The sequence below is a fragment of the Brevundimonas sp. GCM10030266 genome (genome assembly GCF_042666595.1).
Classification (GTDB): Bacteria; Pseudomonadota; Alphaproteobacteria; order Caulobacterales; family Caulobacteraceae; genus Brevundimonas.
This window is the reverse complement of sequence record NZ_JBHTCY010000005.1, coordinates 372,549-426,549: the sequence shown is the minus strand read 5'-3', so window position 1 is coordinate 426,549 and position 54,001 is coordinate 372,549. Positions and strand designations below refer to the sequence as shown.

General features: G+C 69.0%; 60 protein-coding genes and 1 pseudogene (2 of these 61 only partly in view). 24 read left to right on the top strand and 37 right to left on the bottom strand.

The window, feature by feature from the left end; translation table 11 throughout:
* The 5 genes and pseudogenes from ACFQQC_RS17020 to ACFQQC_RS17000 all read right to left on the bottom strand — a co-directional run.
* Positions 1-114: the beginning of a M23 family metallopeptidase gene (locus ACFQQC_RS17020; protein ID WP_376863723.1), read on the bottom strand. 498 nt of this gene lie to the left of the window's left edge; the window shows 114 of its 612 coding nt (coding positions 1-114); its start codon is at positions 112-114; the stop codon falls past the left edge of the window.
* A gap of 228 nt (positions 115-342) precedes the next feature.
* Positions 343-2,157, bottom strand: a complete 1,815-nt coding sequence (locus ACFQQC_RS17015; RefSeq protein ID WP_376863722.1) for an SGNH/GDSL hydrolase family protein — start codon at positions 2,155-2,157, stop codon at positions 343-345.
* Positions 2,158-2,258: 101 nt separating this feature from the next.
* Positions 2,259-3,506, bottom strand: a complete 1,248-nt coding sequence (gene serA / locus ACFQQC_RS17010) for a phosphoglycerate dehydrogenase (protein ID WP_376863772.1) — start codon at positions 3,504-3,506, stop codon at positions 2,259-2,261.
* 117 nt (positions 3,507-3,623) lie between these two features.
* Positions 3,624-4,148 (bottom strand): annotated as a pseudogene (locus ACFQQC_RS17005) (HAD family hydrolase); the annotation flags it as partial.
* 422 nt (positions 4,149-4,570) lie between these two features.
* The gene (locus ACFQQC_RS17000) at positions 4,571-5,977 is read right to left on the bottom strand and encodes an SDR family oxidoreductase (protein WP_376863721.1); all 1,407 of its coding nucleotides are present in this window, start codon (positions 5,975-5,977) and stop codon (positions 4,571-4,573) included.
* 125 nt (positions 5,978-6,102) lie between these two features.
* Between ACFQQC_RS17000 and ACFQQC_RS16995 the strand changes: the two genes are divergently transcribed.
* Entirely contained in the window at positions 6,103-7,023 is a 921-nt protein-coding gene (locus ACFQQC_RS16995) for an Hsp33 family molecular chaperone (RefSeq protein WP_376863720.1), read from the top strand.
* Here the strand turns inward: ACFQQC_RS16995 and ACFQQC_RS16990 are convergent.
* From ACFQQC_RS16990 to ACFQQC_RS16935, 12 genes are all read right to left on the bottom strand, one after another.
* Positions 6,987-7,829, bottom strand: coding sequence for a hypothetical protein (locus ACFQQC_RS16990; protein WP_376863719.1), 843 nt, complete (start codon positions 7,827-7,829; stop codon positions 6,987-6,989). The two genes, ACFQQC_RS16995 and ACFQQC_RS16990, sit on opposite strands and share 37 nt — an antisense overlap.
* 19 nt (positions 7,830-7,848) lie before the next feature.
* Positions 7,849-8,640 carry a hypothetical protein gene (locus ACFQQC_RS16985; RefSeq protein ID WP_376863718.1) on the bottom strand — a complete coding sequence of 264 codons (792 nt, stop codon included), beginning with the start codon at positions 8,638-8,640 and terminating at the stop codon, positions 7,849-7,851.
* Positions 8,641-8,715: 75 nt separating this feature from the next.
* Positions 8,716-9,429, bottom strand: coding sequence for a CPBP family intramembrane glutamic endopeptidase (locus ACFQQC_RS16980; protein ID WP_376863717.1), 714 nt, complete (start codon positions 9,427-9,429; stop codon positions 8,716-8,718).
* Positions 9,430-9,516: 87 nt separating this feature from the next.
* Positions 9,517-11,358, bottom strand: a complete 1,842-nt coding sequence (locus ACFQQC_RS16975; protein ID WP_376863716.1) for a gamma-glutamyltransferase family protein — start codon at positions 11,356-11,358, stop codon at positions 9,517-9,519.
* 32 nt (positions 11,359-11,390) lie between these two features.
* The gene (locus tag ACFQQC_RS16970; protein WP_376863715.1) at positions 11,391-11,618 is read right to left on the bottom strand and encodes a hypothetical protein; all 228 of its coding nucleotides are present in this window, start codon (positions 11,616-11,618) and stop codon (positions 11,391-11,393) included.
* Between the two features lie 328 nt (positions 11,619-11,946).
* Entirely contained in the window at positions 11,947-12,246 is a 300-nt protein-coding gene (locus ACFQQC_RS16965; RefSeq protein WP_376863714.1) for a hypothetical protein, read from the bottom strand.
* A gap of 73 nt (positions 12,247-12,319) precedes the next feature.
* The gene (gene phoB / locus ACFQQC_RS16960; protein ID WP_331045337.1) at positions 12,320-13,009 is read right to left on the bottom strand and encodes a phosphate regulon transcriptional regulator PhoB; all 690 of its coding nucleotides are present in this window, start codon (positions 13,007-13,009) and stop codon (positions 12,320-12,322) included.
* 20 nt (positions 13,010-13,029) lie between these two features.
* Positions 13,030-13,743: a phosphate signaling complex protein PhoU gene (gene phoU, locus ACFQQC_RS16955; protein ID WP_376863713.1), complete on the bottom strand. Its 714-nt coding sequence runs from the start codon at positions 13,741-13,743 to the stop codon at positions 13,030-13,032.
* Positions 13,743-14,609, bottom strand: a complete 867-nt coding sequence (gene pstB, locus ACFQQC_RS16950) for a phosphate ABC transporter ATP-binding protein PstB (RefSeq protein ID WP_376863712.1) — start codon at positions 14,607-14,609, stop codon at positions 13,743-13,745. The genes phoU and pstB overlap by 1 nt, the downstream gene beginning before the upstream one ends.
* A gap of 5 nt (positions 14,610-14,614) precedes the next feature.
* Positions 14,615-15,931 (bottom strand): phosphate ABC transporter permease PstA, encoded by a 1,317-nt coding sequence (gene pstA, locus ACFQQC_RS16945; RefSeq protein WP_376863711.1) that lies wholly within the window; start codon positions 15,929-15,931, stop codon positions 14,615-14,617.
* Positions 15,924-17,354, bottom strand: a complete 1,431-nt coding sequence (gene pstC, locus ACFQQC_RS16940; RefSeq protein WP_376863710.1) for a phosphate ABC transporter permease subunit PstC — start codon at positions 17,352-17,354, stop codon at positions 15,924-15,926. The genes pstA and pstC overlap by 8 nt, the downstream gene beginning before the upstream one ends.
* Before the next feature lie 137 nt (positions 17,355-17,491).
* On the bottom strand, positions 17,492-18,919 hold the full coding sequence (locus ACFQQC_RS16935) for a sensor histidine kinase (RefSeq protein WP_376863709.1): 1,428 nt from the start codon (positions 18,917-18,919) through the stop codon (positions 17,492-17,494).
* Between the two features lie 150 nt (positions 18,920-19,069).
* On the opposite strand from ACFQQC_RS16935, the gene ACFQQC_RS16930 reads away from it, so the two are divergent.
* Together ACFQQC_RS16930 and ACFQQC_RS16925 are read left to right on the top strand one after the other, a co-directional pair.
* Positions 19,070-20,032 carry an ABC transporter ATP-binding protein gene (locus ACFQQC_RS16930; RefSeq protein ID WP_376863708.1) on the top strand — a complete coding sequence of 321 codons (963 nt, stop codon included), beginning with the start codon at positions 19,070-19,072 and terminating at the stop codon, positions 20,030-20,032.
* On the top strand, positions 20,029-21,492 hold the full coding sequence (locus ACFQQC_RS16925; protein ID WP_376863707.1) for an ABC transporter permease: 1,464 nt from the start codon (positions 20,029-20,031) through the stop codon (positions 21,490-21,492). The genes ACFQQC_RS16930 and ACFQQC_RS16925 overlap by 4 nt, the downstream gene beginning before the upstream one ends.
* A 98-nt stretch (positions 21,493-21,590) precedes the next feature.
* Here ACFQQC_RS16925 and ACFQQC_RS16920 read toward each other — a convergent pair whose 3' ends face one another.
* From ACFQQC_RS16920 to rpsU, 3 genes are all read right to left on the bottom strand, one after another.
* A complete protein-coding gene (locus ACFQQC_RS16920) occupies positions 21,591-21,716 on the bottom strand; it encodes a hypothetical protein (protein WP_376863706.1) in 126 nt (41 codons plus the stop codon).
* 75 nt (positions 21,717-21,791) lie between these two features.
* Complete coding sequence (locus ACFQQC_RS16915; RefSeq protein WP_376863705.1) at positions 21,792-22,172, bottom strand: hypothetical protein; 381 nt, start codon at positions 22,170-22,172, stop codon at positions 21,792-21,794.
* 144 nt (positions 22,173-22,316) lie between these two features.
* A complete protein-coding gene (gene rpsU, locus ACFQQC_RS16910) occupies positions 22,317-22,553 on the bottom strand; it encodes a 30S ribosomal protein S21 (protein WP_141628328.1) in 237 nt (78 codons plus the stop codon).
* Positions 22,554-22,741: 188 nt separating this feature from the next.
* On the opposite strand from rpsU, the gene ACFQQC_RS16905 reads away from it, so the two are divergent.
* The gene (locus tag ACFQQC_RS16905; RefSeq protein WP_376863704.1) at positions 22,742-23,398 is read left to right on the top strand and encodes a COQ9 family protein; all 657 of its coding nucleotides are present in this window, start codon (positions 22,742-22,744) and stop codon (positions 23,396-23,398) included.
* 169 nt (positions 23,399-23,567) lie between these two features.
* On the opposite strand, the gene ACFQQC_RS16900 is transcribed toward ACFQQC_RS16905, so the two are convergent.
* Positions 23,568-24,647, bottom strand: a complete 1,080-nt coding sequence (locus ACFQQC_RS16900) for a 5-(carboxyamino)imidazole ribonucleotide synthase (RefSeq protein WP_376863703.1) — start codon at positions 24,645-24,647, stop codon at positions 23,568-23,570.
* Positions 24,648-25,139, bottom strand: a complete 492-nt coding sequence (gene purE, locus ACFQQC_RS16895; RefSeq protein WP_376863702.1) for a 5-(carboxyamino)imidazole ribonucleotide mutase — start codon at positions 25,137-25,139, stop codon at positions 24,648-24,650.
* Between the two features lie 124 nt (positions 25,140-25,263).
* Here purE and ACFQQC_RS16890 point away from each other — a divergent pair, with 124 nt between their 5' ends.
* Genes ACFQQC_RS16890 through ACFQQC_RS16880 form a run of 3 tightly spaced genes read left to right on the top strand, consistent with a single transcriptional unit; the run spans position 25,264 to position 26,476 of the window.
* Positions 25,264-25,827, top strand: coding sequence for a GGDEF domain-containing protein (locus ACFQQC_RS16890; protein WP_376863701.1), 564 nt, complete (start codon positions 25,264-25,266; stop codon positions 25,825-25,827).
* A 39-nt stretch (positions 25,828-25,866) separates the two neighbouring features.
* Positions 25,867-26,136: a BrnT family toxin gene (locus ACFQQC_RS16885; RefSeq protein ID WP_376863700.1), complete on the top strand. Its 270-nt coding sequence runs from the start codon at positions 25,867-25,869 to the stop codon at positions 26,134-26,136.
* A complete protein-coding gene (locus tag ACFQQC_RS16880; RefSeq protein ID WP_376863699.1) occupies positions 26,108-26,476 on the top strand; it encodes a helix-turn-helix domain-containing protein in 369 nt (122 codons plus the stop codon). Before ACFQQC_RS16885 ends, ACFQQC_RS16880 begins: the two co-directional genes overlap by 29 nt.
* 7 nt (positions 26,477-26,483) lie before the next feature.
* Here ACFQQC_RS16880 and ACFQQC_RS16875 read toward each other — a convergent pair whose 3' ends face one another.
* Genes ACFQQC_RS16875 through ACFQQC_RS16865 form a run of 3 tightly spaced genes read right to left on the bottom strand, consistent with a single transcriptional unit; the run spans position 26,484 to position 27,808 of the window.
* The gene (locus ACFQQC_RS16875; RefSeq protein WP_376863698.1) at positions 26,484-26,708 is read right to left on the bottom strand and encodes a YdcH family protein; all 225 of its coding nucleotides are present in this window, start codon (positions 26,706-26,708) and stop codon (positions 26,484-26,486) included.
* Positions 26,709-26,747: 39 nt separating this feature from the next.
* The gene (locus ACFQQC_RS16870; RefSeq protein ID WP_376863697.1) at positions 26,748-27,224 is read right to left on the bottom strand and encodes a TIGR02444 family protein; all 477 of its coding nucleotides are present in this window, start codon (positions 27,222-27,224) and stop codon (positions 26,748-26,750) included.
* Complete coding sequence (locus ACFQQC_RS16865) at positions 27,221-27,808, bottom strand: UbiX family flavin prenyltransferase (RefSeq protein WP_376863771.1); 588 nt, start codon at positions 27,806-27,808, stop codon at positions 27,221-27,223. The genes ACFQQC_RS16870 and ACFQQC_RS16865 overlap by 4 nt, the downstream gene beginning before the upstream one ends.
* Before the next feature lie 128 nt (positions 27,809-27,936).
* On the opposite strand from ACFQQC_RS16865, the gene ACFQQC_RS16860 reads away from it, so the two are divergent.
* Positions 27,937-28,110 carry a YdcH family protein gene (locus ACFQQC_RS16860; protein WP_376863696.1) on the top strand — a complete coding sequence of 58 codons (174 nt, stop codon included), beginning with the start codon at positions 27,937-27,939 and terminating at the stop codon, positions 28,108-28,110.
* A 137-nt stretch (positions 28,111-28,247) separates the two neighbouring features.
* On the opposite strand, the gene ACFQQC_RS16855 is transcribed toward ACFQQC_RS16860, so the two are convergent.
* On the bottom strand, positions 28,248-28,919 hold the full coding sequence (locus ACFQQC_RS16855; RefSeq protein WP_376863695.1) for a DUF1013 domain-containing protein: 672 nt from the start codon (positions 28,917-28,919) through the stop codon (positions 28,248-28,250).
* A gap of 227 nt (positions 28,920-29,146) precedes the next feature.
* Here ACFQQC_RS16855 and ACFQQC_RS16850 point away from each other — a divergent pair, with 227 nt between their 5' ends.
* Both ACFQQC_RS16850 and ACFQQC_RS16845 read left to right on the top strand, forming a co-directional pair.
* Positions 29,147-29,761 carry a beta/gamma crystallin-related protein gene (locus ACFQQC_RS16850; protein ID WP_376863694.1) on the top strand — a complete coding sequence of 205 codons (615 nt, stop codon included), beginning with the start codon at positions 29,147-29,149 and terminating at the stop codon, positions 29,759-29,761.
* 56 nt (positions 29,762-29,817) lie between these two features.
* Positions 29,818-30,177, top strand: coding sequence for a DUF1428 domain-containing protein (locus ACFQQC_RS16845; RefSeq protein WP_376863693.1), 360 nt, complete (start codon positions 29,818-29,820; stop codon positions 30,175-30,177).
* Here the strand turns inward: ACFQQC_RS16845 and ACFQQC_RS16840 are convergent.
* Positions 30,174-31,145, bottom strand: coding sequence for an NAD(P)H-quinone oxidoreductase (locus tag ACFQQC_RS16840; protein ID WP_376863692.1), 972 nt, complete (start codon positions 31,143-31,145; stop codon positions 30,174-30,176). The genes ACFQQC_RS16845 and ACFQQC_RS16840 overlap by 4 nt on opposite strands.
* 78 nt (positions 31,146-31,223) lie before the next feature.
* Between ACFQQC_RS16840 and ACFQQC_RS16835 the strand changes: the two genes are divergently transcribed.
* The 3 genes from ACFQQC_RS16835 (at position 31,224) to ACFQQC_RS16825 (ending at position 32,439) form a co-directional block, all read left to right on the top strand.
* A complete protein-coding gene (locus ACFQQC_RS16835) occupies positions 31,224-31,427 on the top strand; it encodes a DUF1192 domain-containing protein (protein WP_376863691.1) in 204 nt (67 codons plus the stop codon).
* A 113-nt stretch (positions 31,428-31,540) separates the two neighbouring features.
* The gene (locus ACFQQC_RS16830) at positions 31,541-32,059 is read left to right on the top strand and encodes a DUF1465 family protein (protein WP_376863690.1); all 519 of its coding nucleotides are present in this window, start codon (positions 31,541-31,543) and stop codon (positions 32,057-32,059) included.
* Between the two features lie 8 nt (positions 32,060-32,067).
* Positions 32,068-32,439 carry a hypothetical protein gene (locus ACFQQC_RS16825; protein WP_376863689.1) on the top strand — a complete coding sequence of 124 codons (372 nt, stop codon included), beginning with the start codon at positions 32,068-32,070 and terminating at the stop codon, positions 32,437-32,439.
* A 6-nt stretch (positions 32,440-32,445) separates the two neighbouring features.
* Here the strand turns inward: ACFQQC_RS16825 and ACFQQC_RS16820 are convergent, their stop codons facing one another.
* Both ACFQQC_RS16820 and rpmE read right to left on the bottom strand, forming a co-directional pair.
* On the bottom strand, positions 32,446-34,008 hold the full coding sequence (locus tag ACFQQC_RS16820) for a murein L,D-transpeptidase (protein ID WP_376863688.1): 1,563 nt from the start codon (positions 34,006-34,008) through the stop codon (positions 32,446-32,448).
* Between the two features lie 174 nt (positions 34,009-34,182).
* Positions 34,183-34,407 (bottom strand): 50S ribosomal protein L31, encoded by a 225-nt coding sequence (rpmE, locus tag ACFQQC_RS16815; RefSeq protein WP_376863687.1) that lies wholly within the window; start codon positions 34,405-34,407, stop codon positions 34,183-34,185.
* Between the two features lie 134 nt (positions 34,408-34,541).
* On the opposite strand from rpmE, the gene ACFQQC_RS16810 reads away from it, so the two are divergent.
* The 4 genes from ACFQQC_RS16810 to ACFQQC_RS16795 all read left to right on the top strand — a co-directional run bounded on the left by ACFQQC_RS16810 (position 34,542) and on the right by ACFQQC_RS16795 (position 39,451).
* The gene (locus ACFQQC_RS16810) at positions 34,542-36,392 is read left to right on the top strand and encodes an ABC transporter transmembrane domain-containing protein (RefSeq protein ID WP_376863686.1); all 1,851 of its coding nucleotides are present in this window, start codon (positions 34,542-34,544) and stop codon (positions 36,390-36,392) included.
* A 578-nt stretch (positions 36,393-36,970) separates the two neighbouring features.
* Positions 36,971-38,251 (top strand): hypothetical protein, encoded by a 1,281-nt coding sequence (locus ACFQQC_RS16805; RefSeq protein ID WP_376863685.1) that lies wholly within the window; start codon positions 36,971-36,973, stop codon positions 38,249-38,251.
* Between the two features lie 153 nt (positions 38,252-38,404).
* On the top strand, positions 38,405-38,908 hold the full coding sequence (locus tag ACFQQC_RS16800; protein ID WP_376863683.1) for a hypothetical protein: 504 nt from the start codon (positions 38,405-38,407) through the stop codon (positions 38,906-38,908).
* A 123-nt stretch (positions 38,909-39,031) separates the two neighbouring features.
* Positions 39,032-39,451: a hypothetical protein gene (locus ACFQQC_RS16795; protein ID WP_376863682.1), complete on the top strand. Its 420-nt coding sequence runs from the start codon at positions 39,032-39,034 to the stop codon at positions 39,449-39,451.
* Positions 39,452-39,477: 26 nt separating this feature from the next.
* On the opposite strand, the gene ACFQQC_RS16790 is transcribed toward ACFQQC_RS16795, so the two are convergent.
* From ACFQQC_RS16790 to ACFQQC_RS16780, 3 genes are all read right to left on the bottom strand, one after another.
* Positions 39,478-40,023: a DUF7010 family protein gene (locus tag ACFQQC_RS16790; RefSeq protein ID WP_376863681.1), complete on the bottom strand. Its 546-nt coding sequence runs from the start codon at positions 40,021-40,023 to the stop codon at positions 39,478-39,480.
* A 76-nt stretch (positions 40,024-40,099) separates the two neighbouring features.
* A complete protein-coding gene (locus ACFQQC_RS16785; RefSeq protein ID WP_376863680.1) occupies positions 40,100-41,143 on the bottom strand; it encodes a 2OG-Fe(II) oxygenase in 1,044 nt (347 codons plus the stop codon).
* Between the two features lie 48 nt (positions 41,144-41,191).
* On the bottom strand, positions 41,192-41,761 hold the full coding sequence (locus ACFQQC_RS16780) for a superoxide dismutase family protein (RefSeq protein ID WP_376863679.1): 570 nt from the start codon (positions 41,759-41,761) through the stop codon (positions 41,192-41,194).
* 124 nt (positions 41,762-41,885) lie between these two features.
* On the opposite strand from ACFQQC_RS16780, the gene gyrA reads away from it, so the two are divergent.
* From gyrA to ACFQQC_RS16755, 5 genes are all read left to right on the top strand, one after another.
* Positions 41,886-44,654 carry a DNA gyrase subunit A gene (gene gyrA, locus ACFQQC_RS16775; protein WP_376863677.1) on the top strand — a complete coding sequence of 923 codons (2,769 nt, stop codon included), beginning with the start codon at positions 41,886-41,888 and terminating at the stop codon, positions 44,652-44,654.
* Between the two features lie 144 nt (positions 44,655-44,798).
* The gene (locus tag ACFQQC_RS16770) at positions 44,799-45,599 is read left to right on the top strand and encodes an aminotransferase class IV (RefSeq protein WP_376863676.1); all 801 of its coding nucleotides are present in this window, start codon (positions 44,799-44,801) and stop codon (positions 45,597-45,599) included.
* 50 nt (positions 45,600-45,649) lie between these two features.
* The gene (coaD, locus tag ACFQQC_RS16765; protein WP_376863675.1) at positions 45,650-46,132 is read left to right on the top strand and encodes a pantetheine-phosphate adenylyltransferase; all 483 of its coding nucleotides are present in this window, start codon (positions 45,650-45,652) and stop codon (positions 46,130-46,132) included.
* Between the two features lies 1 nt (position 46,133).
* Positions 46,134-47,006 carry a peptidylprolyl isomerase gene (locus tag ACFQQC_RS16760; protein ID WP_376863674.1) on the top strand — a complete coding sequence of 291 codons (873 nt, stop codon included), beginning with the start codon at positions 46,134-46,136 and terminating at the stop codon, positions 47,004-47,006.
* 23 nt (positions 47,007-47,029) lie between these two features.
* Entirely contained in the window at positions 47,030-47,926 is an 897-nt protein-coding gene (locus ACFQQC_RS16755; RefSeq protein ID WP_376863673.1) for a peptidylprolyl isomerase, read from the top strand.
* Here the strand turns inward: ACFQQC_RS16755 and ACFQQC_RS16750 are convergent.
* Complete coding sequence (locus ACFQQC_RS16750) at positions 47,923-49,059, bottom strand: Ppx/GppA phosphatase family protein (protein ID WP_376863672.1); 1,137 nt, start codon at positions 49,057-49,059, stop codon at positions 47,923-47,925. The two genes, ACFQQC_RS16755 and ACFQQC_RS16750, sit on opposite strands and share 4 nt — an antisense overlap.
* Before the next feature lie 149 nt (positions 49,060-49,208).
* Between ACFQQC_RS16750 and hspQ the strand changes: the two genes are divergently transcribed.
* Positions 49,209-49,523 carry a heat shock protein HspQ gene (gene hspQ, locus ACFQQC_RS16745; RefSeq protein ID WP_376863671.1) on the top strand — a complete coding sequence of 105 codons (315 nt, stop codon included), beginning with the start codon at positions 49,209-49,211 and terminating at the stop codon, positions 49,521-49,523.
* Between the two features lie 80 nt (positions 49,524-49,603).
* A complete protein-coding gene (gene phhA / locus ACFQQC_RS16740; RefSeq protein WP_376863670.1) occupies positions 49,604-50,479 on the top strand; it encodes a phenylalanine 4-monooxygenase in 876 nt (291 codons plus the stop codon).
* A gap of 9 nt (positions 50,480-50,488) precedes the next feature.
* Here the strand turns inward: phhA and ACFQQC_RS16735 are convergent, their stop codons facing one another.
* The 4 genes in view from ACFQQC_RS16735 to ACFQQC_RS16720 are tightly spaced (at most 8 nt apart) and all read right to left on the bottom strand, a layout consistent with a single transcriptional unit that may run on beyond the window.
* On the bottom strand, positions 50,489-51,100 hold the full coding sequence (locus ACFQQC_RS16735) for a DUF998 domain-containing protein (protein WP_376863669.1): 612 nt from the start codon (positions 51,098-51,100) through the stop codon (positions 50,489-50,491).
* Positions 51,100-52,452, bottom strand: coding sequence for an N-succinylarginine dihydrolase (gene astB / locus ACFQQC_RS16730; RefSeq protein ID WP_376863668.1), 1,353 nt, complete (start codon positions 52,450-52,452; stop codon positions 51,100-51,102). The genes ACFQQC_RS16735 and astB overlap by 1 nt, the downstream gene beginning before the upstream one ends.
* On the bottom strand, positions 52,449-53,867 hold the full coding sequence (gene astD / locus ACFQQC_RS16725; protein WP_376863667.1) for a succinylglutamate-semialdehyde dehydrogenase: 1,419 nt from the start codon (positions 53,865-53,867) through the stop codon (positions 52,449-52,451). The genes astB and astD overlap by 4 nt, the downstream gene beginning before the upstream one ends.
* Before the next feature lie 8 nt (positions 53,868-53,875).
* Positions 53,876-54,001 carry the final stretch of an arginine N-succinyltransferase gene (locus ACFQQC_RS16720; protein WP_376863666.1) on the bottom strand. Its footprint extends 882 nt past the window's final position, so only the last 126 of its 1,008 coding nucleotides appear in the window; its start codon lies beyond the right edge, outside the window; it ends in the stop codon at positions 53,876-53,878.

Sequence of the window (54,001 nt, the reverse complement as noted above, 5' to 3'; positions counted from 1 at the left end):
GGGGCGCGGGTTCAGCGGGGCGGCGGCCATGGCCAGGACGGCGACGACGCCGAGGACCATGGCCTGGCCGGAATGGGTGAGGAACGACCGGGCGGTCGGCAACAGGCGTCGCATGGGCGGCGTCGGCTCCGTCTTCGGCTCGGATGAGCGGGGACAAGGCGGCGCGGCGACGCGCGGCTTTCGCGGCGCGGCCGGGGCTCCGCGCCTCGGTGAGCCGGCGGGATAGGGGACGCAGAGGGCGACTTTGGGGCGCTCCCGGGGCGGCAGGTGGTCGCAGGGTGCAACGAAAAGGGGCGCGGACCCTTGGGTCGCGCGCCCCTTCGCCGTCAGGCTGTCAGCCGTTTACTGCAGCGCCAGGGTCCAGGTCAGGGCCCCCACGTGGCTGTCGGCATGGTCGCCGAAGCGGCCCCGGTAGCCGAAGGTCAGCTTGCCCAGGCCCACGTCGGCCTCGACCCCGGCGGAGGCCAGCAGGGATCCGCCGAACGGGTCCTCGATCTCGCGCCGCAGGATCTGGGCGGGGTTGCCCAGGATGCCGGTGGCGACCGCATCGGAGCTGTCGCCGAACGAGTCGCGGTAGCCGCCCTCGATGAAGAAGCCGACCCCGTCGCCGCCGCCTTCGGCCCGCAGCGAGACCTCGCCCGCCGCCGCCTGCACGGTGCGGTCCTGATAGGCGTACTGCGCCGCGGCGCCTTGCTCGGCCCAGCCGTTCACGTCCGTCGAGCCCCAGGTGACGGCCGCGCGGGGCGACAGGGCGATGCCGCCCATGTCGAACCACCAGCCGCCCTGGACCCGCGCGCCGATGCTGCCGCCGGTGGTTTCGCCCGTGTGGACGATCGGGGCGAGGGCTGTCTGGCGGGTGATGTCGTCATAGTTCTCGATCGACCCGCCGGCGGCCGCGCCCAGGAACATGTTCCCCGAGCGCCAGCCGACCCAGGCGTCGAAGGCGTAGGTCTCGAGGTCGAAGGCGAGGGGACCGGCCTCGACCTCGGCGGTGCGGAAGGTTCCGGCCAGGCCGAAGCGCAGGCTTTCGGACTGGACGTGATCCAGACCCACCCGGCCGCCCCAGCCCGTGGCCTTGGACGAGGCGACGACACCCCGGCTGTCGGTCTCGACGCTGTCGGCCAGCACGCCGAAGGTCATGTGGGTTCCTGCCTGCCAGGACTCGCGACCGGCGAAGGTCTCGGTGGACAGGTCCAGAAGATCCTCGCGCTGACGGAAGGCGGTCTCTGCCTGAACCGTCGACTGGGCGCCGAGGTCGCCGTAGTAGAGATAGTCGTTCGCCAGTTGCGCGATCAGGCGGTGCCCCGCCGCCGTCGGGTGTACGCCGTCCCAGTACAGGTAGCTGTCGGGATTGGCGCAGACGGTGACGCCGTTGAAGCAGGACTGGGTGACATTGGTCAGGCCGAACCGGCCCGGATTGGCGGCCAGCGGATCGCTGATCTTGTAGAGGTCCATCAGGATGATGTTGGTGTTCGGCTGGCCCGCCGCGGTGGTCATCAGCCGGCTCTGCAGGGCGCTGTTGAACTGCTGACCCGCGAAGTCGGCCAGGGCCGCGCCGTTGGGGCCGGTCGCGCTGAATTGCGGCGTGATGCCCAGCCGCGGCAGGTTGGAGACGAGGATGGTGCCGGCGCCGGCGGTGGCGACGCTGTTGACGATGAAGTTTACGTCGGTGGCGGCGGCGTTGACGACCGTCTGCATGGCGCCGGTGGGGTTGGCCGAGGCGGCGGCGCCCGGGAAGGCCTGGAAGATGTTGTTGGCCCCGCCCAGGATGCTGACCAGGTCATTGCGCCCGAAGGTGCCGCCCGCGCCGGTGTAGGCGAGGAGCTGGTTGCGCATGCCCGGAGGGCTGGCGGCGTTGTCCGTGCGGGCGCCGCCGAAGGCGTAGTTGACGCTGCCGGTCACCGGGGCGCCGGCGGTGAAGCGGCCGGCGTTGAAGCCCAGCAGTTCGGTGAAGACCGGCCCGTTCGAGAAGCGGCCCTGGAAATAGGGCGGCGAGGTGGGCTGGCCGGAGACGGCGTACAGGTTGCCGTTGTCGCTGAGGCTGTCGCCGAAGACGATCAGGCGGTTGTAGGTCTGGGCGCTGGCGGCGCCGGCGACGGAGCCGGCAGCGGCGACCGCCAACGCGGCGAGGGCCGCGTTACGCAGAAAACGAGACATCGATGTTCCTCCCTCGGTCGTCATGATGCGACCGTTAACCGCACTCTGCGCCCGTTTGCCGGGTATGCAAGATGCCGCGAGGTAAGCTTTTCAGTCCGTACTCAGTACAACATGCGGAAACGCAGGGTGCCGTCGACGGCGCGCAGGGATTGCACCGCCTCCGGATCATAGTTCCGGTCGACGTCGGTGATAACGTAGCCGGTTCTTTCGTCCGTCTTCAGATGTTGTCCGAGAATGTTCAGGCCCGCCCCGGCGATGGCGCGGTTGAGGTCGGCGAGGACACCCGGCTGATTGCGGTGGATGTGCAGGATGCGGTGGGCGCTGGAGACCTCGGCCAGTTGCACGTTCGGCAGGTTGACGCAGAAGGTGGTGTCGCCGCGGTTCAGATAGGCCAGCAGACGGTCGGCGGCGAACTCGCCGATGGCTTCCTGGGCCTCCTCGGTGGAGCCGCCGATGTGGGGCGTCAGGATGACATTCTTCAGGCCGCGCAGGGGACTGTCGAAGGGATCGGCGTTGGTGGCGGGCTCATCCGGGAAGACGTCCACCGCCGCGCCGCCGATCCGGCCCGAGCCGAGCGCCTGGGCCATGGCCCCGATGTCGACGATGTGGCCGCGCGACAGGTTCAGCAGCAGGGCGCCCGGCTTCATCCGCGCGAACTGGGCGGCGCCCATGACATTGGCGTTGTCGGCCCGGCCATCGACGTGAAGGGTGACGACGTCGCTTTCAGCCAGCAGGGCGTCCAGCGAGGGCATGCGGCGGGCGTTGCCCAGCGCCAGCCGCTCGGTCAGGTCGTGGAAGATGACCCGCATGCCCAGGTTCTCGGCCAGCACGGACAGCTGGCTGCCGATGGCGCCGTAGCCGACGATGCCGAGGGTCTTGCCGCGCAACTCGCGCGAGCCGGTGGCCGACTTGTTCCACTCGCCCCGGTGCATGGCGGCGGATTTGTCCGGCACGTCGCGCATCAGGTTGATCATGACGCCGATGGCCAGCTCCACGACCGAACGGGTGTTGGAATAGGGGGCGTTGAAGACGGCGACGCCGTGGTCGGAGGCGGCGGCGAGATCGATCTGGTTGACGCCAATGCAGAAGGCGGCGACGGCCATCAGACGGTCGGCGGCCTGCAACACGCGCTCGGTGACCATGGTCTTGGAGCGGATGCCCAGAACATGGACGCCCTTGATCCGCGCGATCAGCTCGTCCTCGCCCAGGGCGCCCTTGGCGGTTTCGACCGTGTAGCCCGCGTCCTCCAGCCGCTGGACGGCGGCGGGGTGGATGTTCTCGAGCAGCAGGATGCGCATGCGGCTGCGCGGATAGGACCAGCGACCCGTCTCGCCCTCGGCGTGGAGCAGTTCGTCGATGGAGGCGGCCTCGGCGTCGGCGGCCTCGACCACGGTGGGGCGGCGCACGACCTCGGTGAAGGCGTAGAAGCGGTCAGCGGCGCCGGCGATCTTCACCTCGGCGTCGTTCCAGCCGTCGCCGACCATGACCACGGGCGAGGGCAGGTTCAGGGCGCGTATGACGGTCGGCTTGCCGCCGGCCTCGGACAGGGGATTGGCCGTATCGACGCCGGTGACGCGGCCGTCGGCGTCATAGCTCAGGTCGTTGCACAGCACCCGGTCGGGCGCGACGCCCAGTCGCTCGGCGACGGGGGCGATGATCTCGCGGAAGCCGCCGGACAGGATGACGATGCGGTGGGCGTTGGCCTTGAAGAAGGCGAGGTTCTTGCGGACCGAGGGGGTGCCCTCGTCGAGGATGCGATCAGCCAGCGCCTGCACATGGGCGCGGGTCAGGGGCAGCAGGGCCAGACGACGGCGCAGGGCCTCGCCGAAACCGAGCTCCCCGGCCATGGCCTGATCGGTCAGGGCGGCGATCTGCGCGCGAACGGCGTCGGCGTCGGGCGAACCCTCCAGCGCGATGTCGGCCAGAGCCTCGAGCGTCTCCACGCGCACGAGGGTCGAATCGAAGTCGAAAACATAGGTCGCGTCAGCCATGTCCGGACCTTGGCTCACCTTCGCAGTTGCAGCAACGGACAGTCGGGCGGTTGGCGAAAAACAGGGTGCAAACAGTGCAATTGGTGCAGATCGTCCACTTTGCGGAGACGGTCGAAATACACCGTCTATGCCGTCTATGCCGTCTATGCCGTCTACCCCGTCTATCGCCGCCAACGAAAACGCCGGCCGCTCCGTGAGGAACGACCGGCGAGCAGTCTAGCAGGCGGATGCGTCAGAATTGGACGTGTGGGCTTCGCTCACCTCTCCAACCCGACCCCTCCGTCTCGTCGGCTGCGCCGCCGAGCCACCTCCCCACTGCGTGGAGAGGTGAATTCTAGCGCTCACCTCTCCAGCGAAGCTGGGGAGGGGACCATGCAAGCCGGAGGCGAAGCATGGTGGAGGGGTGAGGCTCGCGGCGCGCCCTAGAACCGGCCGATGTTGCGCAGGCGGCTGTCGGGGCGGCGGGCGTCGAGGGCGGCGGCGCCGATGGCGGCGGCGAGGGTCGCCAGGGCGACCAGGCCGGCGCCTTCCTTGGCGTGGGTCTTCGCATAGTCCCCGGCGTCCTCGGCGTAGCGACGAGCCGCCTTGCCGTGCTTTTTCAAGGCCTTGCGCGAGGATTTTTGCGTCTTGTTCCACCAGCGGCCGCCGCGGTCGCGGGCGTCGTCGGTGAAGTCGTGGGCGCGCTCGCCCGCCTCGCTGAGGCCGTGACGGACGGTTTCCGCGAAATCCTCGAAGCGACCGCGCAGACCGTCCGTATCGACCCAGCCGCGCGGGTTCAGGCGGCCGCGCAGGGCCTCGTAACGGGTCGGGCCGGTGCGCTGGTTCAGCAGCAGGGTGGCGAGGCCGACCCCGGCGAGGATCGCGACCACGCCTGCGGTGATGCCGGGATGTTTGCGAACTTCGGCGAGGGCGGAGAACTGGCGAACCATCGGATAGTGAACCTCTTCAGCGAGGCCGTCTTCGGACGGATCGTACAGCCCGTCGTCGTACAGCTCATGGGCGGAACCCCTGTCCCGCATCAGAGAAGGAGCGAACCTGGCCAGAAGAGGTTCCGCCACGCCGGGCAGGGCATTGTAGAGGCTGGCGATCAGGCGACCGCCGCCGCCGACGGTGATTTCCCGGATCGGGTGGGTGGCGCAATACAGGATGGTGTCCGCCGCCACGCGGGTCGAATAGACCGGCTGGGGGTTCTGGACGGCGTAGCCGGTCAGGTTGCGGGCGTGCTTGTTGTAGGGCGTGTCGAGCGCCGCAGGCTTGACCAGAGACAGGCTGACGGGGGCGTCATCCCGGATCAGCTCCATGCGCAGGGCGTTGGTGAAGCCCTTCACAGCGTGCTTGGAGGCCGAATAGACGCCCTGAACCGGCATCGGGGCGTCGGACAGGATGGAGCCGACATTGATGATGGCCCCGCCCCACGGCCGCTCGCGCAGACGCTCGGCGGCGAGGATGGAGCCGTTCACCACGCCCCAGTAGTTGGTCTCGAACAGGCGGCGCTGGTCCTCCAGCGTGGTCTCGCGGATCGGTCCGAAGATCGAGACGCCGGCATTGTTGATCCAGGTGTCGAAGCCCCCGAACAGGCGGCGGCATTTGTCGGCGGCCTCGGCCAGGGCGTCGGCGTCGGCGACATCGGCGACGGACCAGGCGACACGGGCGCCGGTGGCCTGAAGCTCCTCGCACAGGGCGGCCAGATCCTTTTCCCCACGGGCGATCAGGAAGACGCAGGCCCCGGCCTTCGCCGCCCGCCGCGCGACGGCCAGACCGATTCCCGAGGTCGCCCCGGTGATGACGATGGTCTGTTTGTTCAGCGGTTTCAGATGGGCTCTGGACATGAAATCACCGGTTGAGGTTCACGCGAGACTATACCGCCAGACGCCGGGCGGGCGAGGGGGCCTTATCATCGCCCCTTCGGCCCCCTATCTAGCCGCCTTCGTATTTCTTGAGACCGAGGACCGCCGTGACCGATCACGCGCATACCCATTCCACGCCTTCTGACGATCTGGCCGCCGCCTTCCAGATCGAGGGCTGGCCCGTGCGCGGCCGTCTGGTGCGTCTGGGCGAGACGATCGATTCCATCCTGTCGGCGCATTCGTATCCCGAGCCGGTCGCGGCCCTGCTGGGCGAGGCCTGCGCGCTGGCGGCCCTGATCGGGTCGAGCCTGAAGTTCGAGGGCCGTCTGATCGTGCAGGCGCAGGGCAATGGCCCGGTACGCTATGTCGTGGCCGACTACGGCACCGACGGGCATCTGCGCGGCTATTGCCGGTTCGATCCGGATGAGGTCGCGGCGGCGTCGCAGGGCTTCGCGCGTCCGGGGGCCAAGACCCTGCTGGGCGAAGGCGTGTTCGTGATGACGCTGGATCGTGGTCCGGACTTCGAGCGGACGCAGGGCATCACCCCGATCGAGGGGGAGAGCCTGTCGCTGGCCGCCGAACACTATTTCCAGCAGTCGGAGCAGATCCCGACCAAGGTGCGTCTGGCTGTCGGTTCGGTGGAGACCGAAGCCGGCTCGCAATGGCGCGCGGGCGGGGCGCTGATCCAGCTGATCGCCGGCGACGAGGCGCGCGGCTCGACCGAGGACGTGTGGGACCGCTCGCGGGCGCTGTTCCAGACGCTGGCCGACGACGAGCTGATCGACCCGACGATCACGCCGGACATCCTGCTGTTCCGCCTGTTCCATGAGGACGGCGTGCGGCTGGAGGACGCGCGCGCCCTGTCGGCCCAGTGCCGCTGTTCGAAGGACCGGATCAGCGCCGTGCTGGCCTCGTTCGGACCGGACGAGCGGGCCGAGATGATCGAGGACGACGGCAAGATCCGCGTCACCTGCGAATACTGCGCGACGGTCTATGAGCTGGAGCCGGAAGAAGTGACGGCGGGCTGATCCTGCAGCGCGGCCGGCGGTGAGGCGGTGGTCGGTCCCACCGCCAGCACGCCGTCGTAGGCCCCGTCCTCGACCGGGCCGAGGATGATGCCGCGGGCGTCGGGGTCATAGCGGCCGCGTCGGCTGTTCGGCCCGCAGCCGTTCGGATCGCAGCCCCAGGTCTCGCCGCCCTGATTGGCGAGGTTCAGGGTGAAGGTGTCCGAGGCGTGCAGGTGCCCGGCGGCGGGGAGGCCGACGTCCGGGAAGCGCGCGTAGCCCTTCTTGCGCGCATGCAGATCGCCGACGAAGACCAGCACTCGGGCCTGCGGTCGATCGACGAGAGCGCGGCTGATGCCATAGGCCATCTCCAGCTCCCACCAGGCCTGATCCCGACCCGCGATGCGCGACTCGACGGCCATGAACGGGTGGATGACGACGTCATGCCCCGCCGCCTTCAGCCGCCAGAAGCCGACCATCATATCGAGCATGGCCACGCTGTTGCGGCCGTCGTTGTTGCGCGGATTGCCGAAGTCGCCATGCAGCAGGACCTGACGGGCGGCGTCTTCCGTCGGGGCGGACAGGGCGTTGCGGAACAGGGTGCGCTCGGTCTCGGGCATCTCCAGCGCGATGGTCACCGGGCCCTGCTTCGCCGCCTCGCAGACGATGCCGAGGAAGGCGGCCGGGATTTCGACCGAGCCGTGCCAGTCGGGGATGACCAGAATGTGCTCCGGACGGGCCAGCAGGGCGTCGGTACCGGCGGGGGCGGCGCACTCCGTCTGGGCGGGCTGGGCCGTCAGGAGGGCGGCGGCGGCAAGCAGTTCGAGCATGGTTCAGCCTTCAGCGGGATCAGGGACGGGCGACGGGCGGGGAGGCGGTGGCGGGGCCGACGGCGAGGTAGCCATCAAAGGCTCCGTCCGCCTCGGGCGCGATGACGACGCCGCGGCGGTCGCCGAGGTCGAGCGGCGTGAGGGCATATGGGCCGCACTCCTCCCGGCAGTTCCACGCCTCGCCGCCGTTCGTGGCGACATAGAGGGACAGAACCTCCTCCGGGCGGAAGTGGGCGGCGGCGGGCAGGCCGAGGCTCGAGCCGAAGCGGCGGGCCTTCCCGGCGTGGACCGAGCCCACGAAGATCATCATGCGGCGCTCGGGCGCGGCGCGGGCGGCGGCTGACCACAGCTGGGCGCGGTCCAGTTCGGCGTGGGACTGGGTGAAGCCCTCGACGCGCGGGCTGGCCGGGACGGAGGCCAGAAGCTTCAGGTCGCCGCCCGCCTGATGCAGGGCGCGGAAGCGCTGAAGCATGGCCAGCATGGCCTCGCTGCCGCGGCCGTCGTGATAGCGGAACGGGCCGTGCGGATAGTCCAGCAGGAGGGCGCGGGCGGCGTCGGCGTCCGGCTCGGCCATGAAGGCGTCGAAGGTCGCCTGCATCTGGACCGGGTATTCCAGCACCGCCGTGACGGGGCCCTTCTTCAGCGCCAGACAGACCAGATCGGCGAAGGCGGCGGGGGCTTCGGCCGTGCCGTGCAACTCGCCGACGGCGATGAAGCGCAGCTCCTCCCCCCACAGGGCGTCGGAGCCGCTGACAGGCGCGCAGGCCGGCTGGGCCGTCAGCAGGCTGGCGGCGGCGAGCAGCGAGATCATGGAACCCCCGGTTGGCGCGCCCCCTTACCGGCGCGTGTCCAAGCTCGGCAGTCAATATGGCGAGGCTGTGGCCGGTCAGACGATCAGGAAGACGGCGTTGGCGAAATTGTGCAGCAGGACGGGGAGCAGCAGGCTGCCGGTCTTCTCGCGCACCCAGACCAGAAGCAGGGCCGGGCCGCCGGTGAGGAGCAGGGTCATGGCGTCGAAGGTGAAGGCGCCGTCGCTGTAGCCCAGCGCATGGGCCAGGCCGAAGGCGACCGAGCTGATCAGGGCGCCCCAGCCCATCGGCGCGCCGAGAAGGCGCAGGGGGCGGGCGAAGGCCTCGTTCAGCATCAGCAGCAGGACGCCGCGATAGAAGAGCTCCTCGTCCAGCCCCGGCATGGTCAGCTGGAAGGCCAGTTCGTCGGCGTCCAGCGGCGGGGTGGGGAACCGGAGGGCCAGGCCGAGGAAGAGGGCGAGCAGGGCGCCGGAGAGGATCAGGGCGCCCTTCAGCCCCTTGCGGTCCTGCTTCAGCGTCAGGCCGCAGCGTTCGGCGCCGAGCATCAGGGCGACGGTCAGGGACAGGCCGATGGCCAGCGCCTTGCCTTCCCAGTTCCGGTCCGAGGGCCAGAACTGCAGGGGAATGTGGCCGTAGCCGCGGGTCAGCAGGGCGTCATAGGCGGCCATCAGCACAAGGGCGCCGAGGAACCAGCCCCATTTCACCTTGCCGCGCAGGGCCAGGGCCGCGACCAGTCCCATGGCCGCCGTCGCGCCGAGCCATCCGCCCAAAGCCATGATCGCATCCGGCATCGTCCGCCCTCCGAAAGTTGTTCGGGGGAGAGGCGACGAAGCGTCGCCGTGGATGCGCGGCGGAAGATGAAATCGCGGTAAGGCGGCTCAGTACGCCAGCGCGATGCCGTCCTTGCGCATCTCCGTCGCCGCGCCGTAGGTCCAGCGGCCGCCGGGGTTCTGCTGCATGACCACGTTCTGGTAGCCGCCGAAGCCGCCGTCGGGCGGGCCGAGGGTCCAGCCCATGGCCTCCAGCTGGCGCTTGCTGAGCTCGGGCACGCCGGATTCCAGATGCAGGCGGCCGACGCCCTCGGCGGGCTCGCCGGTGGGTTCGGACGAGCCGTAGTGCTGCCATCGCGGCGCGTCACCGGCCTCCTGCGGGTCGAGGCCGTAGTCGACCATGTTGATGATGATCTGGGCCTGTCCCTGCGGCTGCATGCCGCCGCCCATGACGCCCATGGCCATCCACGGGTGGCCGTCCTTGACCGCGAAGCCGGGGATGATGGTGTGGAAGGGCCGCTTGCCCGGCGCGTAGACGTTGGGGTGGCCGTCGGTCAGGGCGAACAGCTCGCCCCGGTCCTGGAACATGAAGCCCAGCGTATTGCCCGCGCCGTCATCCGCCACGAGGCCCGAGCCCATGCCGCGGTAGTTGGACTGGATCCAGCTGACCATCATGCCGTCCTTGTCGGCGACGCTGAAATAGGTGGTGTCGCCCTGTGTCGGCGCATCGCCGGGGAAGACGCGGTCCATGACTCGGTCCGGCCGGATCAGGGCGGCGCGCTGGCGGGCGTAGTCCTTGGAGTTCAGCCACTCGACGGGGGTGCGGCTGAAGCGGTCGTCGGCGAACCACTTCGCGCGGTCCTCGAAGGCCAGACGCTTGGCCTCGGCCTGGTGGTGGATCGAGGCGGCGGACTGGAAGCCCATGCTCTTCAGGTCGAACTGTTCGCAGATGTTGAGGATCTGGTTGGTCGACAGGCCCTGGGTGTTGGGGCCGAGGCCGTAGACCTCGACGCCGCGATAGTCGGTGCGGATCGGCTCGACCCATTCGGTGCGGTGGGCGGCGAGGTCGGCCTTGGTCAGCCAGCCGCCGATGCGCCGGAAATAGGCCTCGATGGCGTCGGCGATGGGGCCTTCGTAGAAGGCGTCGCGGCCGTGCTCGGCGATCAGGCGATAGGTGCGGCCGAGATCCGGATTGGCGAACATCTGGCCGACTTTCGGCGTGGCGCCGCCGGGAGCGTAGACCCGCTTGCGGTTGTCGTTCTCCTCGATCAGCGCCGCCGACCGGTCGAACGAGGCCATGTTGCGCTCGAGGTAGTAGGCGATGACCTGCGGGACGGGGACGCCTTCCTCGCAGAGCTCGGCGACCGGCAGCAGGACGTCCTTCCACGGCAGCTTGCCGTAGCGCTGGTGGGCGCTCCACCAGGCGTCGACCGTGCCGGGGACGTTGACGGTGACGGCGCCGTAGGAGGGAAGGTGGCCGTTGGGACGGGCCTTCGACCGCGCCGTCTCCAGCGACAGGCCGCGGGGGCTGTTGCCCGAGCCGTTGAAGCCGACGACCTTCCGCTGGGCCGGATCCCACAGCATGCAGAAGGCGTCGCCGCCGATGCCGTTGGCCACGGGCTCGAGGAAGCCGAGCGCCGCGTTGATGGCGATGGCCGCGTCGATGGCCGAACCGCCGCGCCGCAGGGTGTCGATGCCGATCAGGGTCGCGCGCGGATGGGCCGAGGCGGCGGCGCCGTTGGCGCCCCAGACCGTCGATCGGCCGACGAATTTCGGCCCGGTGATGCGGTCGCCGATGACGATGCCGGCGTAGGGATCAGGCGCGCGGGCGGGTTGGGGCGGGGCGGCGGGGGCCTGTCCCGGGGCCGGCGGGGTCTGCGCGTTGGCGATCCCGCTCCCGGCCAGCAGCGCCCCGGCGGGCAGGGACGACAGGAAGGTGCGACGACGCATGGGCGGACTCCCCTTGAACTGAGGGAGGGAGCCTAGCGGGTCTGTCCGGGCTGTGAAGCCTGATTGTCGGCGCGAGGCGGGGCTCCGCAACCGGACCGCGCCAGCATGCGGGCGTTGTAGCGTTCGGCATAGGCGTAGGGCGCAGTCGCGAAGGCGCTGTGGGCTACGTAGTCGCTCGTTCCCTCGATCATGCGGACGCCGCAGGCGTCCTCGATGGTGCGAGAGTCTACGCCGGGCACGCTTGAGGCATAACCGTTCACGCCGAGAAGCCGGTGGTCTCCGGCGACGAGTGCTCGGTCAGCATCTGCGCGCGCGTTGGCAACTCTGATCCATGACAGGGCTGCCTGCTGCCTCTGAAACATGGCCTGGTAATTGAGGCAGGCTGCCGTCGCTTGTCGGCAAGGACGCGGCGGCGGCGCATCTGCGGGATCCATAGCGGGCGATGCTGTGCCGCCAACACAGCTGGCGAGCGCCGGTGCGGTGAGCAGGCCGAAAAGGATGACGAGACGACGGATCGCAAACCCCAAGACGTGTGCGGCGGACATTACCGGGTCTGGCGTCGCTGTGAAGGTTGTTCGTCGGCGGCGCTCAGGGCGCACGCAGGTTGCCTGCCATCTTGTCCCCGTACCTCGCGACCGCGAAAGCAAGGGCGGCGGGGATGATCCACGCGGCGATCGCATAACCGAGGATGCCGATGATCATCAGCCATTCCATCAGTCCACGGCCCCCGGCCAGAAACGTGACGGGGATCGCCAGCAGGATCGCCAGCCAGAGGGGCAGCAGGATCCAACTGATGGCCAACCACCGCCGTTTTCGCTTCAGGTTGCCGACGAACCAGCCGCCAAGGCCGCCGACGACCGCCAGACCGAGCAGGATGAGACCGAACATCCGGGCAGGAGGGGCTGTTCGCGCGGGGCGGTCAAGTGACGAGAGCTGACGATAGCGGTTGTGGAGGGAGGACTTAGCCCCCCAGATCCAGCGAATACCCCGCCGAGCGGACGGTGCGGATCGGGTTGACGGTGCCTTCGACGTTCAGGGCCTTGCGCAGGCGGCCGACGTGGACGTCGACGGTGCGGGCCTCGACATAGACGTCCGAGCCCCAGACAGCGTCCAGCAGCTGTTCGCGGCTGAACACCCGGCCCGGGTGCTGCATGAAGTGGTCGAGCAGGCGGAATTCGGTGGGTCCGAGGTGGATTTCCAGGCCGGCGCGGCGGACGCGGTGGGCGACACGGTCGATGACGATGTCGCCGTGGTTGATGCGGTCGTCGGCCAGACCCGGACGGATGCGGCGCAGGACGGCGCGGATGCGGGCCGTCAGCTCGGTCATCGAGAAGGGCTTGGTCAGATAGTCGTCGGCGCCGGTGTCCAGACCGCGCACGCGGTCCGATTCCTCGCCGCGGGCCGTCAGCATGATGATCGGCAGGTTGCGGGTCTCGGACCGGCCGCGGATGCGGCGGCAGACCTCGATGCCCGACAGCTTGGGCAGCATCCAGTCCAGCAGGACCAGATCGGGCAGGCGCTCGTCGATCTGCAGCATGCCTTCCTCGCCGTCCGAGGCGACGACGACCTTGTAGCCCTCTTTTTCGAGGTTGTAGGACAGCAGCGTCGCCAGCGCGTCCTCGTCTTCCATCACCAGAACATAGGGCTGCACGTCAGGCTCTCCGGTAGGGATCAGGCGGTGGTCGGCAGGTCGCCGTCGGTCTCGGGATTCCAGCGCGGGCGTTCGCCCGTGAACTCCAGACCGGTGATTTCGTAGTGGATGGTCTCGGCGATGTTGGTCGCGTGGTCGCCAATGCGTTCCAGGTTCTTGGCCATGAACAGCAGGTGGGTGCAGGCGCTGATCGTGCGCGGGTCGCCCATCATGTAGGTCAGCAGTTCGCGGAACAGGCTGTTGTAGTGCTCGTCGACCTCGTCGTCCGTGTTCCAGACGGCGATGGCGCGATCGACTTCGCCGACCGCATAGGCGTCGAGCACGTCGCGCAGGCGCATGGAGACCAACTTGCCCATCCGCTCGATGGAGCGGGTGAGGGGCTGCATCGGCTCGCCCTCGGCGAGGATCAGGGCGCGCTTGGCGATGTTCTTGGCCAGGTCGCCGGTGCGCTCCAGGTCCACCGCCAGCTTCATCGCCGACAGGGTCTTGCGCAGGTCCGAGGCGACCGGCTGGCGCAGGGCGATCAGACGGATGGCCTTCTTCTCGATCTCCCGGTGCATGGCGTCCAGGCGGACGTCACGCTCGACGACGGCCTTGGCCAGGGCCACGTCGCGACGGGCCACGGAATCGACGGCGTCGGCGACCTGGGCCTCGGCCAAGCCACCCATGCGGGCGACCTCGGCGGTCAGCTGGTTCAGTTCGTCGCCATAGGCCTTGACGGTGTGCTGGTTCATCAGCCGAAGCGCCCCGTGATGTAGTCGAGGGTGCGTCGCTCGCGGGGATTCGTGAAGATTTCCTCGGTCGGGCCGGTCTCGACCAGACGGCCGAGGTGGAAGAAGGCGGTGCGCTGCGAGACGCGGGCGGCCTGGGCCATCGAGTGGGTGACGATGACGATGCAGTAGCGTTCGCGCAGTTCGTCGATCAGTTCCTCGATCTTGGCGGTGGCGATCGGGTCCAGGGCCGAGCAGGGCTCGTCCATCAGGATGACTTCCGGCTCGACGGCGATGGCGCGGGCGATGACCAGACGCTGCTGCTGGCCGCCCGACAGGCCGGTGCCCGGGGCGTGCAGACGGTCGGCGACTTCATCCCACAGGCCGGCGCGCTTCAGCGAGGCCTCGACGATGACGTCCAGATCGGCCTTGGACGAGGCCAGGCCGTGGATGCGCGGACCGTAGGCGACGTTCTCGTAGATCGATTTGGGGAAGGGGTTGGGCTTCTGGAACACCATGCCGACGCGGGCGCGCAGCAGCACCGGGTCAACGGCCTTGGCGTTGATGTCCTCGCCGTCCATGTCGATCCGGCCGGTGACCTTGGCGTGGCTGATCGTGTCGTTCATGCGGTTCATGGTCCGCAGGAAGGTCGACTTGCCGCAGCCCGACGGGCCGATCAGGGCCGTGACGGTCTTGTCCGGGATGTCCAGCGAGACGTCGAACAGGGCCTGCTTGCCGCCGTAGAAGACGGAGACGTCGCGGGCGGCGATCTTGGTCGGGCCGACGGGACCGGCGCTGGGGGTGACGGTCGGGGCGGCGATGACGGCGGCCTCATCGGCGGGCGCGCCGCCTTCGGAGCCGTCCGCGGCACGGAAGATTTTCGAGAACATGGGGCTTACCACCGGCGTTCGAAGCGCCGGCGCAGCAGGATGGCGGCGGCGTTCATGACGATCATGAAGGCGAGCAGGACCAGGATCGCAGCGGCGGTCCGCTCGTGGAAGGCGCGTTCCGACGCGTTCTCCCAGATGTAGACGAGAGAGGGCAGGGCGCCCGCGGGCTCGACCACGCTGTGGGGCAGGCCGGGCACGAAGCTGACCATGCCGATCAGCAGCAGGGGGGCGGTCTCGCCCAGGGCGTGGGCCATCGAGATGATGGCGCCGGTCATCACGCCGGGCATGGCCAGAGGCAGGGTGTGCTGGAAGACCGTCTGGGTCTTGGACGCGCCCATGGCCAGGGCGGCCTCGCGGATCGACGGCGGCACCGCCTTCAGCGAGGAGCGGGTGGCGATGATGATGGTCGGCAGGGCCATCAGGGCCAGCACCAGGCCGCCGACCAGAGGGCTGGCGCGGGGCAGGTGCATCCAGTTGATGAACAGGGCCAGACCCAGCAGGCCGTAGATGATCGACGGCACGGCGGCGAGGTTGTTGATGTTGACCTCGATGATGTCCGTGATCCGGTTCTTCGGGGCGAACTCTTCAAGGTACAGGGCCGCGCCGACGCCGAGCGGAATGGCGATCAGGGCGGTGACCAGCAGCATCAGGGCCGAGCCGATGACGGCGCCCAGCACGCCGGCCAGCTCGGGCTCGGTCGAGTCGCCGCGGGTGAAGATGGCGCTGTTGAAGTGGGACGAGACGTGGCCGTCCGCCTTCATGCGGTCCAGCCAGGCGATCTGCTGGTCCGACAGGCGGCGCTGGTCGGACGGGGTCGCTTTCGAGATCTCGCCCTTGAAGTAGAGGTCGGCGTCATCCGACATCGGGGCGGCCAGGGTGATGGTCTGGCCGACCACGCCCGGCTGGCGCGTGACGCGCTCGGCGGCGACGAACTTCAGCTCGGACGAGAAGAGGGTGCGCAGGGCGGCGGCCTTCGTGCCCTGGGCGTCGTCCTGTTCACCCATGCGGGCCAGTTGCTGTTCGGCGACCAGAAGCTCGAAATTGGTGCCCTGCGGATAGCCGCGGTCGATCCGCGCCGGGTCCATGTAGACCGGCAGGGTGACGGAGTGGCTGTAGAAGGCGGTGTGGCCCTGATCGATGATGCGGCCCAGCAGCAGCAGCAGGAAGCCGACGGCCACGCCGATGGCCAGCAGGCCGTACAGGCGGAACCGGGTTTCGCGGGCGTAGCGCTTCTTCAGGCCCGCGCGCAGGCGATCGACGCGCTGCGGGTCGGCGTTCGGAGCGGCGGGGGAAACGGGGGCGTGGTCGGCTGCGTCAGTCATATTGCTGCCGGTAGGTCTGGACGATGCGCTGGGCGACGATGTTCAGCAGCAGGGTCACGAGGAACAGGGTCAGACCGAGACCGAAGGCCGACAGCGTCTTGGGGCTGTTGAACTCCTGGTCGCCGGTCAGAAGGGTGACGATCTGGACGGTGACGGTGGTCACGGTCTCGAGCGGGTTGAGGGTCAGCTTGGCGGCGAGGCCCGCGGCCATGGTGACGATCATGGTCTCGCCGATGGCGCGCGACATGGCCAGCAGCATGGCGCCGGCGACGCCGGGCAGGGCGGCGGGCAGAAGCACGCGCTTCACCGTTTCGGACTTGGTGGCGCCCATGGCGTAGGAGCCGTCGCGCAGCGACTGGGGCACGGCGTTGATGATGTCGTCCGACAGGGAGCTGACGAAGGGGATCAGCATGATGCCCATGACGCCGCCGGCGACGAGGGCCATCTGATTCTGGACCAGCATCAGATACTGGCCGAGGCCGTCCAGCGGACCGCCGACGAACCAACTGCCGATGGTGTTGAAGAAGACCCGCATGAAGGGGCCGACGGTCAGGGCGGCGAAGAAGCCGTAGACCACAGTCGGCACGCCGGCGAGGATTTCGAGGATCGGCTTGACGGTCGCGCGGAAGGTGGGGCCCGCGTACTCCGACAGGTAGATGGCCGAGAACAGGCCGACCGGGGCGGCGACGATCATGGCGATGATCATGATCAGGAAGGTGCCGGCGAACAGCGGCAGGGCGCCGAAGGCTCCCGACGAGCCGACCTGATCGGCGCGGATGGCGGTCTGGGGGCTCCACTGGGTTCCGAACAGGAACTCGGTGACCGGCACGGACGAGAAGAAGCGGAACGAGTCGTAGATCAGCGAGGCGACGATGCCGACGGTGGTCAGGACCGCGACCGCCGAACAGGCGAACAGAGCGCCGACGATCCAGCCCTCGACCCGGTTGCGGGCGCGCATGCCCGGACGGATCTGGCTGAACACGAACAGGGCGCCCAGCAGGGCGGCGAGGGCGGCGCCGATGACGCCGGCCAGCCCGAGCATGCTGTGGATGCGGGCGGCGCGCTGGCCTTCCTGCGGCAGGAGCTCGGCGTAGGGGGCGGGCCAGATCTGCATGGCCTCGCGGCCGGCGCCGACGGCCTGGGCGTCCGAATAGAAGGCCTGGCGACGGAACGGCTCAAGCTGCTGGACGGCCTCGGGCGCGCCGGAAGCCATCATCTGCTGCTCGACTGGGCCGGAGAAGACGGCGGCGCCCAGCAGGACGACGAGCGCCGGAACGGCGGTCCAGATCAGGGCGTAGGCCCCGTGCTGGGCCGGACGCGAGTGAACGCGCTGTCCCTGTGAACGACGGTGCGCCAGCGCCCGACCGCCGAAATAGGCGGCGACGGCTGCGGCGATCAGGATCGGCAGAAAGAGCCAGGTCATGAGGATCCGGGAGGAGAATCGGAACAGTCCGGTCGCCCGGTTCGCCCCGCGGCGGAAACTGCCCTTGAATGGTCAGCGGATTAAGACGTCTACGTGACAGTTCTGTTACGGCGTCGGCCCGTCATGTCGCAGGGGCGTCACGCAGCGGTCGTCGTCGCCTCGGCCCGTTTCTCGGCGACCGGGAAATAGGCGGTGAAGACGGCGCCCTGGCCGGGGGCGCTTTCAACCGTCAGCCCGCCGCGGTGGCGGTTGACGATGTGCTTGACGATGGCGAGGCCCAGGCCGGTGCCCTGCCGTTCGCCGCTCTTCTGGCCCTCGACGCGATAGAAGCGCTCGGTCAGCCGGGGCAGGTGTTCGCGGGCCATGCCCGGGCCGTGGTCACGCACGGTGATGGCGGCGTAGCGTCGGCCGGGCTCGCGGTCCGGCGTGACCAGCGGCAGACGGGTGATCCCGCCCTCGCGATTGCCGCCGGACCAGGGCGCGGCGGCCTCGTCGAGGCTGACGTCCGGGCGGATGACGATGTCCACCGTGTCGCCGGACGGCGAGTATTTGATGGCGTTGTCGACCAGGTTCTGGACCACCTGGACGATCTCGTCGCGGTCGCCGTTGACCGGGGCCGACAGGTCGCGATCCTGCATCACGACGGACACCGCGCGCTCGGCCGACAGGATGCTGATGGCGTCCATGACGTCGACGGCGGCGCGGGCCAGATCGACGCGGCCGGACGGCGGGACGTGCTCGTTGAGCTCGATCCGGCTGAGCGACAGCAGGTCGGAGACCAGCCGGCCCATGCGGTCGGCCTGCACCGCCATGATGTCGAGGAAGCGGTCGCGGGCCTTGGGGTCGTCCTTGGCGTGGCCCTTCAGCGTCTCGATGAAGCCGGCCAGCGAGGCGAGCGGCGTCTTCAACTCGTGCGAGGCGTTGGCGAGGAAGTCGACGCGCATCAGCTCCATGCGGCGCACATCGGTCTCGTCCCGCAGCACCAGCAGGGCCAGGGTGGCGCCCTCGCCGGCGGGGGCGGAGAGAGGGCGGGTCAGGGCGCGCCAGTGGCGGGTCTGGGCGCCGACGCCGGCATAGTCGGTGGTGCGGGCCAGGCCGCCGAACAGGGCCTCGTCCACAGCCTCCAGCACCGAGGGCTCGCGCACCGCCGAGACCAGCAGGGCGCCTTCGCGCTGGATGCGGAAGAGCTCGCGCGCGGCGGCGTTGGCCAGCACCACCCGACGCCCGGCGATGTCATCGGCCTCGCCGCCGGACACCACCAGAACGGGGTCGGCCAGCGCCTCGAAGGCGTTCTCCAGCAGGCGCTGGTCGGGGGCAGGCGGCGTCTGGGCGGCGACTTCCTCGGAGGGCTCGCCGGGGACGGCGGCGCGGCGCGGGCGGCGGTTCACGGCCCAGGTGAAGACGGTCACCAGCAGGGCGCCGCCGATCAGCGGTCCGGCGATCTGAGGATGGAAGACGGCCAGCACCAGCAGCACCACGACCGACACGCCCGCGCTGGCGCCCGCCGTCCACAAACGGGACGCCGACGAGGGGGCGACGGGAGACTGTGCGGCTTCGTAGGGCATTGCCATCCGGACGGAACGCGGGGCGGGCGAGTCGTATGCACCGAACATGACACGGAATTCATGACAATCGATCCGGGAACCGTCCGTGCACCGGTTGTCAAACGTCCTTTACATGCATAGGCTGACCCCAAGTTGTTCAGGGAGAGGCTTATGACAGCGGCTTTGCGGCTGGAGGGCGTGAGCAAGCGGTACGGCGAGTTTCAGGCCGTGCGCGATCTCAGCTTCGAGGTTCCGAAGGGATCGATCTGCGGATTCCTGGGGCCGAACGGGGCGGGCAAGACCTCGACCCTGCGGATGATCCTGGGCCTTCAGCCGGCGACGGCGGGGCGGATCGAGATCCTGGGCGCCGACGACGGGCGCAAGGTGCGTGACCGGATCGGCTTCCTGCCGGAGGAGCGCGGCCTCTACAAGAAGATGACGCCGGTGGACGCCATCGCCTTCTTCGGCTCGCTGAAGGGGCTGCCGATCAGCGAAGGCCGCAAGCGGGCGAAGGAGATGCTGGACGCGCAAGGCCTGGGCGCCTCCAAGCGCAAGAAGATGAAGGAGCTGTCCAAGGGGATGGCCCAGAAGGTGCAGCTGATCTCGTCGGTGGTGCACCGGCCCGAGTTCGTGATCCTGGATGAGCCCTTCTCGGGGCTGGATCCGGTCAACCAGCAGGGGCTGGAGCAGATGATCCGCGGACTGGCCGCCGACGGGGCGACGGTTCTGTTCTCGACCCACGTCATGCAGCACGCCGAGCGGCTGTGCGACAAGGTCGTGCTGCTGGCCCGGGGCCGTAAGGCCTTCGAGGGCACGGTGACCGAGGCGCGGGCGACCTCGCGCCGGTTCCTGGAGCTGGAAGGCGCGATCGATCCGGATCAGGCCGCGCGCCTGCCGGGCGTGACCGGCGTCGAGATCCTGTCGGATACGGACGGGGTTCGGGTGCTGAAGGCCGCCGTGGCGCAGGGCGTTCACGGGCAGGAGGCGCTGAAGGCCGCCTTCATCGGCGGGCTGGACGTGCGGCGCTTCGAGTTGCGCGAACCGACCCTGCATGACGCCTTCATCGACCTGACGGGCGACCGGCCCGACGTCGACCAGACCGTGAAGCCGACCGGCGCGGAGGCCGCCCGATGAACCGCATGTTCCTGATCGCGCGGCGCGAATACGCCGCCTACGCCATGACCGTGGGCTTCTGGCTGTCGCTGCTGGCCTTCCCGCTGTTCGCTGTGATCGGCGGGGGTGTGTCCTATCTGGTTCGCGCCGGGGAGACCATTCCGGCGGTGGCGGTCATTGAGGACGGCGCCGGAGCAGCCGGACTGGCCACGGCCGTGACCGACCACCTGAAGGTGGAGCAGGACCGACGTCGCGCCAGCGCCCTCCACGCGGCGGCGATGGCGGAGACCCAGACCTCGCCCGACGCAGGGACCGAGGCGGCGGACCGGGTTCGTGACATCGCCGAAACGCAAGGCTTCGAGGCGGGCATGGCGGAACTGCGCCGTGTCGCTCCCGCGGCCGCTGCGACGTGGCGTGAGCCGAAGCCGACCGTTAGCCTGACGTCGCCGCCTCCGCAGGTGCTGGCGGCCGCGCCGGGCAAGGCGCGCGACGACGCGGCCAGGACCTATCTGACCGGGGACAAGGATGACCGGTCGCTGAGCGCTATTGTCATGTTGACGCGTGAGGACGGCAAACCGGCGGCCCGGGTCTGGACCGCGCGCACCAACGAGGACGCGGTCAACGACTTTGTCCGCGAGGCCCTGAAGTCGGCCAACCGGCGTGAGGTCTTTGGCGCATCCGGCGTGTCGCCGCAGGTCATCGTGAGTTCGGAGCAGTTCCGCCCGCATGTGACCGCCTATTCGCCGAGGGCCTCAACCGGCGGCGAGGTATCTTTCCGGGACCGGCTGCCTCAGCTGATCGGCCTGCTCTCCGGCTTCATGCTCTGGTCATTGATCATCACCGGCGCCTCCATCCTGCTGAACAGTGTGATGGAAGAGAAGTCGAACAAGATCCTTGAAGTGCTGCTGTCGTCGGCCTCCACCACCGAAATCCTGGCGGGCAAGGTGCTGGGGGTGGCGTTGCTCACCCTCACCGTCTCTCTGGCCTGGGGCGTGTTGGGCGGCGGTGCGCTGGTCACCCTGGCGCCGAAGTATGCCGCGTGGACGGGCGATATCCTGCTGCACGGGGGAATGCTGGCCTGGTTCGTGGCCTTCATGGCCGGCGGCTACCTGATGTACGCGGTGCTGTTCGCGGCTATCGGCGCCTTCTGCGATACGCCGAGGGACGCCCAGACCCTGATGGGCCCGATCATGATGGTGTTGGTGGTGCCGCTGGTTGTCATGCAGCTGGCATTCCGTCAGCCGGACTCCCCGGTGGTGCAAATCCTGTCGTGGGTGCCGTTCTTCACACCCTTCCTGATGATCGCCCGCTTGCCCTCCGAGCCGCCGCTCTGGGAAGTGATCGGCGCCATGGCCGGGATGTTCGCCTTCGCCCTGCTGATGGTCTGGGTCTCCGGCCGGGCCTTCCGGGCCGGCGCCCTGTCGGATGTGAAGCTGAGCTGGAAGAGCTTCGCCGGGGCCATCCGGGGTGGCGGGAACTAGGCTGACGCCGCCTTCAAGACAAAAGGGCCGCTCCGGCGACGGGGCGGCCCTTTCTGTTTGTGCGGTTCACGACGAGGCGGCGGGGGAACCCGGGGCGGTCAGGGCCAGCGGGTGAAGCCCTCGCTGAACCAGTAGACGACGGGAATGGCCACGATCGCCACAGCCGAGAACACGGCGGCCACGCCGCCGACGACGAAGAGGGTTCTGAGAGCCGCCTGTTTCATGGGGCCACTTTCTCGCATGCCGCGATCCTGACAAGTGGAGGTGGTGTCGCACCCTTGAAGTCGCCCCGGGCGGCTTCAGTGTTCCTGCTTGAGTTCGACCCGGATCGCCCGGAACGGCTCGGAGCCGCCGTTATGGATGGAATGGGGGCCTTCCGGCTCGAACCACAGCGCCGGCGGGGGCGGGCCGTCCGGCAGTTGCACGCGCCGCACTTCGACAAGCGCGCCGTCGCGTTCCTCGAACAGGATGTCGGTCAGGGGCTGGGCGTTCTGGATATGCATGACGCTGGGCCAGCGATGGACATGGGGCGGCTCGGTCTCGCCCGGCGCCACGGTGACCGCCAGGACGCGCACCTGATCGTTCTCGAAGACCACGAGGTGATTGCCGGGCGCCGCCGCGACGGCATCCAGCGGATCCGGATTGGCGGTCAGGGCGAGGGTGAGGGCCAGCACCAGCATCGAAAGCCTCCAGCGACAGGAGCGGCTGACGGTAACGGCGTTCCGCGGCGCGGCAAGCGGAACCGGGCAAAGAAGGAACGGGGCAAAGAAAAAGGGCCGCTCCAGCGGAGCGACCCTTTGATCTTTCAGCCTTGCGGCCCGGTCTTACCGGGGAGCGCGGGGCTTCGGCGCCGGCAGCAGGCCTTCGCGCTGGGCGCGCTTGCGGGCCAGCTTGCGGGCGCGACGGACGGCTTCAGCCTTCTGGCGAGCGCGCTTTTCCGACGGCTTTTCGTAGTGCACGTGACGCTTCATTTCGCGGAAGCTGCCTTCGCGCTGCATCTTCTTCTTCAGGGCCTTGAGGGCCTGATCGACGTTGTTGTCGCGGACGAAAATCTGAACCAGGTGAAACTCTCCTTTGGCCGCCCGCCGCGTCCTGTGAGGGAGACGGGCAGACAAATAAAATTCGTGCTCCCGAGCCGGGGCTCGCGAGGGAAGGCGGGCAGATACACGAGCCCACCCGGTCTGTCCAGATCGTCGCGGCACATTGTGAAGGCTCGAAACGCCCGCCTGACAGGCCTATGATGCAGTCCATGACACAGACGCCAGAACCGGATTGGGCCGACCGCATGGAGCAGGCGGTGCTGGACGCGGCCATCGCCCGCGCCCCCGCCCTGGGCTGGAATGCGCGGCTGGTGCGGGCCGCCTGCGAGGACAATGGCCTGTCGGTCGGGGATGAGGAACTGCTGTTGCCGAACGGCGCGCGTGATCTGGCCGCCCTGTTCTCGCGCCGCCATGACGACCGGGCGCTGGAAGCCCTGTCGGCGGTGGAGCCTGCATCGCTGAAGATTCGCGAGCGAATCGCCCGCGCCGTCTCGGAACGGCTGGAGGCGGCGGCGGCGGACCTTGAGGCGGCGAAGAAGTGCGCGGCCTTCCTGGCCCTGCCGGTCAACGCCGATCTGGGGCTGAAGCTGGCGTGGGAGGGCGCGGACCAGATCTGGCAGTGGTCCGGGGACACCGCCACCGACTGGAACCACTATTCCAAGCGCACCATCGTCTCGGGGATTCTGGTGCCGGCCCTGACCATGCGGCTGTTCGACGGCAAGGAGCGCGCCGACGCCTTTGTGGCGGCCCGCATCGAGAACGTCATGACCTTCGAGAAGTGGAAGGCCGGGAAGGACTTTGATGCGCCGCTGCGGAAACTGACCGAGGCGCTGAGCCGGGTGCGGTACGGGGCGAAGGCGCACTAGCTGCTATCGTCATCCCGGGGGCGCACAGCGAACCCCGGGACCCAGCGGCGCGCGAGAGCGCGAAGCTGTCGGGAGCACCGCTGCTTCAACTGCGACTTTCAGTGTTTCGCCGCCGTCGCGGCGCCGCTGGGTCCCGACTTTCGTCGGGATGACGATAGCTCTTGAGGGGCTACAGCTTCGACACCCGGTTCACGTGGGCCATCTTGCGGCCCGGGCGGGCTTCGGCCTTGCCGTAGAGGTGGAGGCGGGCGTCGGGTTCGGCGGCCAGCGTCTTCCACTGATCGACCTCGTCGCCCAGCAGATTGGTCATCTCGACGCGGGCGTGGGGCTCGGTGGGGCCCAGAGGCCAGCCGGCGACGGCGCGGATGTGCTGCTCGAACTGGTCGCAGACGCAGCCGTCCTGGGTCCAGTGGCCGGTGTTGTGAACGCGCGGCGCGATCTCGTTGACCAGCAGGGTTCCGTCTCCGAGGTCGAACAGCTCGACCCCCAGCACGCCGACATAGTCGAGGCCGTTCAGGATGGCGGCGGCGATCTCGCGGGCGCGGGCGTCGGTCTTCGGATCGACGGCGGCCGGGGCGAGGGTGGTCTTCAGGACGCCGCCCTTGTGGATGTTCTCGCCCAGCGGATAGACGGCCACCTGACCGTCACGGCCGCGGGCGGCGATGACCGACAGTTCGCGGGTGAAGGCGGCCTTCGCCTCCAGCACGGCGGGCTTGCCGCCGATGGCGGCGAAGGCTTCGGCGGCGTCGCCGACGGACTTCACCCAGACCTGACCCTTGCCGTCATAGCCCTCGCGGCGGGTCTTCAGCAGGGCGGGCAGGCCGAGGCGCTCCAGCCCGGCGACCAGATCGTCCACGCTGTCCACGGCGGCGAAGTCGACGGTGGTGGCGCCGACGCTGTTGAGGAAGGTCTTCTCGTCCACCCGGTCCTGGGCTACGGCGAGGGCGCGAGCGCCCGGCGCCACCTGGGCGCCGCTGTCGACCAGGGTCTGGACCGAGGCGGCGGGGACGTTCTCGAACTCGAAGGTCACGGCCTGGGCGACGCGGCCCAGCACGCTGAGGGCCGTTGGGTCGTCATAGGCGCCGATCACCTGGCCCTGGGAAACGCGGCCCGCCGGGCTGTTCTCCTCGGGATCAAGGATGACGACGTTGAAGCCGAGGCGCGAGGCCGCCTGGCTGAGCATGCGGCCCAGCTGGCCGCCGCCCAGGATGCCGATGGTCGAGCCGGGGGGGAGGGGCAGTCCGGTCACTCAGTCCTCGACCGTTTCGAGCACGGAGGCGGTCTGGGCGTCGCGGTAGGCGGTCAGCCGCTCCATCAGGGCCGGATCGTTGAGCGCCAGGATCTGCCCGGCCAGCAGGCCGGCGTTCTTCGCGCCCGCCTCGCCGATGGCCAGGGTGGCGACGGGGACGCCGCCGGGCATCTGGACGATGGACAGCAGGCTATCGAGGCCCTTCAGCGCCTTCGACTGCACCGGCACGCCGAGGACCGGCAGTTCGGTCATGGAGGCGGCCATGCCGGGCAGGTGGGCCGCGCCGCCGGCGCCGGCGATGATGACCTTGAAGCCCGCGGCGCGGGCGCCGGTCGAGAACTCGACGAGGCGTTGGGGCGTGCGGTGGGCGCTGACGACCTTCGCTTCCCAGGCGACGCCGAGCGCGTCCAGCGCGTCGGCCGCGTGTTTCATGGTCGGCCAGTCCGAACGGCTGCCCATGATGATCGCCACCGGCGGGGTCTCGGTCGACATGAGTCGAGGCCTTTCTCGCGGAAAGCGGCGCGATACAGGACTCGCGTTGCGCCCGCAACCGACCGCGTTAGGCTCCGCATTGGCCGGACGTGCTGAGTCGCCGGTCGCAGGGCGCCTTTCTTTCGTGACCGACGTGGCCGTCATCGACCCCTATGCCGAGATCGAGCGGCTGCGCGCCGAGCTCGAGGTCGCGATGGCGCGCGCCGAAGCGGCCGAGGCGGCGGCGGATCACGATGTGCTGACGCCGGCCCTGAACCGGCGCGGGTTCGTGGCGGCGATGAAGAGCGCCATGGCCTATTGCCAGCGCCACCAGACCCCGGCGGTGCTGCTGTATCTGGATCTGGACGGCTTCAAGGGCGTCAACGACCGGCTGGGCCATGCCGCGGGTGACGCGGCGCTGGTGCATGTGGCGGGTCTGCTGAAGGCCAATCTGCGCGAGTCGGACGCGGTGGGACGTCTGGGGGGCGACGAGTTCGGCCTGCTGATGCTCAACGCCGGACTGGATGAGGGCCGCGAGAAGGCCCGCCGTCTGGCCGCCGTGCTGGAGACCGAGCCGTTCGAATACGAGGGACAGGCGACCGGTCTGGGCGGCTCGTTCGGCGTGCGCGCCTGGACGGGCCAGGCCGATCCGGAAATCTGGCTGGCCGAGGCCGACGCCGCCATGTGGGTGAGGAAAAAGGGCCGGTAGTTCTCAACTGCGGAGATTCCGTATATACGGGAGGTATGCGTGGAGTTCGAATGGGACCCGGACAAGGCAGCGGCGAACCTCAGGAAACATGGGGTCTCGTTTCTGGTCGCCACGCAGGTGTTCTTCGACGAGCATGCGCTGTTCGAGGACGATCTGTTTTCCCGGGACGAGTACCGGCAGACGGTGACCGGCTGGTCGGAACTGGGGATTCTGCTCGTCGTGTTCACAGAGCGGCGGGAGGACGTCGTCCGCATAATCTCGGCCCGGGAAGCGACACCCCATGAGCGAAGACAATATCGTCCGCTATAGGCCTCCGCCGGGTGGCTACAGGGTCACCGAGGAAGACCGGCGTCGTTTTCAGGCGATGACCGACGAAGAGCGGCATGCGGCTGCCCTGTCCGATCCGGACTCTCCGCCGCTGAATGAAGAACAACTGGCCGGCATGAAACGGATCACCCTGGCGCGGTCGGCACGGTGGCGATCTGGCATGACGCAACAGGCGTTCGCGGAGGCTTTCGGCTTTACGCTCGGACGGTTGCGCGACCTCGAACAGGGACGGACGCAGCCGGATGGGGCAACGGAATCCTACCTGCGGCTGATCCGCGAGGATGCGAAGGCTGTCATCGAGTTGCTGGCCAGGGCGGCCTGAGCCGGTTTCAGGCGATGATGTCCGGCAGGATCCGGGCCTCGATCTTCACGATCTCGTCGCGCAGGGTCAGCTTCTTGCGCTTGAGGCGCGCGATCATCAGCTGATCGGGGATCGGCATATGGCCCAGGGCCTCGATCGAGGCGTCCAGATCGGCATGCTCCAGCTGGAGTTCCTTGAGCCGGGCGTGAAGCGCCAGCTCTTCCTCGGTCAGGAAAGGTTCGTCGTCGTTCATGCTCGGTCCCCGGACGCGGCGATCATAACGTGACCCCGGTCAGGTCGGAAGGCGTTCAGCGAACAGTTCGAGCGATCGGCGCGGCGTGATAGGGGCCCATTCCCGGGCCACGGCGATCAGGGCCGGGAAGACCGGCCTGGCGCCGCCCGATGGCGCGGGAGCCAGGGCTTCCAGCGCGGCCAGAAGCCGGCGTTCGGCGTCCAGCTCGATGGCCTTCACCTGGGCGCGGATGGCCTCGCGGTCGGCGTCATCGAAATCGGGGACGCGGCCCTTGAGCGTGCGGCGGACGGCGCGCAGCGGGGCGACGGCGGTCTCCTGCCAGACGCGGGCGGTGTCACAGGCGGCCTCGATGGCGTCGGCGTCCGGCGCGCGGCCGGTCCGGGCGCACCAGGCGGCCCAGAGGATCAGCGGCAGGGCCTGGCCCTGGGCGTCCTGCAGATCGAGCCCCGCGGTCTCGACGCCGGGCGCGGACCAGATGCGAAGGGACCAGTCCCAGAGCGTGGGGGTGTCGCTCACTTCAGACCGTCCCAGCGCTTCACCGCCGACCAGTCCAGACCGAAGACGTCCAGCGCCCGACCGACCGACTGGTCGACCATCTCCGCGATGGAGGTCGGCTTCGCATAGAAGGCGGGCAGAGGCGGGGCGATGGTCGCGCCCATCTCGGCCAGGGCCGTCATGGTGCGCAGGTGGCCGAGGTGGAAGGGCGTCTCGCGCACCATCAGCACCAGCGGACGGCGCTCCTTCAGCGCCACGTCGGCGGCGCGGGTCAGCAGGGTGGAGGTCACGCCGGTGGCGATCTCGCCCATCGTCCGCACCGAACAGGGGGCGATCAGCATGCCCATGGTGCGGAAGGAGCCCGAGGCGATGGAGGCGCCGACGTCGTTCAGCTTGTGCACCACGTCCGCGCGGCCGGTCAGGTCGTCGGCGGAGAGGTCCGTCTCCTGCGACAAAGTGAGCAGGGCGGCGCGGCTGACGACAAGGTGGCTCTCGACCTCAAGTTCCCTGAGGGCCTCAAGAGCGCGGATGCCGTAAGTTATTCCGGACGCGCCGGAAATTCCGACGACGAGTCGTCTGGGCGGAGGTCGTACGGCTCCGTTCACATCTTCGGCCAATTCGGGCTCCAGGGTCGTCGGGTCCGGAAGGCCGCCAGCCTCACCGGAAAGTGATTCTACAGGCGGTCAAGCCGGGCGCTCACTCTAGTGGTCCCTTAGACATGGAGGCGCAAGCCATGACCATCGAAGCTCGTATCCGCGAACTGGGAAACCGTCACCGCAACCTGGATGAGACCATCCAGCGCGAGACCCGGAACCCGGCAACGGACTCGCTTCGCGTAAGGGAGCTCAAGCAGCAGAAGCTCCGGCTCAAGGAAGAGATCACCAGTCTGGAGGGCAGGGCTCACTAGGGGCCTGACCTCCCGAAATGACGACGGCCCCGGAGATCGCTCTCCGGGGCCGTTTTTTGTGTCAGCGGAGCGGTGAGAACCCCTCCACCATCCTTCGCCTGCGGCTCGGATGGTCCCCCTCCCCACAGGTGGGGAGGTTAATCGCGCGAACCGAAGACCGACTCGGCGGTCGGCTCGGCGCCACGGCGCTCGCGCTCTTCCGGCACGAATTCGGGTTCGGCGTCCTCGACCGGGGCGTCCACGGCCTGCAGGGTGGCGCCACCCTTCTTCGCGTCGTCCTTGGCCTTCTTGTCGGCGGCCTTCTTGACCAGTTCGTCCAGCGCCAGCTGGCCGACGAGGCCCAGGGTCACCGGGTCGACGGCCTTGATGTTGGCCGAGTTCCAGTGCGTGCGATTGCGCACGGTCTCGATGGTGGCCTTGGTGGTGCCCAGCAGCTTGGAGATCTGGGCGTCGGTCACTTCCGGGTGGTTCTTCACGAACCACATGATGGCGTCCGGACGGTCCTGACGGCGCGAGACCGGCGTGTATTTCGGCGCCGGCTTGGCCGACTTGAGCAGTTCGGCGTGGCGGCTGACCACGGCCTTCATGCGGTAGCTGGAATCGGCCTGGGCCTTGTCCAGTTCCTCGCGGGTCAGCTGGCCGCCGGTGATCGGATCGACGCCGCGGATGTCGCGGGCCACATCGCCATCGGCGATGCCGCGCACTTCCAGCGGGTGCAGGCCGCAGAAGTCGGCGATCTGCTCGAAGGTCAGCGAGGTGTTGTCGACCATCCAGACCGCGGTGGCCTTGGGCATCAGAATGTCGGTCATGCGCGTGTTCGCTTCTCAGGTTTGGAGCCGCGCAGATCGAGGTCTGGCGGGTTCCGGATACGACGGCGCCCGACCTTTCGGCCGGGCGCTGATGTTACCTTCATAGGCCTGTTCGCGAGAAAAAGAAACGATCCCGAACAGAGTTGTACAGCCACGGTTCAGCTTGGCTGTTGAACATTGGCCCCATCGGCGCGTTGATGCGCCAGCTTGGGCACTGGGAGGACACCATGCTTATCGAGACTCTGGCGGCAGTGGCGTTGATGTCGGCGGGCGGCGGTCAGGAACGCGCCCCGGCGATGGGAGGCGGTCAGGAGCGGGTCGCGCCGCGCGGCGACTACCGCGACTCCTGCAGCGGCGAATATGTGAACCGTGGCCGGCTCTACGCCGATTGCCAGACGCGGCGCGGCGATATTCGCGGCACGTCGATCGAGCTGAACCGCTGCGGCAACTACGAAATCCGCAACAATGACGGCCTGCTGGTCTGCGGTCTGTTCCGGGGCGACTACGAGGACTCGGACGGCGGCCGTCCGGGCGGTCCCGGCGGCGGCTGGGGTGGCGGCAACGGCGGCGGCTGGAACGGGCGCGCCTCGATCACCGTCTACGAGAACGCCGACTACCGTGGCCGGTCCGCCAGCTTCCGCGACGGCATTCCGAACCTGGGCCGGTCCGGTCTGAACGACGCCATCAGCTCGATGCGGGTCACCGGCGAGTGGGAAGCCTGCTCGGACGCCAACTATCGCGGCGAGTGCCGGACGTTCCGCGATGACGTCCGCAACCTGGGCAACCACCGCTTCAACGACCGCATCTCGTCCCTGCGTCCGCTGCGTCGCGGCGGGCGATAGGCGGAACCCCCGAAGGCGGGGAGGCTTCTTTTCCGACACAGGAAGAGGAGCCTCCCATGTCCTATGTCGACGGTTTCGTACTGGCGGTCCCGAAGGACCGGATCGACGAGTATCGCGAGTTCGCCCGCAAGGCCGGAGAGGTCTGGAAGGAGTACGGCGCGCGCGCCTATGTGGAGTGCGTGGCCGACGACGCGCCCTACGGCGAGATCACGTCCTTCCCACGCGCCGTGCAGGCCGGGGAGGGCGAGGTCGTGGTCTTTTCCTGGATCACCTATGACTCGCGCGAGCAGCGCGACGCCGTGAACGCGAAGGTCATGGAAGACCCCCGCATCAAGGATCAGCAGATGGACACCGACGCGCCGTTCGACGGCAAGCGGATGATCTACGGCGGGTTCACGACCCTGCTGGAGCTTTAGGCGGTCAGGACGATCTTGCCGATGTGATCGCCGGCCTCAAGGCGGCGATGGGCGTCGGCGGCCTGTTCCAGCGGAAAGACGGCGTCGATCGGCGGCTTGAGCGCGCCGGACGCCAGCCAGGGCCAGGCGGTCGCCTCGACCGCCGCGATCAGCCGGGCCTTTTCGTCCGCCGGGCGGGCGCGCAGCGTCGAGCCGGTCAGGACGATCCGCTTGAGCATCAGCTTCATCAGATCGATCTGCGCCGTCGCGCCGGTCAGGGTGGCGATGACCACCCAGCGGCCGCAGGACTTGAGCACCGCCTGATTGAGTTCGGCGTAGTCGGCGCCCAGCATGTCGAGCACCACATCGGCGCCGCCGAAGTCACGAATGGCGGCGGTCATGTCCCCCGCGGTGGCGTCGAGACTGAGATCGGCGCCGAGGGCGCGGGCGGCCTCGGTCTTGGCCGGGCCGCGGGAGGTGGCGATGACCTTCGCTCCGGCGGCCTTGGCCATCTGGATGGCGGTGACGCCGATGCCGCTGGTCGCGCCGTGGATCAGCAGGGTCTCGCCCGCCTTCAGCCCGCCGGCCTCGAACACATTGGCGAAGACGGTGCAGACCGTCTCTGGCAGGGCGGCGGCCTGGACGAGGTCGATGTCGTCGGGGACGGGCAGGGCGTGGCGCGCGTCCACGACCGCATGGTCGGCATAGCCGCCGCCGCCCAGCAGGGCGCAGACCCGGTCGCTGATCCCCCAGCGCGTGACGCCTTCGCCGATCTGGTCCACGTCGCCGGCGACCTCGAGGCCGAGCGTGTCCGGGGCGCCGGGGGGCGGGGGGTAGAGGCCGTTGCGCTGGAGCAAATCGGGACGGTTGACGCCCGCGGCCCGGACCCGGATGCGGATCTGACCCGGACCGGGAACCGGATCGGGACGCTCGGCCAGGGTCAGGGCGTCCGCCGGTCCGGCGCCGCCTTCGATCTGGATCACCCGCATTCCGTTGTCCTTGCAATCATCCGTGTCCGGGCGTTGAGATAGGGGTTTGCGTTCCCGAAGACCACGAAGGAGGCGACGATGTTTGAGGATCTGGAGCCCCGGCCGGCCCGCGGCGCCCCGTTGACGGCCCTGACCCGCGAGGATCTGGACGGCTATTCGGTCGAGGATCTGAAGGAACGGATCGAGACGCTGGAAGCCGAGATCGCTCGCGCGAAGACCGCAATCGAGGGCAAGTCTTCCCAGCGTAACGCCGCGGATGCATTGTTCAATTTCCGCAGCTGACCGCTTTTCCCCGGTTACGTGCATGGCACAGGCGTTGCAGTGGCCGGTCTGGCCGCGCGCATCGGTGCCGGTCGTGATACGGGTACCCACAGTCCATGAGTCTGGTTGAGTTCATGCCTACCGACGACGCCTCCGTTCTGACGCCTTCGGGCCGCACCCGCGAAGCGGTGGTGGACGATTTCGCGCGCTCGGAGCTGTTCGATCGCACCTTCCGCGAGGGGATGGAGCTGGTCGAGGAGACCGCCGCCTATCTGGATGGCGACGGGCGTCGCGAGTCCAAGCTGCTGTCCCGCGCCGCCGCCCTGGCCTATGCGGGCGAAAGCATGAAGCTGACCACCCGCCTGATGCAGATCGCGTCCTGGCTGCTGGTGCAGCGGGCGGTGCGCGAGGGCGACATGACCGCCCTGGCGGCCTGCGAGACCCGCTACCGGCTGGCCGAACGGAAGATCGAGGCCGAGCCGACGCACGGCGACCTGCCGATTGCTTTGGTGGAATATCTGGTCCGGTCCGAGCGGCTGTACGACCGTGTCCTGCATCTGGACCGCAAGATGTATCTCGACGCCCCCGAGGAGGAGGCGATCAATCCGGTGCAGAGCCAAATGGATCGACTGGCCGCGGCCTTCCGCCAGTGAGACGGCGGTTGAGCGGAGGATGGCGTCTGCTGATCGCCCTTGTGGGGGCGGTCGTGCTGCTTGGCGCGCTGGCGGCCGGGGTGGTGCTGAGCGGCCGATCGCTGGTCATCATCGATAACCGGAGCGAGGCGAACCTCACGCTGATGGTCGAGGCCACGACGCCGGGCGACTTCAGCTGGTCCGGCGGGCTCAAGCCCGGCCAACGAATCTATCGGCTGCCGCAATTCACCGGGGACAGCAGCATACGGGCGTCCTGCACGGACGCCGGCGGCGTCTACCGGACCACGGGCGGCTATGTGACCGGGGGATGGCCCCATCGGGTGGATGTGATCGCCGCAGGGTGCGCCTCGATGCGCATCGAGACGGACATGATCCCCTAGACGGACCTACGGTCCGACGTCGTTGGCGTCGCGACCGCGACCGTCATCGACCGGCTTGGGCAGGCTGACGCCGATGCCGAGCGCCTCGGCCAGCTTGGCGTCCCGCTCATAGACATCCTCGCGGAAGGCGACGCGGCCCTGACCGTCGACGAAGGCGGTCCAGTAGAGCAGGCGCACGCCGATCTCGCGACCGACCTGGATGCGGCGGGTGTTGCGCGTGTCCTGGGCCGTGTCGAACTGACCCAGCAGGGTCGGATCGGGCGACAGCAGCAGGCGGGCGAACTCGACGGCGTTCTGGACGCGAACGCAGCCGTGGCTGCGCTGACGCATCGACAGGTTGAAGGCCGCCTTGGACGGGGTGTCGTGCAGGAAGATGGCGTAGCTGTCGCGCAGCTCGAACTTCACATAGCCCAGCGCGGCCTGAGGGCCGGCGCGCTGGATGACCGTGCCGTTCTGGATGTACATGTTCTGGCTGGCCAGATAGGCCGGGCCACGGGGCAGGATCTCGCGACGGGCGATGCCGGCGGGCACATACCAGGGCGGGTTGGCCACGACCGAGGCGAACGGCTTCTCGAGGCTGGGGGTCTGGTTCGCGGCCGAGCCGACGACGACGCGGTTCGAGTGAACCGGGCGACCGTCTTTCCAGTAGACCATGATGGCGGCGGCGGTGTTGACCTCGATCCGCTCGGGCTGGAGCTCGCGCTTCAGCCAGCGACGGCGCTCCAGGTTCAGGGCGATCTGGCGGGCGCGGTCCTCGGCGGACGCCGAGAGCGAGCGCTGGGTGCCCGTGCCGATGCGGCCGTCGGCGCCCAGGCCGTGGCGGGTCTGGAAGCTGCGGACGCCGGCCTGAAGGTCCGGGCCGTAGACATTGCCCATGGCGCTGATGCGGGCGCCGTCGGCGGCCGACAGGTCGCCCTCGGCGACGAGACGCTGGATCAGGGCCGGGATGCGGCTGTCGCTGCCGCCCGGCTCGATGTTGGCGCCGACGCGGAAGGCGGGCCAGCCGCCGCCGCTGCTGATCAGGCGGCGATAGCGGACATAGCCGGCAGACAGGTTGGAATAGCCGATGTCGGTGGGGGCCAGGCCCTCGAACCAGTCGAGCAGGCGGTTCGAGGCGAGGGCGTCGTTCAGCCCGGCGGGCAGGTCGACGCGGTTCTTCTGCATCTCCCACAGATCCTCGACCGTCTCGGGCCGGACGCGGCCTTCGGCGAGGACGCGGGCGTAGGTCATGGCCGCGGCGGTGGTCTTCATCTCGCCGCCGACGCGGTCGGAGGCCAAGGCGTTGAAGTCGAAGAAGTCGCCCTGCGACAGGCCGTGGCGCTCGGCGCGGGCGGCGGAGGACTGCAGGGCGCGGACGCGTTCGGCGGTCCAGACGGGACGCCAGCCGTTCATCTCGTAGAAGGCGCGCACATCCGGCTGGACGGTGGCGGGGAGGCGGGCCAGCTGGTCGTTGAAGCTGTCGTAGAAGGCGACCGCGCCGGGGTCACGGGTCTGCGCCAGCGCATGTGCGCCAAACGAGGACGCCAGGGCCGATACCGCCGCGCCCAGACCCAGTTGCCGTCGATTCATCACGTCGCTCTTCGTCCGTTTCGTCGCACGGACCCAACGCCCACGCCCCGAAAGCCAACGCGGGGAACCTTATCGGCGTTCCGGACAAACAGAAAGGCGCCGGTCCGGGGGACCGACGCCTTCGTTGTCGTCTTGCGCTGACGGTGTGGCGGGAAAGCCAGACCGGCGGGCCGCTTACTTCTTGATGAAGCCGGCGAACTTGTTGTTGAAGCGCGAAACGCGGCCGCCGCGGTCCAGCAGCTGCTGGTTGCCGCCGGTCCAGGCCGGGTGAGTCGTCGGGTCGATGTCCAGGTTCAGGGTCGCGCCCTCTTTCCCGTAGGTCGAACGGGTCTGGTAGGAGCTGCCATCGGTCATCACCACGGTGATGAAGTGGTAGTCGGGGTGCGTATCCGCCTTCATGGTCGTCGTCCGGTCTCTGCGCGATGACGATGCCGACCGTCCGTGCGCGTAAAATGAGAAACCCGCCGACAGAACCGGCGGGAGTGAGCGGCGGCGTTTACACCGGGGGGCGTTCCGGGGCAAGAGGCGCGGCCATGACCGACACCAACGCCGCCTTCAGTGACTCCGCCGACCTCCGGGGCCGCCCCGGAGCGGGCGCCCTGCTGGCGGAACAGATGACCGAGGCCGGCGGCCGCCGCGAGAAGCGCCGCGACGTTCGGCCGCTGGCCCGCCTGCTGCCCTACGCCCTGCGGCACAAGGGGCATCTGGTCATGGCCATGTTCTGGCTGATCATGTCCACCGTGACCTCGCTGAGCCTGACGGCGGCGGCGCGCGGGGCCATCGACCACGGCTTCGAGAACGGCGGGGCGGGGCTGAACCTGTGGTTCACGCTGCTGGGCGCCAACGCGCTGTTCCTCGGCGTCGCCACGGCCATCCGCTACTTCTATGTGACCAAGACCGGCGAGCGGGTCGTGGCCGACCTGCGCAAGGGGCTGTTCGACCGCATCCTGACGCTGGATCCGGCCTTCTATGCGCGGATCCGGACGGGGGAGGTGCTGAGCCGCCTGACGACCGACATCGCCCTGGTCGAGACGCTGATGACGACCTCGGTGTCGTTCGCCCTGCGCAACTTCCTGACGCTGGTCGGCGGGGTGATCCTGCTGTTCGTGGTCAGCCCCAAGCTGACCGGGCTGGTGCTGCTGGTGGTGCCGCTGCTGCTGGGGCCGATCTTCCTGTTCGGGCGGCGGGTCCGCAAGCTGACGGTGGCGACGCAGGACCGGTTCGCCAATGCGGTGGGCTTCGCCGGCGAGAGCGTGGACGCCATCGAGACGGTGCAGGCCTTTGGCCGGGTGACCAATGCGGTCAACCGGTTCGGCGCGGCGGTCGAGGACGCCTTCGCCTCGTCGCTGGTCCGGATGCGGGCCCGGGCCCTGATGACCGCCATGATCATCATGGTGATGTTCGGCGGGGTGACGCTGGTGCTGTGGCTGGGCGCCCAGGACGTGATCGCCGGGCGGATGAGCCCCGGCGCCCTGCTGCAGTTCGTACTGCTGTCCGTTTTCGCCGCCGGCGCCGTGGGCGCGCTGGGCGAAAGCTGGGGCGATGTGCAGAAGGCCGCCGGCGCCATGGAGCGGATCGACGAGCTGATGCGCGCGCAGGCCGCCATCGCCGCCCCGGAAACGCCCCGGGCCCTGCCGCAGCCGCCGGTCGGCGAGGTGTCGATGTCGGCGGTCGAGTTCGCCTATCCGGGCCGTCCGGACCTGCCGGCCCTGAAGGGCTTCAGCCTGACGGTGCGGCCGGGCGAGACGGTGGCGCTGGTCGGGCCGTCGGGGGCGGGCAAGTCGACCGTCTTCCGCCTGCTGCTGCGCTTCTATGACCCGCAGTCGGGCGTGGTTTCGGTGGACGGGGTGGACGTGCGCGACGCCGACCCGACCGAGGTGCGCAACCGCTTCGCCTGGGTCTCGCAGGAGGCGCCGCTGTTCTCGGGTTCCGCCAGCGAAAACATCCGCTTCGGCCGCGAAGCTGCGACCGACGAGGAGGTCCGCGCGGCCGCCGAGGAGGCGCAGGCGCTGGGCTTCCTGGAGGCCCTTCCGGAGCAGTTCGCCACCCCGCTGGGCGAGCGCGGCAAGAGCCTGTCGGGCGGACAGCGGCAGCGTCTGGCCATTGCGCGGGCGCTGGTGCGCGAAGCCCCGATCCTGCTGCTGGACGAAGCCACCTCGGCGCTGGACGCCGAGAGCGAGCGGCTGGTGCAGGCGGCGCTGGATCAGGCGATGGAGACCCGCACCACGCTGGTCATCGCCCACCGCCTGGCCACCGTCCTGCGCGCCGACCGCATCGTGGTGATGGAAGACGGCAAGGTGGTCGAGGAGGGCACCCACGCCCAGCTGACGGCCAAGGGCGGGCTGTACGCGCGTCTGGCGGAGCTGCAGTTCAAGGGCGGGTGAGGCCTGCCACCTGAAAAATCGCGAAACCCTGTCTTCCCGACACATCCACCGGGGCGGGCGCGAAATGTGCACTCCGAAAAAAATGGAGTGCACATCGCGCACTTTTTCCCGTGAGGCGGGGGATGGCGCGCGGGGTTCTACCTCGGCGGGGCCGTGCTGGATTGTCAAAGACCGGACGAGCGCAGTTTAGCGGGGCGGTGCGTCAAATTTGGACGTAAGTCGTCTTCTTCCTTCTCCCGATGGGAGAAGGTGGCGGGGCGCAGCCCCGTCGGATGAGGGGCGGCTGGTTCAGTCGGCGTAAGCCGCCGCTCAGGACGGAGACGCGGCTTACGCCGAATGCCGAGGATCGACCCTCACCCTTTCGCGCAGCCACTCGTTTCACTCGCGGGCGCTCAAGCCCTCTCCCATCGGGAGAGGGATCGGGATGGCAGGGGCGGATGACAGGGTTTGGCAGGGATGGAGGGTGTCGGCAGTGGCGTCTTGCGCTGCCGGTTGCGCATGGACGCGAGTTCATTGGCCATCGACACGGTGCCTCGCTAGACAAGCTTTGCAGTTGATTCATGTCCGGGGGGAAACGCGTGCGTGGAATTCATCGGGGTCTGTCGGCGATCCTTCTGGCCGGTCTGGGCGCGTTCGCGACCGGGGCGGTCGCCCAGGAGGCGGCGCCTGCGGCCTTCACCACGCGACTGGCGGGGGTGATCACGCCGTTTGAAGTCAATCCGGATGGTCTGTCAGGCGCGGGCGGGCTGGTCCTGACCCGGGCCGTGGCGGACAGCCGCTATGTCCTGATCGGCGAAAGCCACATGACCCGCGAGATTCCGGCCTTCACCACCCAGATTTGCCGCCTGATGGCGCCCGCGGGTCTGGACGCCATGGTCATCGAGACGGGGCCGGAAGCGGCCCGCGTCGTCGATTCCCTGATGCGATCCGACGACCGCGAAGACCTGATGGGCGCGTTCCTGAGCGACCATCCGGACGGTGTCGCCTTCTATGGCGGGCGGGATGAGGTGCGGACGGCGGGCGATTGCGCCGCCGCCGCAGGGCCGGACTTCGCGCTGTGGGGGCTGGATCAGGAGTTTCTCGGCTCCGGCGGCCATCTGATTGGAGAGATGCTGGCCGCCGAACCGGGCCCGCTGGCCCGGGCGGCCCTGACCGGCCTGGCGGCGCGCGATCAGGAAGCGACCGCCGCGGCTCTGGCCTCCGGCTCGCCCGCCGATCTGTTCCTGCTGTCCGCCCCGCAGGAGGCGCTTGACCGGGCCGCCGCCGCGGTCGCGCAGGATGGCGGCGCGCGCGTCCAGTACCTGTTCGGACTGCTGACGGAGAGCCGCGCCATCTATCAGGCGTCTCAGGCGCGGACGGGCGATCCCAACGGACGCCGCGCGCGCCTGATGAAGCGCACGCTCGCCGCCCGTCTGGCCGAGAACCCCGACGCCCGGGTGCTGATGAAGTTCGGCGCCTATCACCTGTACAAGTCGATCAACCCGCTCAGCCAGCGAGACATCGGCGCCTATGTGGCCGAGCGCGCCGAGGGCGAGGGCGTGACGGCGCTGCATATCGTCGTGGAAGGCGCGCGGGGCTCGTATGCGGGTTACGCCGGCACCGGGCGGCCCGCCACCGAGCGCACCTTCGACATGGACACGCAGGAGCCGGACTGGCGCAGGGATGTCGTGCTCGCCCGGCCGGCGGATGCGACGCCGGGATCATGGATGCTGGTGGACCTGCGGGCGTTGCGGGCCGGAGGGCTGGCCTCGGCGCCCGAGGAATGGCGGGAGCTGGCGCTGGGTTACGACATCGCCATCCTGGCCCCGACCTTCACGGCGACCCGCGTGCTCGGCCGCGAGGCGGCGCCGACGCGCTGATCCGGTCGCCGCCGGCGGAAGGACCCGCGCCGTGAGTGCAGGCTCAGGGTACGGATGGCGGGGGCGACTGACAGGGTTTGGCAGGGATGGAAGGTGTCGGGAGTGACGTCCGGGCACCGGTTCCGCTTTCGACCCGTTGCGGACATTCACCCGGTGAAGCAGACTGCTGCGAAAGGGGGGAGTGAGATGCGTGACCGTTGGATTGTCGCCTGCCTGCCCCTGTTTGTTGCCGGCTGCGCGTCGACGACGATTAGCGAGGCGCCACCAACCATAACGATCGACATCTCACGCCTGCGGGCAATCAGCCCGCAATGGGAGAGCGATCTGGTCGATTGTTCCGATAGCTTATTCCGGTGTTTTGAGGCACCTGGACATTTTCTATTGGCCTTTCCCAGAACATGCCCGACGGACAATCTGGATTTGATGGTTCAAGGCTACCGGTTTCAATACACTGCACCGGCGCCACATTATAGCCATCCCAGCGGCGGCTATGTTTCTCATAGATATCCGCACGTCCACCTGTATTATATTTCGGATAGCTATAGATATTTGGATATCCGTTCGGCGCCGGTGCTGACTGATAACTGGGGCGGCAGCAGCGTCGCTGGCTATTCTCTAGATTACGTTGGCGAGGTTACACCTTTCCGCTGTAGCTAACCTATCCAAGCTAATCTGGTCGTTGGCATGTGAGGCAGCGATAAAGAGGACCTCCACTATCCACCCATTGCGGACGTCAGGCAGACACCGGCCCTTGTGAGTTCAACCGAAGCAGGCTTGCCCGTGAAACAGCTCGCTGTTCTGATTCCTGTCTTTGTCGTCGCCGCCAGTTGTGCGCCTGTCGATCCGGAAGTCGCCGCCTGTCGTGCGAGCCTTGAGGCCCTGAACACCGCGGGTGTCGAGGAGATCGTCTTCGCCGCAGAATCCTACGGACACGCTGGCTACGCCATCACCGTACCGGATTGCGCTTCCTTCGCTCCGCTTTCGATCGCTGAAATGCCCGAATTCGAACGGCGGAGGCTGAATAGTGATGTTGCCGAACTGTTCACGCAGAGCCCCGACATGATGGGCTTCGGCTTGTTCAAGGCCAAGTGCGACTGCAGCTACGACGCCCGCGCCGAGACCGTGAGGGCCTCGTCGATCACCCACGTTACTCGGGGGCCGACGCTTCAAGGGCGAAGCACGACTGACGTCAGGCCGTGAGGGTCGCTTGAGGTGCTCTTGCGCCTTCAGTTGGCCGCGGCCGCCTTCTTCCCGAGCAGGAAGATCACGACGGACAGACACACTTCGACGGCGCCGACGATCAGGGCGGTGTTGACGGGGAGGGTGACGATCTGGATGGCCGCAAGGCCGCCGACAATCGCGAGGGCGCCGCCGAGAACCCAGTAGATGGCGTTTCCGTAGACCGTGCGGAAGACGAAGTAGCGGACGCCGATCGCGACCGCCATGGCCGGGAAGGCCAGTTCGGGGGCGACGCGCAGGAAGCACCAGGCGAGGAACAGGCCGGCGAAGAGGACGAAGGTGCTCTCGAGCGCCAGACGTTCAAGAGGATTGCCCGGCGAGGCCTTCGGGGCCCTGAAGACCAGCCGCGAGATGAGCAGCGAGGCCGGGAAGATCAGGATGCCGCCGACAAACAGGGCGGTGAAGCCTGTCGCCACGCCTTGTTGCGTCCAGACCCCGCCGGCGATGAGCCAGACAAGGCCAGAGACAAGGACGCCCGGCGCGCCTCGCACGTGGGCGGCGGCCATGTCCTGCTGTGCGGCTTCGATCTGCATTGTCCCTGACCCCCCGTTCGTCCGAGACCTATCACAGCGGGCGCCACTGTGAAGCTTGTTTGATATCGGAGGTCGCTCAGGCGATGAGTGCGGGGTCCAGATACTGCAGGTTCTCTTCCCGGATCTTCGCCGCCGCCTCGTCGTAGAGGAAGGGCAGGAAGGCGAAGCGTTCGCCGCGGGTGACGGGGGTCGCCTCGTGCAGGACCGAGCAGGAGAAGACGCAGGCGCCGCCGGGGGGCGGGCGGTAGGTGCGGTCGCCGAACTCGGGGAAGCGCAGGTCGCCGCCGTCGTAGTCGCTGTTCAGATTGATCGAGACGGCGAAGCGGCGGTGGGCGGTGCCCTTGGTGGTGTTGTCGCGGTGCGGGCGGAAGAAGCCGCCGGTCTCTGAATCGTAGCGGGCGACCAGATAGCGTTCGATGCGCGTCGGCTTGAAATTGAACGCCTTTTCGATCTGGGGGATCAGGCGGCGGTTCAGGCGGGCGACGATCTGTTTCTGGAAATGGCCATCCTCGACGATGACGTCCGACCGGCGCTTGTGCTGGTCGTTCATCATCAGGGTGGTGACCCCGTCGATCTCGCGCATGAAGCCGGAGGGCTCGCCGCCGGTCTGGCGGTAATGGTCCATCAGCCGGTCGCAGAAGCCGGGCTCGAAGATACGCGGCGTGACCAGAACGGGGGCCATGGCCTCGAAGCCGCCGTGACGGGCCGGGGGCGGCAGACGGCGGACGCGCGAGACCAGGCCGGCCGCGCCCTCGGCGCCGACGACCTCGAGGATGTGCAGGGCCGGGTCGACCAGGAACCAGCGCTCGGCGTCGGCGGCGTCATAGAGGGCGGCGACGGCGCCGGTGTCGTCAAACAGGAAGCGCAGGCCCGGCACGCTGTCCTGACGGGTTTCGCGGGCCTCGTCGTGGCCGACGATCAGGATGAAGGCGCTGGCGTGGACGTCGTTGAAGAGAGGGCGGGCGGCCTCAAGGGCGGCGACGGCGCGATCAACGGCCGGACCGGCGGGCACGACGGCCAGCACCAGATACCGCCCGGCGGCGGTGTCGAAGACGTAGCGGGGATTGCTGACGCCCGGGGTCGAGAAGGACGGGGCGCGGTCGCCGAAGAACAGGGCCATGCCGCCACGATGGACGGCATGGCCCCTGCAATTCAAGCCTGTAGAGGCTTACTCGAACACGCCGCAGGCGATGCGGGCGCCGGCGCCGCCGATGGGCTGGCTGACGTGATCGTCGGGATTGGCGTGGACCAGGAAGGACAGGCCGTCGGTGTCCATGAGGTCATGGCCGGCCGCGGAAAGGCCCGCGCCCGAGAGGTAGACCTCTGCGTTGGCCGTGCCGTCGGCGTGGGCGAAGACGTTCTGCAGGTCGCCGAGGTCGGGGCCGCCGTCCGTGTTCAGCAGGCCGTGCGGGCGGGCGTTCTCGGCGTGGTTCACATGGGCGCCGGCCGAGGTGAAGCCGGGGCCTTCGCACTTGCCGACCGCGTGCAGGTGGACGCCGTGCCAGCCGGCCGGCCAGCCCTGGCCTTCAACCCGGAACAGCAGGCCCAGCGGGCCGCGGTAGGCGGTGACCGTGCCGGCGTCGGAGCCGTCAGCGGTCTTCAGCACGGCGCGGCCGACGGGCTCGGGCGCAGGAGCGGGAGCCGGGGCGGGAGCGGGGGCGGCGGACTGCGCGAACGCTCCAGCGGCGCCCATCGTCAGCGGGGCGGCGAGGGCGGCGGCGAGGAGGAGGTGGCGCATGGTTGAAAATCCCTGTGTATCAAGCCTGGAAAGGGCGCGTCCGTTTTGCCTATGGACGCCCTGGATGCTAGAAAACCGGATAGCGGATCACGTTCCGATTCCGGCCATTTAAAGCCCGATTTCCTTGACCGACGACACCTACGAAAACGCCGCATCCCCCAAGGGCGGCGACATCTCCACCATCACCATCGAAGACGAGCTGCGCCGTTCGTACCTCGATTACGCCATGAGCGTAATCGTGAGCCGGGCGCTGCCGGACGCGCGGGACGGCCTGAAGCCGGTGCACCGCCGCATCCTGTACTCGATGCACGACCTGAAGATGTCGCCTGACCGGGCCTATTCGAAGTGTGCGCGCGTGGTCGGTGACGTGCTGGGTCGCTTCCACCCGCACGGCGACGCGTCGGTCTATATGGCGCTGGTGCGCATGGCCCAGCCCTTCTCGATGGGGCTGATGCTGGTCGACGGCCAGGGGAACTTCGGCTCGGTCGATGGCGATATGCCCGCCTCGATGCGTTACACCGAGGCCCGGATGGCCCCGGCGGCGGTGGCCCTGCTGGCCGACATCGACAAGGACACCGTCGATTTCCAGCCGAACTACGACGAGAAGGAGCTGGAGCCGGTCGTCCTGCCGTCCCGGATTCCGAACCTGCTGGTCAACGGCGCGGGCGGCATCGCCGTCGGCATGGCGACCAACATCCCGCCGCATAACCTGGGCGAGGTGATCGACGCCTCGGTCGCCCTGCTGGACGATCCGAACATCGGCGACGAGGCCCTGCTGGACATCGTGCCGGGACCGGACTTCCCGACCGGCGGCGAGATCATGGGCCGCACCGCGCCGCGCAACGCCCTGCGCGATGGCCGCGGCTCGGTGATCGTGCGCGGCAAGGCGACGATCGAGACGATCCGCAAGGACCGCGAGGCGATCATCGTCACCGAGCTGCCCTATCAGGTGAACAAGCAGACCCTGATCGAGCGGATCGTCGAACTGGTCCGCGAGAAGCGGATCGAGGGCATCGCCGACGTGCGCGACGAATCGGACCGCGACGGCATGCGGATGGTGGTCGAGCTGAAGCGCGACGCCTCAGGCGATGTGATCCTGAACCAGCTGTGGCGCTACACCGCCATGCAGTCGTCGTTCGGCGTCAACATGCTGGCCCTGAACCACGGCCGCCCCGAGCAGATGGGCCTGCGCCAGCTGCTGGAAGCCTTCCTGGAGTTCCGGGAAGAGGTGGTGGTCCGCCGCATCAAATACGAACTGGGCAAGGCCCGCGACCGCGGCCACGTCCTGGTCGGTCTGGCCGTGGCCGTGGCCAATATCGACGAGGTGATCCACATCATCCGCTCGTCGGCCGATCCGACCGAGGCGCGCGAGCGTCTGCAGGCCAAGGCCTGGCCGGTGGGCGACATGATGGCCCTGATCGAGCTGATCGCCGACCCGCGCTCGGCGCTGGTGGACGGCGACAAGCTGCGTCTGACCGACGAACAGGCGCGCGCCATCCTGGCCCTGACCCTGAGCCGCCTGACCGGCCTGGGCCGCGACGACATCTTCGGCGAGGCCCGCGAACTGGCGGGCATCATCCAAGGCCACCTGACCCTGCTGTCGGACCGCGCCAACATCCTGGCGGTGATCCGCGAGGACCTGCTGGCGGTGAAGGAAGAGTTCGCCGTTCCGCGTCGCACCCTGATCGGGGAAGGCGACGGGGAGATGGAGGACGAGGACCTGATCCCGCGCGAGGACATGGTCGTGACCGTGACCCACGGCGGCTATGTGAAGCGCGTGGCGCTGAACGCCTATCGGACCCAGCATCGCGGCGGCAAGGGCCGCTCGGGCGTGGCGATGAAGGAGGACGACGCCGTCACGGGCGTGTTCTCGGCCTCGACCCATACGCCGGTGCTGTTCTTCGCCACCAACGGCAAGGCCTACAAGCTGAAGACCTGGCGTCTGCCGCTGGGCAATCCGCAGTCGCGAGGCAAGGCGTTCGTGAACCTGCTGCCGATCGAGCCGGGCGACAGCATCATGAACGTGCTGCCCCTGCCCGAGAACGAGGCGGAGTGGGGCGACTATGACATCATGTTCGCCACCTCTTCGGGCGACGTGCGCCGCAACAAGCTGCCCGACTTCGCCACGGTGAACCGCGCCGGCAAGATCGCGATGAAGCTGGAAGACGGCGACCGGATGGTCGGCGTGGCCCTGTGCACCGCCGAGGACGACGTCATGCTGACGACGGCGCTCGGTCGCGCGATCCGCTTCAAGGCCGACGATGTGCGCGTGTTCAAGGGCCGGGATTCGACCGGCGTCCGGGGCGTGCGCCTGCAGGACGGCGACGAGGTCATCTCGATGGCCGTGCTGGGCCGCGTGGACGCCACGCCGGAAGAGCGCGCCGCCTACGTCAAGCACGCCAACGCCATGCGCAAGGCGCTGGCCGGCGCGGACGGCGAAGAGGACGCGGCTCCGGTCGAGGCCGAGGATGACGTCGCTGACGCCGTGCTGTCGGTCGAGCGGATCGCCGAACTGGGCGCCGCCGAGCAGTTCATCCTGACGGTCACCGAGACCGGCTTCGGCAAGCGCTCGTCGGCCTATGAGTATCGCCGCACGGGTCGCGGCGGGCAGGGGCTGACGGCGCACGGTCTGGGCGGTCGCGCGGGCACGCGTCTGGCGGCGGCCTTCCCGGTCGAGGACAGCGACGACCTGCTGATGGTCACCTCGGGCGGGCAGATGATCCGCACCCCGATGGAGCAGATCCGCATCGTCAGCCGCTCCAGCCAGGGCGTCACCATCTTCAAGACCGGCAAGGACGAGAAGGTCGTCTCGGTCGAGCGCCTGCCGGACAGCGGCGGCGGTGAGGACGGCGGCGCGGTCGAGGGCGAGGACGCGGGCGGCGAAGAGAGCTGATCTTTCACCCGCTCATCCCGGCGAAAGCCGGGACCCAGTTCTGTCCAGATGACGTCGGCGCAGGGGATCTATGACGATGGGAACGGGGGTCAACCGCTCTTCCAAAGCACTGGGTCCCGGCTTTCGCCGGGATGAGCGGATCTGATGACACCGATCCTGCACATCGACGGCGAGCCGGCGACCGCCGAGGCGCTGGCGCCGGTGATCCTGTCGAACTACGGCGCCTTCACCTCGATGCAGGTCGAGGACGGGGCGGTGCGTGGACTGGATATGCATCTGGACCGGTTGGCGCAGGAGGCCCTGGCCCTGTTCGGACGGGCCGTGCCGGAGGCGCGGATGCGCGAGCGGATGCGGACGGCGGTCGAGGGGCTGGAGGGGCGGCACAGCCTGCGGGTCCAGCTGTTCCTGGAGACCATCACCCACCGGACACCGGATGCGCTGGGCGTGCCCAGCGTGCTGACGGTGGTGTCGGCGCCGGCGAATCCGCTGTGCGATCCGCTGCGCCTGCAGACTCAGGACTATGCGCGGGAGGCGCCGGAGCTGAAGCACAACGCCACCTTCGGCCTGACGCGGGCGCGGCGGACGGCGAAGGCGGCCAGCTTTGACGACGCCCTGTTCGTGGGCGCCGACGGCGCTGTGTCCGAGGGCTCGATCTGGAACATCGGCTTCGTCGAGGACGGGCGGATCGTCTGGCCGAAGGCGCCGATGCTGCGCGGGGTAGGGCAGAGGCTGCTGGAGAACGGACTGGGTCTGGTCGGACTGGACAGCGAGACACGGGTCATCGACCGGGCGGCGCTGGCGGGCCTGCGGCAGGCCTTCATCTGCAACAGCGCCACCCCGGCCTGTCCGGTAGGCAATATCGACGGGCGCTCGCTGGACATGGATCCGGCCCTGATCGACCGGTTGCAGGCGGCCTGGGCGTCGAACGCGCCGCAGCCGATCTAGGCCCGGCGTTTCGCACCTGCTAAACCGATGAAAAGTCGGGGAGGACTTCGATGCGTATTGGCCTGTATCCGGGCACCTTCGACCCGATCACCAACGGGCATCTGGACATCATCAAGCGTGCGGTGAAGCTGGTGGACCGGCTGGTCATCGGCGTGGCCCAGAATGACGACAAGGGACCGCTGTTCACGACCGCCGAGCGGGTCGAGATGGTGCGGGCCGAGGTGGCGGTGTTTGGCGAGAAGGTCGAGGTGCGGCCGTTCTCCAGCCTGCTGATGCATTTCGCAGAGGAGCTGGATGCGACGGTGATCGTGCGTGGCCTGCGCGCCGTCGCCGACTTCGAATACGAGTTCCAGATGACGGCGATGAACCAGCGCCTCAATGCGGACATCGAGACCGTCTTCCTGATGGCGGACCCGCGGCATCAGGCGATCGCCTCGCGGCTGGTCAAGGAAATCGCCCGTCTGGACGGGAATATTGCAAGCTTCGTCAGCCCTGCGGTCGCGTCCGCCGTGCTGGCCAGGGTCAAGGGATAGTATGCGCTTCAACACCACCTTCGCGGCCGCACTCGCCGCCGTCGCTCTGACCGGCGTCGCGCCGGCGGCCTTCGCCCAGACCCCGGCCCCGGCCACGGCCGGTGAGTGGCGCACGATCGCGCCGGAGAACCTGCTGGTCATCGACACTTCCAAGGGGCGGATCGTCGCGGAGCTGGATCCGCGCGTGGCCCCTCTGGCGGTGGATCGGATCCGGACCTTGGCCAACCAGGGCTTCTATGACGGCCTGACCTTCCACCGGGTGATCCCGAACTTCATGGCGCAGGGCGGTGATCCGCAGGGCACGGGCGAGGGCGGCAGCGAGCTGCCCGACCTGACCGGCGAATTCTCGTTCCGTCGTGGTCGCGCCGACGGCTTCGTGGGCAACGGGCAGACGGACGGCGCCGCGCAGATGGGCTTCATCGGCTCCTTCGGCGTCACCACCCAGCCGGATGCGCAGATGATGGTGACGGCGGACTTCAAGGTCGGCGCTTCCGCCCTGTTCTGTCCGGGCGTGCTGGGCATGGCGCGGGCCAATGATCCGAACAGCGCCAACAGCCAGTTCTACATCATGACCGCCTCCAACGAGTCCCTGAACGGCAGCTACACGCCGTTCGGACGGGTGCTGGCGGGGCAGGACATCGCCCGGGCGCTGAAGTCCGGCGACGCGAACAACAACGGTCGCGTCACCGATCCGGACACCATGACCCGCGTGCGCACCGCCTCGGCCCTGCCGGAAGGCGAGCGCCCGGCCGCGCGCGTCATGGCCACGACCAGCCCGGCCTTCGCCGAACTTCTGGCGAGCTCCCGGGCCCGGCTGGGGTCGCGGTTTGACGTGTGCAATGTGCAGCCGACGGCGGAAGTGACCGGCGGTTGAGCCGCGACGAGGGGGAACAGGCGATGAAGGTGATGCTTCTGGCGAGCGCCGCGGCGGCGCTGATGATCGGTCCGGCGCTGGCCCAGGATGTCGGCGAGCCTCCGCCGCCGCCCCCGCCGCCGCCCACGGTCCAGACCGTCATCGCCTCGACCGACTGGCGCACGGTCGCGCCGGAGAACCTCCTGGTCATCGATACGACCAAGGGACGGATCATCGTCGAACTGACGCCCGAGATCGCGCCGCTGCATGTGGAGCGGATGCGGCTGCTGGCCCGCAGCGGCTTTTTCAACGGCCTGACCTGGCACCGGGTGATCGACTGGTTCATGGCCCAGACCGGCGATCCGCTGGGCAATGGCGAGGGGCAGAGCGCCTATCCGGACCTGAAGGCCGAGTTCACCTTCCGTCGTGACCCTGCGATGGCGTTCGCGCCGGTGGCCGCGCCGCAGGGCGCGCGGCTGGGCTTCATCGGCTCGCTGCCGGTCCAGACCCAGCCGGACGCGGCGTTCACCCAGACCGGCGACGGCAAGGTGCACGGCTGGGGCGTCTATTGCCCCGGCGTGGTCGGCATGGCCCGCGACGAGGGCAATGACACGGCCAACAGCCAGTTCTTCATCATGCGGCAGGCCTATCCGGCGCTGGACAAGCGTTATTCCATCTGGGGCATGACCGTGGCCGGGCTGGACGTGGTGCGGGCGCTGCAGGTCGGCGACGGCGAGAACGGCATGATGGCGGCCGCCCAACCGGACCGCATGACCCGCGTGCGGGTGGCCAGCGATATCCCCGAGGCCGAGCGCCCGGTGGTGCAGGTGCTGTCCCCGACCTCGGAACGCTTCATGGGCATCGTCGGAGAGGCCCGCACCGCGCGCGGCGCCGACTTCTCGATCTGCGACGTGACGCTGCCGGTTCAGGTGACGGGCTAGGCCCCGTTTCCACCCTTGCCGTTTCCACGACCGCGCCGACGGCGACGGCGTTTGGTCGGCTTGCGGTCGTCGCGCATCCGCTCCAGCAGCAGGCCCTCGCGCAGGCCGCGGTCGGCGACGCGGACGCGTTCTGACGGCCAGGCGCGCTGGATGGCTTCCATGATGGCCGCGCCGGCGAGCACCAGATCGGCGCGGTCCGGACCGATGCAGCTTTCGGCGGCGCGTCCCTCGGGGCCAAGAGCCTTGAGCCTGTTCGCGGCCCGCTCGCAGTCGGCGCGGGTCATCCAGAGGCCGTCGACCAGATTGCGCTGATAGCGGCGCAGGCCCAGGTGGATGCCGGCCAGGCTGGTGATGGCGCCCGAGGTGCCGACCATGTGGGCCCGGCCGCTGACGAACAGATCCCGCAGATCAGGGCCGACGGGCGTGTCGGCGATGGCGGCGCCCATGTCGGCGACCATGGCCTCGTACCAGGGCGTGAGATCGCCGCCGACCGGCTCGGGGTGGCGCTCGGCCAGGGTGACGACGCCGATGGGGGCGGAAATCCAGCCCTCCAGCTGGAAGCCGGACCCGGTCCGGCGCAGCCAGTTGAGCTCGGTCGAGCCGCCGCCGACGTCGACCACCAGAACGGCCTCGGCCGTCGGATCGAACAGGTTGCGGCACCCCTCGACGGCGAGCCGGGCCTCTTCGGCGGGGTCGATGATGCGCAGCTTCAGCCCGGCGCCCTGACGGACCCGCTCGATGAAGGCGGCGCCGTTGTCGGCCTGACGGCAGGCCTGGGTGGCGACGGCCATCAGGCGGGAGGGATCGACGCCGCGCCGGACCACGCGCTCGGCGCACAGCATCAGGGCTTCGTAGGCCCGCTCCATGGCGGCGTCGTCGAGGCGACCGGTGCGGGACAGGCCTTCGCCCAGACGCACGATGCGGCTGAAGGAATCGACGACGCGAAAGCCGTCCTTCGCCGGGCGGGCGATGAGCAGGCGGCAGTTGTTGGTCCCCAGATCGAGCGCCCCGTACAGGGGGCCTTCGCGACCTGGCGCCCCCGCCGCGACGGCGGCGCCGTCACGGGCGCGCTTTCCGTCGGGCCGCCGGGGCTGGGACCGTTGGCGCGAGGACGCGCCGGCGGTCTCCGGCATGGGCCGAATCTTTCAAGGTGGGCGGTCCGAAACGGCGCCCGTCCCGCACAACCTAGACCGCGAAACTGATCCGCGCCAAGCGTGTCTGTCGCGAAAATGAACGGAGAGGCGGTGATCCGGCTCAGGTGCGCAGGCGTAGGCAGTCTGTCATGACCCAGTCTGTCTCCGCCCGCTTCGGCCTCGGCCAGATCGTTCGCCACCGGGACGCCGGGTTCCGCGGCGTGATCATCGACGTGGACCCGGTGTTCGCCGGCCAGCCCGGCGCCACCGGCCCGATCTCGCCGGACCAGCCCTTCTACCAGGTGCTGGCGCTGGAGGCCGACGGCGGCTTCATGGCCTATGCGCCGGAGGATGCGCTGGAGCACGACCCGGACCTGGCGGCCCTGACGAGAGACGCCGAGCGGCAGTTCTTCACCATCGACAAGGGCGGCCACCATGCGCCGCGCGCGCAGGCGATCCACTGACCGCGCTGGCGCGGGCGCGCGCCGGGCACTAGGTTGCCGCAAAAGGGGCCGCCAGAGCCCGGACTGCCAGGAGCGCCGCCATGTCTGATTTCGAGCACGTCTTTGACAAGCCGCCCGAAGGGGCCGCCGAGGACTGGACGATCCCGCAGGACTGGCGCGCCTATACCGAGACCGAGCACAAGACCTGGGACACCCTGTACGCCCGGCAGATGAAGATCCTGCCCGGCCGCGCCGCCGACGTCTTCTTCAAGGGGCTGGAGGCGCTGGACCTGAATACGGGCGGCATCCCCGACTTCTCGCTGATGAACCCCAAACTGCAGGCCCTGACCGGCTGGACGGTGGTGTGCGTGCCGGGGCTGGTGCCGGACGAGGTCTTCTTCGACCATCTGGCCAACCGCCGCTTCCCCTCGGGCCAGTTCATCCGCAAGCCGGACCAGCTGGACTATCTGCAGGAGCCGGACATCTTCCACGACGTGTTCGGCCATGTGCCGATGCTGACCGACCCGGACTTCGCCGCCTATATGGAGGCCTACGGCAAGGGCGGGCAGCGGGCCGCGGCGCTGGGCATGCTGCCCAATCTGGCGCGGCTGTACTGGTACACGGTCGAGTTCGGCCTGATGAAGGAGGCCGACCAGCTACGCATCTACGGCGCGGGGATCGTGTCCTCGGCGACCGAGAGCGTGTTCGCGCTGGAAGACCCGTCGCCGAACCGGCTGGGCTTTGATCTGGAGCGGGTGATGAAGACCCTCTACCGGATCGACGACTTCCAGCAGGTCTATTTCGTGATCGACTCGATCGAGGCCCTGAAGGGCGAGACCCTGAAGGATTTCGGCCCGATCTATGAGCGGCTGAAGGGGGCGGAGACCCTGGCCATCGAGACCATCCTGCCGACGGACGAGGTGTTCACCGAAGGCACCCAGGCCTATGCGGCCAAGGGCGGACGGTTCGCGGCCTGAAGGCAGGTATCAGGCGGGCGTTGCGGACGCCCGCCGCAGATGCAGCGCCACGCCCACGGCCCAGACGGCGAAGACGGTCTCGAGGATGCGCTGGGCGATGCCCAGCCAGTGGAACTCGGGCTGGACGAACCAGACCACGCACAGGGCCGGGACGCCGCAGATCAGGCTGAGGGGGAAGAGGCCGCGCAGGGCCGTGTGCTTGCGGGCGCCCAGACCGATCAGGAAGACCCCGACCACGGCGGCGAGATAGCCGATGCCGCCGACGATCTCGTGCAGGACGCCGGACAGGCTGGCGCCGTCCATCTCGCATTCGAAGTCGCAGGGGAAGACGCCGCCGAACATCAGGCCGAGGCCGTTGAGCGCAGACAGGCCGAAGCCGATCAGGAACAGGGGCGTGCGCGGGAACTGGATCGCGCAGATCAGCCAGAAGACGGTCAGCAGGACGCCCGACACGATGAAGGCCAGGCTGACGGACGGGCCGGTCAGGGCGCCGGTCGCGCCCAGTTCGCTGATGAACTGGCGCAGGTGATCATAGCCCGGATAGGCGAGGCTGCCCGCCAGGGTCGCGCCGGCGAAGATCAGCAGGCTGAGAAAGGCGCAGGCGACGGCGAGGGTCCGCATCAGTCCCGCTGGAACGGATAGAAGCCCGAGCCGAGGCCGAGGATGGAGGTCAGCTCGTCCAGGGCGCCGCGGCTTTCATCAAGCAGGGCCGGATCGGCGAGATCGGCGACCTTGAGCTCGTCGCGATACCAGGTGGCGCCCCAGACGCTGAGGGCGCCGTGGAGGTCATCGGTCAGGCGCATGCCGGGATTGGTCGCGGCCAGTTCGGCCTCGTTCAGCACCACGCGCAGGCGCAGGCAGGCGGGGCCGCCGCCGTTGCGCATCGACTGGCGGACATCGACATACTCGACCCGGCCAATGGGGCCGTTTGAGCCGGCGACGGCTTCGGCGACCGCATGGGCGCGGGCGTTGTCGCGGGTCTCGGTCGGGCAGATCAGGGTCAGGCGATCCTCGCCCGGGATCTGCACCAGCATGGAGTTGAACAGATAGCTGGAGATGGCGTCGGCGAGGGGGAGGTCGGCCTCGGAGACCTCGACGAAGAGGGGCTCGAAGCCCTTCGCGGCTGCGCGGATGGCGGCGTGGGTGGCGGCGGTGTCCTCGAAGGCGAGCTGGTGGTGGAACAGGGTGTCCAGAGCGCCGACGCAGACGACGTCATTGTGGAAGGTGCCGCCGGCGATGGCGGCCTTCGACTGGCGGGCCAGCACCGCGCCGGATGCGCCCCCCTCAAGCAAACCATGACGGCGGGCGAGGGCCTCGGAGGCCTCGCGGGTCTGGCGGGCGGGGAAGGGGCCGGTCCACGGCTCCCACGCCTCGCGGCCCCAGACCAGCAGGTTGACGCCTTCCGCGCCGTGATCGGCGCACAGGCGGACGTGGTTGGCGGCGCCCTCGTCGGCCAGATGGGCGACGGAGGGCAGGGCGTCGTGGACAGCGAAGCGCTTCGGATCGGGGAAGAGGGCGTCGAGCGCGCGCTTCGTCTGCTGATGCTCCAGCGAGCGATGCAGGTTGGTGACCAGGTTGGCCGGGGTGAAGTGGACCCGGCCGTCGGCGCTGTCGGCGCCGGGCGTCACGGTCGCGGCGTTGGCGGCCCACATGGGCGAGGCCGAACAGGCGGCGGCGGCGAAGGTGGGGGCGTCCTTCCAGGCCTGCTCAAGCACCTGGGCGTCTGTGCCGCCGAAGCCGAGCGAGCGCAGGAAGGGGATGTTGGGCCGCTCGTGCGGCGGCAGGACGAACTGGGGCAGGCCGAGGTCGGCCAGCCGCTTCATCTTGTCGAGGCCCTGCAGGACGGCGGCGCGCGGGTTGGACGCCTGACCCTCGTTGCGGCTGGAGGCGAGGTTGCCGGGGGACAGGCCGGCATAGGAGTGCGTCGGCCCGATCAGGCCGTCGGCGTTGGCTTCGACGGCGGGATTGGTCACGCCGACAACCCCTTGATCTCGCTTTCGATGTTCTTCACGGCCTCAGCCTCGAAGCTGGCGACCGGGTAGGCGCAGTAGTCGGCGGCGTAGTAGGCGGAGGGACGGTGGTTGCCGCTGGCGCCGAGGCCGCCGAAGGGCATGTCGCCGGCGGCGCCGGTGGTCGGGCGGTTGAAGTTGACCACGCCCGCGCGGATGCGGCGGATGAAGGTCTGCCAGTTGGCGGGATCGTCGCTAACCAGACCGGCGCTGAGGCCGTAGCGGGTGGCGTTGGCCTCGGCGATGGCGGCCTCGAACGAGCTGACGCGGGTCACCGACAGGAAGGGGGCGAACATCTCCTCGTCGGGGACGCTGACGCCGGTGACGTCGATGATGGCGGGCTTGACGAAGGCGCCCGGCAGGTTGCCGACCGGACCCGAGGCGCGGATCACCTTCGCGCCCGCGTCGATCCGCTCCTGAAGGGCGGCGAGGGCGGCGGCGGCGGCCTTCTCGGAGATCAGCGGCCCGGCGTAGGGCTCGGTCGCGCTGTTCCAGGGGGCGAAGATCAGGCGGTCGCTGAGGGCGGCGACGGCCTCGACGATGGCGTCGCCCTGCGGCCCTTCCGGCACGATCAGGCGACGGGCGCAGGAGCAGCGCTGGCCCGTGGTGATGAAGGCGGACTGGACCGCGATGCCCGCGACGGCTTGCGCGTCGGCGGCGTCCCAGACGACCAGTGGATTGTTGCCGCCCAGTTCCAGCGCGAGGATGACGTGGGGGTCGTCGGCGAACTTGCGCCGGAAGTGGGCGCCGGCGGCGCCGGAGCCGGTGAACATCAGGGCGTCGATGCCGCTGTCCAGAAGGGCCGCGCCGGTGTCGCGCCCGCCCTGCACCACATTGACCACGCCGGTCGGCAGGTCGGCGGCGGCGAAGGCCTCGGCCATCAGCTGGCCGGTGAGGGGTGTCTCCTCGGACGGCTTGAAGACCACGGTGTCGCCCGCCAGCAGGGCCGGGACGATGTGGCCGTTGGGCAGGTGGCCGGGGAAGTTGAACGGCCCGAGGACGGCGGCGACGCCGTGCGGGCGGTGGCGCAGGGTGGCCGAGCCGAAGGCGGTGGCGGCGGTGCGCTCGCCCGTGCGCTCGTCATAGGCGCGGATGGAGATGTCCACCTTGCCCTGCATGGCCTGAAGCTCGGTGGTGGTCTCCCACAGGGCCTTGCCGGTCTCGCGGCTGATGGCCTCGGCGATCTGCGGGGCGCGTTCCTTGAGCACGGCCTGATAGCGCTTCACCGCGTCGATGCGGTCCTGACGCGGGCGGTCGGCCCAGTCGGGGAAGGCGGCGCGGGCGCGGTCGGTTGCGGCCTGAACTTCGGCGGCGGAGGCGGCGGGGCCTTCCCAGACGGTTTCGCCGGTGGCGGGGTCGATGGACTGGAACACGGTCATGGGATCACTCAGGTCTTCACGCGAACGGTGTCCCCGGCGCGCACCTTCAGCGCATCGGCGGTTTCGCGGTTCAGGGTGGCGTTGTCGCCCTCGATATGGGCGCGCTGGCGGACGGCGCGGAAGCCGCCGACGCT

Coding starts and splice junctions, on each gene's coding strand:
- ACFQQC_RS16840 (WP_376863692.1), bottom strand. CDS start 31,145: ATGCGGGTGATCCAGATCGAAGGCGGCGCCGGACCGGCGGACGCCCTG.
- ACFQQC_RS16820 (WP_376863688.1), bottom strand. CDS start 34,008: ATGAATCGACGGCAACTGGGTCTGGGCGCGGCGGTATCGGCCCTGGCG.
- ACFQQC_RS16915 (WP_376863705.1), bottom strand. CDS start 22,172: ATGCTGGTGCTGGCCCTCACCCTCGCCCTGACCGCCAATCCGGATCCG.
- ACFQQC_RS16930 (WP_376863708.1), top strand. CDS start 19,070: ATGACAGCGGCTTTGCGGCTGGAGGGCGTGAGCAAGCGGTACGGCGAG.
- ACFQQC_RS16925 (WP_376863707.1), top strand. CDS start 20,029: ATGAACCGCATGTTCCTGATCGCGCGGCGCGAATACGCCGCCTACGCC.
- ACFQQC_RS16965 (WP_376863714.1), bottom strand. CDS start 12,246: ATGTTCGGTCTCATCCTGCTCGGTCTGGCGGTCGTCGGCGGCCTTGGC.
- ACFQQC_RS16790 (WP_376863681.1), bottom strand. CDS start 40,023: ATGCAGATCGAAGCCGCACAGCAGGACATGGCCGCCGCCCACGTGCGA.
- ACFQQC_RS16760 (WP_376863674.1), top strand. CDS start 46,134: ATGCGCTTCAACACCACCTTCGCGGCCGCACTCGCCGCCGTCGCTCTG.
- ACFQQC_RS17015 (WP_376863722.1), bottom strand. CDS start 2,157: ATGTCTCGTTTTCTGCGTAACGCGGCCCTCGCCGCGTTGGCGGTCGCC.
- ACFQQC_RS16850 (WP_376863694.1), top strand. CDS start 29,147: ATGCTTATCGAGACTCTGGCGGCAGTGGCGTTGATGTCGGCGGGCGGC.
- ACFQQC_RS16735 (WP_376863669.1), bottom strand. CDS start 51,100: ATGCGGACCCTCGCCGTCGCCTGCGCCTTTCTCAGCCTGCTGATCTTC.
- ACFQQC_RS16845 (WP_376863693.1), top strand. CDS start 29,818: ATGTCCTATGTCGACGGTTTCGTACTGGCGGTCCCGAAGGACCGGATC.
- ACFQQC_RS16830 (WP_376863690.1), top strand. CDS start 31,541: ATGCCTACCGACGACGCCTCCGTTCTGACGCCTTCGGGCCGCACCCGC.
- ACFQQC_RS16875 (WP_376863698.1), bottom strand. CDS start 26,708: ATGAACGACGACGAACCTTTCCTGACCGAGGAAGAGCTGGCGCTTCAC.
- pstB (WP_376863712.1), bottom strand. CDS start 14,609: ATGTTCTCGAAAATCTTCCGTGCCGCGGACGGCTCCGAAGGCGGCGCG.
- hspQ (WP_376863671.1), top strand. CDS start 49,209: ATGACCCAGTCTGTCTCCGCCCGCTTCGGCCTCGGCCAGATCGTTCGC.
- ACFQQC_RS16835 (WP_376863691.1), top strand. CDS start 31,224: ATGTTTGAGGATCTGGAGCCCCGGCCGGCCCGCGGCGCCCCGTTGACG.
- ACFQQC_RS16935 (WP_376863709.1), bottom strand. CDS start 18,919: ATGCCCTACGAAGCCGCACAGTCTCCCGTCGCCCCCTCGTCGGCGTCC.
- ACFQQC_RS16905 (WP_376863704.1), top strand. CDS start 22,742: ATGACACAGACGCCAGAACCGGATTGGGCCGACCGCATGGAGCAGGCG.
- ACFQQC_RS16770 (WP_376863676.1), top strand. CDS start 44,799: ATGACACCGATCCTGCACATCGACGGCGAGCCGGCGACCGCCGAGGCG.
- ACFQQC_RS16855 (WP_376863695.1), bottom strand. CDS start 28,919: ATGACCGACATTCTGATGCCCAAGGCCACCGCGGTCTGGATGGTCGAC.
- ACFQQC_RS16880 (WP_376863699.1), top strand. CDS start 26,108: ATGAGCGAAGACAATATCGTCCGCTATAGGCCTCCGCCGGGTGGCTAC.
- ACFQQC_RS16780 (WP_376863679.1), bottom strand. CDS start 41,761: ATGCGCCACCTCCTCCTCGCCGCCGCCCTCGCCGCCCCGCTGACGATG.
- ACFQQC_RS16990 (WP_376863719.1), bottom strand. CDS start 7,829: ATGCTCGAACTGCTTGCCGCCGCCGCCCTCCTGACGGCCCAGCCCGCC.
- phhA (WP_376863670.1), top strand. CDS start 49,604: ATGTCTGATTTCGAGCACGTCTTTGACAAGCCGCCCGAAGGGGCCGCC.
- phoU (WP_376863713.1), bottom strand. CDS start 13,743: ATGAACCAGCACACCGTCAAGGCCTATGGCGACGAACTGAACCAGCTG.
- ACFQQC_RS16810 (WP_376863686.1), top strand. CDS start 34,542: ATGACCGACACCAACGCCGCCTTCAGTGACTCCGCCGACCTCCGGGGC.
- ACFQQC_RS16985 (WP_376863718.1), bottom strand. CDS start 8,640: ATGATCTCGCTGCTCGCCGCCGCCAGCCTGCTGACGGCCCAGCCGGCC.
- ACFQQC_RS16980 (WP_376863717.1), bottom strand. CDS start 9,429: ATGCCGGATGCGATCATGGCTTTGGGCGGATGGCTCGGCGCGACGGCG.
- coaD (WP_376863675.1), top strand. CDS start 45,650: ATGCGTATTGGCCTGTATCCGGGCACCTTCGACCCGATCACCAACGGG.
- rpmE (WP_376863687.1), bottom strand. CDS start 34,407: ATGAAGGCGGATACGCACCCCGACTACCACTTCATCACCGTGGTGATG.
- ACFQQC_RS17000 (WP_376863721.1), bottom strand. CDS start 5,977: ATGTCCAGAGCCCATCTGAAACCGCTGAACAAACAGACCATCGTCATC.
- ACFQQC_RS16755 (WP_376863673.1), top strand. CDS start 47,030: ATGAAGGTGATGCTTCTGGCGAGCGCCGCGGCGGCGCTGATGATCGGT.
- ACFQQC_RS16785 (WP_376863680.1), bottom strand. CDS start 41,143: ATGGCCCTGTTCTTCGGCGACCGCGCCCCGTCCTTCTCGACCCCGGGC.
- purE (WP_376863702.1), bottom strand. CDS start 25,139: ATGTCGACCGAGACCCCGCCGGTGGCGATCATCATGGGCAGCCGTTCG.
- pstA (WP_376863711.1), bottom strand. CDS start 15,931: ATGACTGACGCAGCCGACCACGCCCCCGTTTCCCCCGCCGCTCCGAAC.
- pstC (WP_376863710.1), bottom strand. CDS start 17,354: ATGACCTGGCTCTTTCTGCCGATCCTGATCGCCGCAGCCGTCGCCGCC.
- ACFQQC_RS16920 (WP_376863706.1), bottom strand. CDS start 21,716: ATGAAACAGGCGGCTCTCAGAACCCTCTTCGTCGTCGGCGGCGTGGCC.
- astD (WP_376863667.1), bottom strand. CDS start 53,867: ATGACCGTGTTCCAGTCCATCGACCCCGCCACCGGCGAAACCGTCTGG.
- ACFQQC_RS16975 (WP_376863716.1), bottom strand. CDS start 11,358: ATGCGTCGTCGCACCTTCCTGTCGTCCCTGCCCGCCGGGGCGCTGCTG.
- ACFQQC_RS16750 (WP_376863672.1), bottom strand. CDS start 49,059: ATGCCGGAGACCGCCGGCGCGTCCTCGCGCCAACGGTCCCAGCCCCGG.
- ACFQQC_RS16860 (WP_376863696.1), top strand. CDS start 27,937: ATGACCATCGAAGCTCGTATCCGCGAACTGGGAAACCGTCACCGCAAC.